Annotated in this window: 52 protein-coding genes and 4 tRNA genes (1 of these 56 running past the window's edge); 32 read left to right on the top strand and 24 right to left on the bottom strand. The window is 65.5% G+C overall.

What is annotated here, in order from left to right:
- The 5 genes from J7I92_RS10925 to J7I92_RS10905 form a co-directional block, all read right to left on the bottom strand.
- On the bottom strand, positions 1–294 hold the beginning of the coding sequence (locus J7I92_RS10925) for an alpha/beta fold hydrolase (RefSeq protein WP_214840364.1). The gene continues 534 nt to the left of window position 1, outside the view; the window shows 294 of its 828 coding nt (coding positions 1–294); the start codon lies at positions 292–294; its stop codon lies off the left edge, out of view.
- 4 nt (positions 295–298) lie between these two features.
- Complete coding sequence (locus J7I92_RS10920) at positions 299–628, bottom strand: biotin/lipoyl-containing protein (protein ID WP_056426240.1); 330 nt, start codon at positions 626–628, stop codon at positions 299–301.
- Positions 621–1,667: an alpha-ketoacid dehydrogenase subunit beta gene (locus J7I92_RS10915; protein ID WP_396020374.1), complete on the bottom strand. Its 1,047-nt coding sequence runs from the start codon at positions 1,665–1,667 to the stop codon at positions 621–623. Before J7I92_RS10915 ends, J7I92_RS10920 begins: the two co-directional genes overlap by 8 nt.
- Before the next feature lie 25 nt (positions 1,668–1,692).
- Positions 1,693–2,766 (bottom strand): thiamine pyrophosphate-dependent enzyme, encoded by a 1,074-nt coding sequence (locus J7I92_RS10910; protein WP_396020372.1) that lies wholly within the window; start codon positions 2,764–2,766, stop codon positions 1,693–1,695.
- A 110-nt stretch (positions 2,767–2,876) separates the two neighbouring features.
- Positions 2,877–4,262 carry an amino acid permease gene (locus tag J7I92_RS10905; protein WP_214840361.1) on the bottom strand — a complete coding sequence of 462 codons (1,386 nt, stop codon included), beginning with the start codon at positions 4,260–4,262 and terminating at the stop codon, positions 2,877–2,879.
- Between the two features lie 174 nt (positions 4,263–4,436).
- Between J7I92_RS10905 and J7I92_RS10900 the strand changes: the two genes are divergently transcribed.
- The 6 genes from J7I92_RS10900 (at position 4,437) to J7I92_RS10875 (ending at position 10,886) form a co-directional block, all read left to right on the top strand.
- The gene (locus J7I92_RS10900) at positions 4,437–4,907 is read left to right on the top strand and encodes an Lrp/AsnC family transcriptional regulator (RefSeq protein WP_214840360.1); all 471 of its coding nucleotides are present in this window, start codon (positions 4,437–4,439) and stop codon (positions 4,905–4,907) included.
- A 137-nt stretch (positions 4,908–5,044) separates the two neighbouring features.
- Positions 5,045–5,755: an NrtR DNA-binding winged helix domain-containing protein gene (locus J7I92_RS10895; RefSeq protein WP_214840359.1), complete on the top strand. Its 711-nt coding sequence runs from the start codon at positions 5,045–5,047 to the stop codon at positions 5,753–5,755.
- A complete protein-coding gene (nadA, locus tag J7I92_RS10890) occupies positions 5,752–7,065 on the top strand; it encodes a quinolinate synthase NadA (RefSeq protein ID WP_214840358.1) in 1,314 nt (437 codons plus the stop codon). The genes J7I92_RS10895 and nadA overlap by 4 nt, the downstream gene beginning before the upstream one ends.
- Positions 7,062–8,798 carry an L-aspartate oxidase gene (nadB, locus tag J7I92_RS10885; protein WP_311380265.1) on the top strand — a complete coding sequence of 579 codons (1,737 nt, stop codon included), beginning with the start codon at positions 7,062–7,064 and terminating at the stop codon, positions 8,796–8,798. The genes nadA and nadB overlap by 4 nt, the downstream gene beginning before the upstream one ends.
- Entirely contained in the window at positions 8,795–9,724 is a 930-nt protein-coding gene (gene nadC / locus J7I92_RS10880) for a carboxylating nicotinate-nucleotide diphosphorylase (protein ID WP_214840357.1), read from the top strand. Before nadB ends, nadC begins: the two co-directional genes overlap by 4 nt.
- A gap of 7 nt (positions 9,725–9,731) precedes the next feature.
- Positions 9,732–10,886 (top strand): cysteine desulfurase family protein, encoded by a 1,155-nt coding sequence (locus J7I92_RS10875; protein WP_214840356.1) that lies wholly within the window; start codon positions 9,732–9,734, stop codon positions 10,884–10,886.
- A 35-nt stretch (positions 10,887–10,921) separates the two neighbouring features.
- On the opposite strand, the gene J7I92_RS10870 is transcribed toward J7I92_RS10875, so the two are convergent.
- From J7I92_RS10870 to J7I92_RS24375, 5 genes are all read right to left on the bottom strand, one after another.
- A complete protein-coding gene (locus J7I92_RS10870; RefSeq protein WP_214840355.1) occupies positions 10,922–11,440 on the bottom strand; it encodes a GtrA family protein in 519 nt (172 codons plus the stop codon).
- Between the two features lie 35 nt (positions 11,441–11,475).
- Positions 11,476–12,306 (bottom strand): fumarylacetoacetate hydrolase family protein, encoded by an 831-nt coding sequence (locus tag J7I92_RS10865; protein ID WP_214840354.1) that lies wholly within the window; start codon positions 12,304–12,306, stop codon positions 11,476–11,478.
- A gap of 72 nt (positions 12,307–12,378) precedes the next feature.
- Positions 12,379–12,966 carry a DM13 domain-containing protein gene (locus tag J7I92_RS10860; RefSeq protein WP_214840353.1) on the bottom strand — a complete coding sequence of 196 codons (588 nt, stop codon included), beginning with the start codon at positions 12,964–12,966 and terminating at the stop codon, positions 12,379–12,381.
- A 128-nt stretch (positions 12,967–13,094) separates the two neighbouring features.
- The gene (locus J7I92_RS10855; protein ID WP_214840352.1) at positions 13,095–13,757 is read right to left on the bottom strand and encodes a DUF1684 domain-containing protein; all 663 of its coding nucleotides are present in this window, start codon (positions 13,755–13,757) and stop codon (positions 13,095–13,097) included.
- A gap of 100 nt (positions 13,758–13,857) precedes the next feature.
- Complete coding sequence (locus J7I92_RS24375; RefSeq protein ID WP_311380263.1) at positions 13,858–14,199, bottom strand: hypothetical protein; 342 nt, start codon at positions 14,197–14,199, stop codon at positions 13,858–13,860.
- A gap of 139 nt (positions 14,200–14,338) precedes the next feature.
- Between J7I92_RS24375 and J7I92_RS24370 the strand changes: the two genes are divergently transcribed.
- Positions 14,339–14,695, top strand: a complete 357-nt coding sequence (locus J7I92_RS24370; RefSeq protein ID WP_311380262.1) for a hypothetical protein — start codon at positions 14,339–14,341, stop codon at positions 14,693–14,695.
- 74 nt (positions 14,696–14,769) lie between these two features.
- On the top strand, positions 14,770–15,576 hold the full coding sequence (locus J7I92_RS10845; protein WP_214840351.1) for a transglutaminase family protein: 807 nt from the start codon (positions 14,770–14,772) through the stop codon (positions 15,574–15,576).
- A gap of 78 nt (positions 15,577–15,654) precedes the next feature.
- Here J7I92_RS10845 and J7I92_RS10840 read toward each other — a convergent pair whose 3' ends face one another.
- From J7I92_RS10840 to bcp, 8 genes are all read right to left on the bottom strand, one after another.
- Positions 15,655–16,116, bottom strand: coding sequence for a MarR family winged helix-turn-helix transcriptional regulator (locus tag J7I92_RS10840; protein WP_214840350.1), 462 nt, complete (start codon positions 16,114–16,116; stop codon positions 15,655–15,657).
- Positions 16,116–17,240, bottom strand: a complete 1,125-nt coding sequence (locus J7I92_RS10835; RefSeq protein ID WP_214840349.1) for an LLM class flavin-dependent oxidoreductase — start codon at positions 17,238–17,240, stop codon at positions 16,116–16,118. The genes J7I92_RS10840 and J7I92_RS10835 overlap by 1 nt, the downstream gene beginning before the upstream one ends.
- A 205-nt stretch (positions 17,241–17,445) precedes the next feature.
- Positions 17,446–20,679, bottom strand: a complete 3,234-nt coding sequence (locus J7I92_RS10830; RefSeq protein WP_214840348.1) for an efflux RND transporter permease subunit — start codon at positions 20,677–20,679, stop codon at positions 17,446–17,448.
- 69 nt (positions 20,680–20,748) lie between these two features.
- Positions 20,749–22,254, bottom strand: coding sequence for a malate:quinone oxidoreductase (locus tag J7I92_RS10825; protein ID WP_214840347.1), 1,506 nt, complete (start codon positions 22,252–22,254; stop codon positions 20,749–20,751).
- Positions 22,255–22,333: 79 nt separating this feature from the next.
- Positions 22,334–24,010, bottom strand: coding sequence for an ABC transporter substrate-binding protein (locus J7I92_RS10820; protein ID WP_214840346.1), 1,677 nt, complete (start codon positions 24,008–24,010; stop codon positions 22,334–22,336).
- A 204-nt stretch (positions 24,011–24,214) separates the two neighbouring features.
- Positions 24,215–24,889: a fasciclin domain-containing protein gene (locus J7I92_RS10815; RefSeq protein WP_214840345.1), complete on the bottom strand. Its 675-nt coding sequence runs from the start codon at positions 24,887–24,889 to the stop codon at positions 24,215–24,217.
- A gap of 244 nt (positions 24,890–25,133) precedes the next feature.
- Positions 25,134–25,215: transfer RNA gene (locus J7I92_RS10810), tRNA-Leu, on the bottom strand.
- Between the two features lie 173 nt (positions 25,216–25,388).
- A complete protein-coding gene (gene bcp, locus J7I92_RS10805; RefSeq protein ID WP_214840344.1) occupies positions 25,389–25,859 on the bottom strand; it encodes a thioredoxin-dependent thiol peroxidase in 471 nt (156 codons plus the stop codon).
- Between the two features lie 96 nt (positions 25,860–25,955).
- Between bcp and J7I92_RS10800 the strand changes: the two genes are divergently transcribed.
- The 3 genes from J7I92_RS10800 to J7I92_RS10790 all read left to right on the top strand — a co-directional run bounded on the left by J7I92_RS10800 (position 25,956) and on the right by J7I92_RS10790 (position 27,506).
- A complete protein-coding gene (locus J7I92_RS10800) occupies positions 25,956–26,438 on the top strand; it encodes a MarR family winged helix-turn-helix transcriptional regulator (protein ID WP_214840543.1) in 483 nt (160 codons plus the stop codon).
- Between the two features lie 167 nt (positions 26,439–26,605).
- Positions 26,606–27,100, top strand: a complete 495-nt coding sequence (locus J7I92_RS10795; RefSeq protein WP_214840343.1) for a DUF805 domain-containing protein — start codon at positions 26,606–26,608, stop codon at positions 27,098–27,100.
- Positions 27,101–27,215: 115 nt separating this feature from the next.
- Positions 27,216–27,506: a GNAT family N-acetyltransferase gene (locus J7I92_RS10790; protein ID WP_214840341.1), complete on the top strand. Its 291-nt coding sequence runs from the start codon at positions 27,216–27,218 to the stop codon at positions 27,504–27,506.
- Positions 27,507–27,693: 187 nt separating this feature from the next.
- Here the strand turns inward: J7I92_RS10790 and J7I92_RS10785 are convergent.
- The 4 genes from J7I92_RS10785 to J7I92_RS10770 all read right to left on the bottom strand — a co-directional run bounded on the left by J7I92_RS10785 (position 27,694) and on the right by J7I92_RS10770 (position 30,830).
- Positions 27,694–27,769, bottom strand: a tRNA-Lys gene (locus J7I92_RS10785).
- Between the two features lie 119 nt (positions 27,770–27,888).
- Positions 27,889–29,025 carry a sorbosone dehydrogenase family protein gene (locus J7I92_RS10780; RefSeq protein ID WP_214840339.1) on the bottom strand — a complete coding sequence of 379 codons (1,137 nt, stop codon included), beginning with the start codon at positions 29,023–29,025 and terminating at the stop codon, positions 27,889–27,891.
- A gap of 29 nt (positions 29,026–29,054) precedes the next feature.
- The gene (locus J7I92_RS10775; RefSeq protein WP_214840337.1) at positions 29,055–30,152 is read right to left on the bottom strand and encodes a hypothetical protein; all 1,098 of its coding nucleotides are present in this window, start codon (positions 30,150–30,152) and stop codon (positions 29,055–29,057) included.
- 120 nt (positions 30,153–30,272) lie between these two features.
- Complete coding sequence (locus J7I92_RS10770) at positions 30,273–30,830, bottom strand: hypothetical protein (protein WP_214840335.1); 558 nt, start codon at positions 30,828–30,830, stop codon at positions 30,273–30,275.
- A gap of 116 nt (positions 30,831–30,946) precedes the next feature.
- On the opposite strand from J7I92_RS10770, the gene J7I92_RS10765 reads away from it, so the two are divergent.
- The 19 genes from J7I92_RS10765 to J7I92_RS10675 all read left to right on the top strand — a co-directional run bounded on the left by J7I92_RS10765 (position 30,947) and on the right by J7I92_RS10675 (position 55,761).
- Positions 30,947–31,870 carry a LysR family transcriptional regulator gene (locus J7I92_RS10765; RefSeq protein WP_214840333.1) on the top strand — a complete coding sequence of 308 codons (924 nt, stop codon included), beginning with the start codon at positions 30,947–30,949 and terminating at the stop codon, positions 31,868–31,870.
- A gap of 140 nt (positions 31,871–32,010) precedes the next feature.
- Entirely contained in the window at positions 32,011–33,732 is a 1,722-nt protein-coding gene (ilvD, locus tag J7I92_RS10760; RefSeq protein WP_214840331.1) for a dihydroxy-acid dehydratase, read from the top strand.
- A 399-nt stretch (positions 33,733–34,131) separates the two neighbouring features.
- Positions 34,132–36,033, top strand: a complete 1,902-nt coding sequence (locus J7I92_RS10755) for an acetolactate synthase large subunit (protein ID WP_214840329.1) — start codon at positions 34,132–34,134, stop codon at positions 36,031–36,033.
- A 2-nt stretch (positions 36,034–36,035) separates the two neighbouring features.
- A complete protein-coding gene (gene ilvN, locus J7I92_RS10750; protein ID WP_055796055.1) occupies positions 36,036–36,548 on the top strand; it encodes an acetolactate synthase small subunit in 513 nt (170 codons plus the stop codon).
- Positions 36,549–36,668: 120 nt separating this feature from the next.
- Positions 36,669–37,694, top strand: a complete 1,026-nt coding sequence (gene ilvC / locus J7I92_RS10745; protein WP_214840327.1) for a ketol-acid reductoisomerase — start codon at positions 36,669–36,671, stop codon at positions 37,692–37,694.
- Positions 37,695–37,820: 126 nt separating this feature from the next.
- Positions 37,821–39,410 (top strand): phosphoglycerate dehydrogenase, encoded by a 1,590-nt coding sequence (gene serA / locus J7I92_RS10740; protein ID WP_214840325.1) that lies wholly within the window; start codon positions 37,821–37,823, stop codon positions 39,408–39,410.
- A 207-nt stretch (positions 39,411–39,617) separates the two neighbouring features.
- Positions 39,618–42,413, top strand: a complete 2,796-nt coding sequence (locus tag J7I92_RS10735; RefSeq protein WP_214840323.1) for an ABC transporter permease — start codon at positions 39,618–39,620, stop codon at positions 42,411–42,413.
- Complete coding sequence (locus tag J7I92_RS10730) at positions 42,410–43,165, top strand: ABC transporter ATP-binding protein (RefSeq protein WP_214840321.1); 756 nt, start codon at positions 42,410–42,412, stop codon at positions 43,163–43,165. The genes J7I92_RS10735 and J7I92_RS10730 overlap by 4 nt, the downstream gene beginning before the upstream one ends.
- Positions 43,166–43,229: 64 nt before the next feature.
- Positions 43,230–44,789 (top strand): methionine--tRNA ligase, encoded by a 1,560-nt coding sequence (gene metG / locus J7I92_RS10725; protein ID WP_214840320.1) that lies wholly within the window; start codon positions 43,230–43,232, stop codon positions 44,787–44,789.
- A 50-nt stretch (positions 44,790–44,839) separates the two neighbouring features.
- Positions 44,840–45,790, top strand: a complete 951-nt coding sequence (locus J7I92_RS10720; protein WP_214840319.1) for an NAD-dependent epimerase/dehydratase family protein — start codon at positions 44,840–44,842, stop codon at positions 45,788–45,790.
- 294 nt (positions 45,791–46,084) lie between these two features.
- Complete coding sequence (locus J7I92_RS10715) at positions 46,085–46,804, top strand: hypothetical protein (protein ID WP_214840318.1); 720 nt, start codon at positions 46,085–46,087, stop codon at positions 46,802–46,804.
- A 92-nt stretch (positions 46,805–46,896) separates the two neighbouring features.
- Positions 46,897–47,670: a class F sortase gene (locus J7I92_RS10710; protein WP_214840317.1), complete on the top strand. Its 774-nt coding sequence runs from the start codon at positions 46,897–46,899 to the stop codon at positions 47,668–47,670.
- Positions 47,671–47,744: 74 nt separating this feature from the next.
- A complete protein-coding gene (locus tag J7I92_RS10705; RefSeq protein WP_214840316.1) occupies positions 47,745–48,797 on the top strand; it encodes a 3-isopropylmalate dehydrogenase in 1,053 nt (350 codons plus the stop codon).
- A 101-nt stretch (positions 48,798–48,898) separates the two neighbouring features.
- On the top strand, positions 48,899–50,011 hold the full coding sequence (locus J7I92_RS10700) for a branched-chain amino acid aminotransferase (protein WP_214840314.1): 1,113 nt from the start codon (positions 48,899–48,901) through the stop codon (positions 50,009–50,011).
- Between the two features lie 246 nt (positions 50,012–50,257).
- The gene (locus J7I92_RS10695; protein WP_214840312.1) at positions 50,258–51,055 is read left to right on the top strand and encodes an MBL fold metallo-hydrolase; all 798 of its coding nucleotides are present in this window, start codon (positions 50,258–50,260) and stop codon (positions 51,053–51,055) included.
- A gap of 60 nt (positions 51,056–51,115) precedes the next feature.
- Positions 51,116–51,892, top strand: coding sequence for a fumarylacetoacetate hydrolase family protein (locus tag J7I92_RS10690; RefSeq protein ID WP_214840310.1), 777 nt, complete (start codon positions 51,116–51,118; stop codon positions 51,890–51,892).
- 115 nt (positions 51,893–52,007) lie between these two features.
- A complete protein-coding gene (gene gltX, locus J7I92_RS10685; RefSeq protein ID WP_214840308.1) occupies positions 52,008–53,522 on the top strand; it encodes a glutamate--tRNA ligase in 1,515 nt (504 codons plus the stop codon).
- A complete protein-coding gene (locus tag J7I92_RS10680; protein ID WP_214840306.1) occupies positions 53,522–54,268 on the top strand; it encodes an HAD family hydrolase in 747 nt (248 codons plus the stop codon). The genes gltX and J7I92_RS10680 overlap by 1 nt, the downstream gene beginning before the upstream one ends.
- A 32-nt stretch (positions 54,269–54,300) precedes the next feature.
- Positions 54,301–55,761 (top strand): YdiU family protein, encoded by a 1,461-nt coding sequence (locus tag J7I92_RS10675; protein ID WP_214840304.1) that lies wholly within the window; start codon positions 54,301–54,303, stop codon positions 55,759–55,761.
- A gap of 22 nt (positions 55,762–55,783) precedes the next feature.
- On the opposite strand, the gene J7I92_RS10670 is transcribed toward J7I92_RS10675, so the two are convergent.
- Complete coding sequence (locus J7I92_RS10670; protein ID WP_251039785.1) at positions 55,784–56,473, bottom strand: SGNH/GDSL hydrolase family protein; 690 nt, start codon at positions 56,471–56,473, stop codon at positions 55,784–55,786.
- 5 nt (positions 56,474–56,478) lie between these two features.
- On the bottom strand, positions 56,479–56,694 hold the full coding sequence (locus J7I92_RS10665; protein WP_214840302.1) for a hypothetical protein: 216 nt from the start codon (positions 56,692–56,694) through the stop codon (positions 56,479–56,481).
- Between the two features lie 182 nt (positions 56,695–56,876).
- Here J7I92_RS10665 and J7I92_RS10660 point away from each other — a divergent pair.
- Together J7I92_RS10660 and J7I92_RS10655 are read left to right on the top strand one after the other, a co-directional pair.
- Positions 56,877–56,948 (top strand) — tRNA-Gln (locus J7I92_RS10660).
- A gap of 130 nt (positions 56,949–57,078) precedes the next feature.
- Positions 57,079–57,151, top strand: a tRNA-Glu gene (locus tag J7I92_RS10655).
- The last annotated feature ends 284 nt before the right edge of the window (positions 57,152–57,435 follow it).

The following is a 57,435-nucleotide window of genomic DNA, read 5'->3' as shown; positions in this document are numbered from 1 at the left end:
CTGCAGCAGGTCCGCCCGGATCCTGCTCGGGCTGTAGGAGTCCATGTCTTCCGGTGCGCCGCTGCGGCCGTGGCCGGGAAGGTCCACAGTGATGACGCGCCGCCCGGCCTCCAGCAGCGCAGCGAGCCAGCCGGTGTCCTGCCAGTTGAGCTTGGTGGAGGAGGAGAAACCGTGGAGCAGCAGGACGGGCCTCAGCCCGGCATCGGTTTCCGGTTCGTGCACCTCCACGTAAAGCTGGGGATCGGTACCCTCCACTGTGTGGTGGTGCTGCTCGCCGGTATGCCTGCCGCTCATCATGTCAGTCCTCATCAAGTACGGCGCTCAGGCGGACCCGGCGCTTTGGTGCCTCTTCCTTCGGGACCGTGCCCACGATGCCGGCGGTGTTGTCCGGCACCTCAAACACAATCAGGGGCTCGCCGACATTGATCTTGTCACCGGGCCCGCCGTGGATACGCACCACCTTACCCGCCTGCGGGCTCGGCAATTCAACAGCGGATTTCGTGGTCTCCACCTCGACGAGGGGCTGGTTGCGCTCAACCTGGTCGCCGGGTGCAACCAGCCATTCCAGCACGGTCGCCTCGATCAGGCCCTCGCCGAGATCGGGAAGCGGGAAGGAAATTTCAGCCACGGCGGTACTCCAATACTCGCTGGATGCCAAAGAGGATCCGGTCGATGTTGGGGATGTATTCATCTTCGAGGTCGCCGGAGGGATACGGGACGTCGAAGCCGGTGACGCGCTCCACGGGTGCCTTGAGGGTGTCGAAGCAGCTCCGCGTGATCAGTTGGGCGACTTCGGCGCCGAGCCCCGAGGTCAGCGGCGCTTCGTGGACGACGACGGCGCGGCGCGTCTTCCGCACGGACGCCTCCAATGCTGCTTCGTCGATGGGTTTGAGCCAGCGAAGGTCCAGGACCTCAATGTCGATTCCGTCCTCGGCGGCGAGTCCGGCCACCTGCAGGCAGCGGGCCACCATGGCGCCCCAGGCCACGAGGGTCAGGTGCCGGCCCTCGCGCATGACCTTGGCCCCGGTGGGGGAGCCGCCGCCGGGGGAACTGCCGTCAGGGGGACTGGTTGCATCCGCGGAGTCGAAGTGGACCTCACCCTTCTGCCAGTAGCGGGACTTCGGCTCCATGAAGATGACAGGGTCCGGACGCGTGGCCGCGTACTTGAGCAGATGGTAGGCCTCGTGCGGGTTCGACGGCGACGCCACCTTGAGGCCGGGGACGTGGGCGAAGAGTGCCTCCAGGCTTTCGCCGTGGTGCTCAGGGGCGCGGATGCCGCCGAAGCTGGGCACGCGCAGGGTGATCGGCATGGGCAGGATTCCCCGGCTGCGGTAGTTCATCCGGGCGATCTGGCAAACGATCTGGTTGATCGCCGGGTAGGCGAAGCCGTCGAACTGGACCTCCGGGATCGGGTGGAAGCCGGCCATCGCCAGGCCCACGGCCATGCCCAGGATCCCGGACTCGGCCAGCGGGGTGTCAAACACCCGGCCGTTGCCGTACTTGGCCCGCAGCCCGTCCGTAACGCGGAAAACGCCGCCCAGCCGCCCGCAGTCCTCACCAAAAATAAGCGCCTTGGAGTTTTCGGCCAGCACTTCGTCCAGGGCAAGGTTCAGGGCCTGCTGCATGGAAAGCTGTTCAACTCCATGCCGGGGACTCCGGTTGTCCATCGAGGGCTCGCTTTCAAGAAGGACGTCAGACATGTTCGGACTCCTCGCGCCAGCTGGCTGCCTGGGCCCGCAGTGCGGGCGTGGTTTCCTGGAAGACCAGATCGAACATTTCGCTGCCGGGCCGGGGCCCGAGGGCCTGGATGCCGGCACGGATTTCTTCCTCCTCAGCCTTGGCCGCGGCGAGGGCTTCGGCGAAGAAGGCCTCGCCGGCCACGCCGTCGGCCAGCAGCCGCTGCCGGAACCGCTCCAGCGGGTCCTCCCCGGCGCCGTCGCGCTCTTCGTTGAGCGAACGGTACCGGCCCGGATCATCGGACGTGGAGTGCGGGCCGCGGCGGTAGGTCATGGCCTCGATGAGGACGGGCCCGTTGCCTGCCCGGCAATGGGCGAAGGCCCGCCGGGTCGCGTCCACCACGGCGACGACGTCGTTGCCGTCAATCCGCAGCGCGGGAATGCCGTAGCCGGCTGCGCGGCCGGCCACCGAACCGCCTGCCACCTGGAGTTCGGTGGGCAGCGAAATAGCCCAGCCGTTGTTCTGGACGAAGAAAACCACCGGAGCCTTCATGACTGCAGCGAAGTTCATCGCCTCATGGATGTCGCCCTGCGAGGAGGCGCCGTCGCCGAAGTAGGCCATGGCCACGCCGAGCCTGCCGTCGGCGGGGCCGGTCAGCGTCTGGCCATGGGCCCAGCCCACGGCGTGGAGCACTGACCCGCCCACCACCGCCTGAATCGGGGCCAGCCGGGATTCCAGCGGATCGTACAGGCCGCCGTGCCACGTGGCCTTGTGGGTGGACATGTAGGCCACCATATCCACCCCCATGGCACGGGCCACACCCAGTTCACGGTAGGTGGGGAACACGAAGTCGCGGGAGGTGTCCACGGCAAAGCCGCTTCCCACCTGGGCGGCCTCCTGGCCGAGCTCCGGGGCATAGCCGGGGATGAGTCCCTGGCGCTGCCACGCGATGGCCGAGGTATCCAGGTGCCGGACCGAAACCATCAGCGAATACAGCGCGCGGAGCTCGTCGTCGGTGAGCGGCGGGGCGGCGGGCCCGGACAGCGGGACGGCCTCGCTGCCGGTGGCCGGTGTTGGCAAAGTATCCATAGCTGTGACCATAGTCACCTGCCGTAGGCTGTGCAATCAGCTCAGGATTGGCTGGCCAGACTGTCGAAAACTGTTCCCGCGCGGCAGCTTCCGTCTAGCAATTTGTACAGCTAGTCGAGCGGGGTGGCCTGCCGCTGCTTGGTCAGCTTCGCGGCGACCCGGCAGGCCGCGGCGATCGCTGCGATCAGGACAATGGTGCTGACCAGCTGCCGGCTGCTTTCGGCGTTGCTGAATCCGACGGCGAAGATCAGCCCCAGCAGGACGAGCCCGAAGATTGTCAGGCCCGGGAAGCCCTTCATCCGGAGCGGAAGCTCGGTGCCGTCGCGGTCGGCTCGGTGGCGAAGGATCAGCTGTGAGACCAGGGCGGAGCCCCAGACCATCAGGCAGGTGGAGCCCACCAGCTGGAAAAGCGCCGGGAGGATCTGTTCCGGAAAGAGCAGCTCCAGCACGGCAGCAATGAAGCCGAAGGCCACGGACACGCCCACCGCAAGCACAGGCACCCTGGCTTTGTTGAGCCTGGCGAGGAACCGGGGAGCTTCGCCGCGTTCCGCCAGTGAGTAGGCCATCCGGGAGGCGCCGTAGAGGTTGGCGTTCAGGGCGGACAGCAGCGCAATGACCGCCACCAGCGTGATGGCCGTTCCGGCGCCGGGGATGCGTGCGGCGTCGAGCACGCCGGCGAACGGAGAGGCGAGGGCTTCGGAAGTGGACGGCAGGACTGCGGCAATGACAAACACCGAGCCGATGTAGAACACCAGGATGCGCCACAGCACCGTGCGCACGGCCTGTCCCACGCTGTGCCGGGGGTTCTCGGTTTCGGCGGCTGCCACACTCACGATCTCCGTGCCTCCGAAAGCGAAGATCACCACGAACAGTGCAGTGGCGATTCCGCCGAGGCCGGCCGGCGCAAAGCTGCCGGTGATGTTGCCAAGTCCGGGGCTCGCAACGTCCGGCAGGAGTCCGAGGAGCAGCGCTGCGCCGACGCCGAGGAACAGCAGAATGGCGGCGACCTTCAGGATGGCGAACCAGAACTCGAATTCGCCGAAGTTGTTCACGCCCGCCAGGTTGATGGCGGTGAAGAGGGCCATAAACACCAGTGCCAGCGCCCAGACGGGAACCACCGGCCAGATGGTGAAGAGGAGTCCGGCCGCGCCGAGGGCTTCAGCGGCAATGACCACCACCAGCTGCAGCCACCAGAGCCAGCCCACCGTGGCGCCGGCTGTCCTGCCCATCGCCCTTTCTGCATAAACGGAGAAGGCGCCGCTGGTCGGATTCGCCGCGGCCATCTCGCCCAGCGCCCACATCACGAGGATGATCAGCGTGCCGGCCACGAGGTAGGAAATCAGCACGGCGGGCCCGGCGGCCTGGATGCCCGCCCCCGAACCGAGGAACAGTCCGGCTCCGATGGCGCTTCCCAGCCCCATCATGGTGAGCTGGCGGGGTTTCATGCTGTGCCCGAGGGTGGTGGATGGGCGCTCTGCGATGGACTTCATTGTCATGCTTGCGAACCTTCTTGTGGTCGGTGTGGTAGGTCCTCGTGGGACATGTTGAATTTACCGCCCCGGGCGGGCCTCTTCGCGCACCGTCCGTGAGAGCATGGTGGCAGTTTGCAGGAATATCGTCATATTATTCGGCGATTTGCGACCTGGCCGGACAGCCTGAAAGGAAATTCGATGAACGTGGATGTCATGGACGCAAAAATTGTCCGGTTCTTTACCGATTCACCCCGGGCTTCAGTGCTGGAAGCCTCACGGGTGCTAAAAGTTGCCCGCGCCACTGTGCAGTCCCGGCTGGACCGGATGGCGTCGGCCGGGGTGGTCGGCCCGTGGGTTCCCCAGCCGGACCCCGCCCACTTCGGCTATCCGGTGGTTGCCTTCTGTTCGTTCACCATCAACCAGGACCTTGGCCACGACGCCGTCGTCGAAGCACTGTCCCGCATCCCTGAACTGATAGAGATCCACACGGTGTCCGGCAGCTTTGACCTGATGGCCCGGATAGCGGCCCGGTCCAACCCGGACCTGCAGCGGGTCCTGGATGCCATGATCGCCACGAAGACCGTGCTGAGGTCCTCGTCCGTGATCGTCTTGAACACGCATTTCCAGGGCCGCACGCTCCCGCTGCTGGAAGCTGCCGCCGCAATGTGACCTGAAGCATTTTGACAGAGGGCGGGGCGGCCTTACCATTAGTTCTAGTCAGTTTGACTATAACTAGCCAAAGCGCCTGCTGCGGGTGCCGGACAACGCCCACGGTTGACACGGGGCGGAAAGCGGGGTGAACCGCCGTGTACACAAGCTCTGCAAACGTTGCCGAACGGCAGTCCGCACCGCCGTCGTTGGCCATCTCCACGGTGATCTTCGCGCTGCGGCCGAGTGCGAAGTCGGGGCGTCCCACCCTGTGGATCCCGTTGGTCCGGCGAATCCGGGAGCCCTTCAAGGGCCTCTGGGCACTGCCCGGAGGTCCGCTGACCCACGCCGAATCCCTTCAGGACGCAGCGTCCCGGAACCTGCGCGAGACCACCGGGCTGGCACCCAAATACCTGGAACAGCTCTACGCCTTCGGCGGCCTCCACCGATCCCCGACGCAGCGCGTGGTGTCCATCGTCTACTGGGCGCTGGTGCAGCCCACGGAAGCGGCGCTCGCGGACGAATCGGAGAACGTCAAATGGTTCCGGGCCGACCGCCTCGGAGACCTGGCCTTCGACCACAACGCGATCGTGGACTACGCACTCTGGCGCCTGCGCAACAAGCTCGCCTACGGCTCCGTGGCCTACCACCTGCTGGGGGAGTACTTCACCCTCGCCCAGGTCCGGGAAGTCTACGAAGCGGTGCTGGACCGTGAGCTGGATCCCGCCAATTTCCGGCGCCAGCTCAAGTCCACGCCGGAAATCGAAGAAACCGGCGAATACCTGCAGGGCGGGAAACACCGCCCTCCCCGCCTCTACCGCTTTACCGGCCGCCCCGGCCTTGACCCAGATAACAGGAGCACACCATGAGCAGCGTCAACACGGCAATCCAGTTGATCACTCGCGAACAGGCCGAACAGAAGGCGCTCGGCCTGGCAGGCACCGCCGCGACCTGCAGCCCGGCGCTGGCCCGCGGACCCTGGGACTACGATCTGGCCGAGGCCCTCGCCGGCGTTCCCGCCTACGGCCCCGGTGCCTCGAGCGCGGACGTTGCCCCTGCCGCCACGCCCCGACAGGGTCAGCTGCCGGAGGAATACAAGAAGGCCAGCGACGCCGAACTGGATGCCCGGATCCGTGCCGCCAAGGCGACCCTGGGAGACAGGGCCGTGATCCTGGGCCACTTCTACCAGCGGGACGAAGTCATTGAGTACGCCGACTTCGTGGGCGACTCCTTCCAGCTGGCCAACGCCGCGCTGACCAGGCCGGACGCCGAGGCCATCATCTTCTGCGGCGTGCACTTCATGGCGGAGACCGCGGACATCCTGTCCAAGCCCGACCAGGCAGTCATTCTCCCGAACCTCGCCGCCGGCTGCTCGATGGCGGACATGGCGGACATCGATTCGGTGACCGAATGCTGGGAGCAGCTGGAAGAGCTGTACGGCACCGAGCCCGACGCCGACGGCCGCGTTCCGGTCATCCCCGTCACGTACATGAACTCCTCCGCAGCGCTCAAGGGCTTCTGCGGCGATCACGGCGGCATCGTCTGCACCTCCTCAAACGCCGCCACCGTCCTCGATTGGGCCTTCCAGCGCGGCCAGCGCGTGCTGTTCTTCCCCGACCAGCACCTGGGCCGCAACACAGCCAAGGCCATGGGCGTTCCCATGGAGCAGATGCCCATGTGGAACCCGCGCAAGGACCTCGGCGGCAATGACGAACAGACGCTGCTGGATTCCCGCGTGATCCTATGGCACGGCTTTTGCTCGGTGCACAAGCGCTTCAACGTGGGCCAGATCGAGAAGGCCCGCGCCGATTTCCCGGGCGTCAACGTGATCGTGCACCCCGAGTGCCCCATGGAAGTTGTGGACGCCGCCGATTCCGCCGGTTCCACCGACTTCATCAAGAAGGCGATTGCCGCTGCCACGGAACCCACCACGTTCGCCATCGGCACCGAGATCAACATGGTGAACCGGCTGGCGGCTGAATATCCCCAGCACACCATCTTCTGCCTGGACCCGGTGATCTGCCCGTGCTCCACCATGTACCGGATCCACCCGGGCTACCTCGCCTGGGTGCTGGAAGCGCTGGTCAACGGCGAAACCCTGAACCGCATCACCGTGGATGACGACGTGGCCCGTCCGGCTCGCGTGGCCCTCGAGCGGATGCTGGCGGCGCGGCCGTGACCAGGCCCGGGGCGGCCCGCAACAGCGTCCGGCCTTCCCGCCGCCTGGTGGTGGTGGGAAGCGGGATCGCGGGACTCTACGCTGCGCTTCTGGCAGCCGACGCTGAGGGAAGCTCCGCGGCGGAGGTGGTGCTCCTGAGCAAGGGGCAGCTGGAACACAGCAACACCTTCTACGCCCAGGGGGGTGTGTCCGCCGTGCTGGAACCCGGCGAAGCCGCCCCCGGTGACTCCGTCGAAGCCCACATCGCCGACACGCTGGCGGCCGGTGCCGGACTAAACAACGCGGATGCCGTGCGGATCCTGTGCACGGAAGCCGTGCAGGACATCGCGGGGCTGCGGCGGTTCGGCGTGATCTTCGATGCCGACGCGCAGGGAGGCACGGCCCTGGGCCTGGAGGCCGCCCATTCGGCGCCGCGAATCCTGCACGCCGGCGGCGACGCCACCGGCGCGCGCATCGCCCGCGGACTGATCGCGGCCGTCCTGGAGAGGGCGGTGTGCGGCAGGCTGCGCCTCGAAACAGGCGCTTTCGTCACCGGGCTGACGACGGCGGAGGGCAGCGTCAGCGGCGTGGAGTACCTGCAGAACGGTGAACTGACGAGCCTGCCGGCCGAGGGTGTGCTGCTCGCCACCGGCGGCGCCGGCCAGGTTTTCGCGCGCACCAGCAACCCCGCCGTCGCCACTGCGGACGGCCTGGCAATCGCCTGGCGGGCCGGCGCCGCGGTGGCCGACCTCGAATTCTTCCAGTTCCACCCGACCACCATGGCGATGCAGGAGACCGCAGGCGGACCGCCGCCGCTGCTGGTGTCCGAAGCCGTCCGCGGCGAAGGCGCGGTGCTGCTGGATGCCGACGGCCACCGCTTTATGCCGGATTACCACCACGACGCCGAACTGGCGCCGCGCGACGTCGTCTCCCGCAGCATTGCGCTGCACCTGGCCCGGACCGGGGCCCCTGCGGACAGCCCGGTGTTCCTGGACGCCCGCGGGATAGAGGCCGCCCGCGGCTCCGGTTTCCTGGCCCGTCGCTTCCCCACCATCAACGCCGCCACAAGGGCCGCCGGCTACGACTGGACTGCCGAACCGCTCCCGGTATCACCGGCAGCGCACTACTGGATGGGCGGGGTGTCCACCGACCTGCACGGCCGCACTTCCGTCCCCGGCCTCTACGCCGCAGGGGAGGTCGCCTGCACCGGCGCCCAGGGCGCCAACAGGCTCGCCAGCAACTCGCTGCTCGAAGGGTTGGTTTTCGGCCGCCGCGCCGTTGAGGCGTTCCTTGCTGATCCGGAGTCGCGGGACACCACTGCTCCGCGTGCTAGTTCGGCCGCTGGCGGCCTCTCTTTTACGCACGCTTCCGCAGCGCTGTCCCGCGACCTTGACCGGGGGGAGTGTGCTTCATCGGCGGTGGCCGAGGAAGTTGCTGAGTCTGTTCCTGGCCTCGAGCCGTTTTCCCGTGACGCCTTGCGGCGGTTGATGACTGCTCACGCCGGGGTTTTGCGCAGCGGGGAGCAGCTGCAGGAGGCGGCGGCCACGCTTGCCGCCTGGGCCGCCGTCATCCGTCCTGAAAGCTTTGTAGGCGTGACCGATCCGCGGGAGTTCGAGGACCGCAATTTGTTGCTGGCTGCGCGGTTGCTTGTGGCCGCTGCCCGTCAGCGGACGGTCTCCGTGGGCGCCCACTACCGTGCCGATGCGGACCACGCGCCGGCCCCCACCCATTCCATGCAAAGGATTTCCTCATGACCACCACCGTCCAGCAAACGCCGGCCCTGACGGGCGCTGAGCTCACCGGCAGCCTTCCCGAGGCCGCGGTGCAGGCTGTGCTGCGCGCTGCGCTCGCCGAGGACGCCCCCTACGGCGACATCACCTCGCAGGTGCTCATCCCGGCGGACGCACGCGCGACGGCCGTGCTGAACGCCCGTGTTTCCGGCGTCCTCAGCGGGGGAGCCGTCTTCGCGGCCGCCATGAAGCTCACCGACCCGGACGCCGTCATCGAATTGCTCGTGGCGGACGGCGAAAGGTTCAGCGCGGGGACGCATCTGGCGCGCGTCACGGGCAACGCCCGGGCGGTGCTGCTGGCGGAGCGGGTGGCGCTGAACCTGGTCCAGCGGATGAGCGCGATCGCCACAAAGACGGCCGAGTTCGTGGACCTGGTCCAGGGCACCAAAGCCAGGATCACCGATACCCGGAAGACGACGCCGGGGCTGCGCGTTCTGGAGCGCTACGCAGTGCGCTGCGGCGGCGGCGCCAACCACCGCTTCAGCCTGTCTGACGCCGTGCTGGCCAAGGACAACCACCTCGCGGTCATCACCGGCGGCGATCCGGCGAAACTCACCGCAGTGCTGAAATCGGCCCGGGCCCAGCTGGGCCACACCACCCACTTCGAGGTTGAAGTGGACCGGATGGACCAGGTGGAGCCGGTCCTCGCTGCGGGTGTCGACACCATCATGCTGGACAACTTCACGCCAGAGGAACTGGCAGCCGGCGTGGCCCTGGTGGACGGCCGCGCGCGGGTGGAAGCAAGCGGCAACGTCAACCTCCAGACGGTGGCCGCGATCGCCGCCGCCGGAGTGGACGTCATTTCCATTGGGGGCCTCACGCACAGCGTCATCGCCCTCGACCTGGGCCTCGACATTGAACTGCTGGACGTTGAACTGACGGTGGGCTGAGGCAGCCATGATTTTCCTGGACGCTGCAGCCACCACACCGGTCCGCCGGGAAGTGCTCGAGGCCATGTGGCCCTACCTCACCGGCGACTTCGGAAACCCCTCCAGCCACCACTCGCTGGGTGAGTCCGCGGCGACGGCGCTCGCGAATGCCCGCGCGGCCACCGCCGCGGCGCTCAACTGCCGGCCGGCAGAAATCACCTTCACCTCCGGCGGCACCGAGGCGGACAACCTCGCGGTCAAGGGCATGGCGCTGGCACGGCAGGCAGCGGATCCGGGCCTTAACCGCGTGGTGATCAGCGCCGTCGAACATCCCGCCGTGGAGGAATCGGCACGGTACCTCGAACGGTTCCACGGATTTGCCGTTGACATCGTGCCGGTGGACGGCTTCGGCCAGGTCACACCCGAGGCGTTGGCGGCCTTGCTCCGCCCGGAGACTGCCCTGGTCAGCATCATGTATGCGAACAATGAAGTGGGCACCGTCCAGCCGATCCGGCAACTTGCGGGCCTCTGCCGTGACCGCGGCATTCCGTTCCACACGGACGCTGTCCAGGCCGCAGGCTGGCTGCCGCTGGACACGAAGCTGCTGGGCGTGGACGCCATGAGCATCTCCGGCCATAAGCTGGGTGCGCCGAAAGGCAACGGGGCGCTGTATGTCCGGAGCCGCACCCGCGTTGAACCCCTGCTCCATGGCGGCGGGCAGGAACGAGGCCGCCGTTCGGGAACGGAAAATGTTGCCGGTGCCGTGGCATTGGCTACCGCGCTGGGGCTGGTCCGCCCTGAACAGGGCTTCTCCGTGCACGTTGCGGCGCTGCGGGACGGGTTCATCCGGGAGGTCCTGGCCGGAGTTCCCGGGGCACAACTGACAGGACATCCCACCGACCGCCTGCCCTCAGTGGCTTCGTTCTGCTTTCCCGGCACCAGCGGGGAGTCAGTGCTACTCGAGTTGGAGCGGCAGGGCGTGGTGTGCTCCAGCGGGTCGGCCTGCGCTGCCGGGTCCGATGCGGCCTCGCCGGTGCTGCTCGCGATGGGCATTCCGGCCGAGGTTGCCCAGACTGCTGTCCGCTTCAGCTTTGATGCCGCTGTGACGGCGGCCGAACTGCACGAAGCGGCCGCAGCCGTCCGGAACGCCGTGGGCAGTGTCCTGACCCTCGGCATCCGCTAGCGTCTTCTACTGCCGGCGCAGTCCGGTGCGAGCTGTCAGCGGTGCCGTGCGCGGCGGAAGATCCAGTGGCGAAGCAGGACAAAGCGCACCGCAGTGGCCAGGAAGCCGGACAGCGTGGTGGTCAGCAGCTCGTTCGACATGCCGGCGTCCGGGTTGAACCAGTGCAGCACGCCGAGGCTGCCGCCCGTGAGCACCAGCGCAATCACAATGACAACCAGGCCGCTGAAGTGGTCCTTGGCAATTTTCCCGCGCCCGGCGATCTTGAACGTCAGACGCCGGTTCAGGGCGGTGTTCATCAACGACGTAATGATCAGGGCGGCGGCATTGGCCGGCTGGGGCCCAAGCCAGGGGCGGAGCAGGGCGTACAGGGCCAGCGATGTCACCGTGCACACGATGCCCACCCCTGTGAACCGCAGGAGCTGCCGGACAGCGGGAAACCGAAGGATGCCGCGGTAATGCTTCGTGGCGGGCCGGCGCCGGGAGCCCTCTTTGGTAGGGACCGTCGTGGCGCCGGTAGGGACGGTCCTGGCGGCGGCCGCGGCAGGTGACTCCATCGCCCAAGCCTGCCACACCAGCCCGGCGGAACCCGTCAGGCGTGCTCCCTTACCGGGTTCGTTAATTCACCAATTCCTTCCACCCGGCAGGTGACGGTGTCCCCGGGGTGCAGCCGCGCGCTTTCGGCGGGGAATCCCGTGAGGACCAGGTCACCGGGATAAAGCGTCATGAAGGAGGTCAGATAGACCAGGATTTCGTCCACTCCCCAACCGAGGTCAGCCGAGCTGGCGGCCCGGAGTCCGGTGCCGTTGTGCACGATGCCGATGGAAAGCGCCGCACTGTCCAGACCCGTGACGATCCACGGTCCGGCCGGCGTGAACGTGTCCTGGCTCTTGGCGCTGATCCACAGCTCGTCCGACTTCTGCAGCTCCCGTGCCGTGACGTCGTTGCCGATGGTGAAGCCGAGGACCGCCTCGCGTGCGTTCTCCGGCGTTAACCCGCGCGCCTTGCGCCCGACGACGATGGCCAGTTCCGCTTCCGGGTCCACGTGCCCCACTCCCGGCGGGAGTTCAATGGCGTCGCCGGGTCCCACTACGCTGGTGGCCGCCTTGTGGAAGGCCTGGGGAGGAAGGTCCCGGCCCGCCTGGCCGTTGTTGTGCGCCATGCCCAGGACATTGGCAGGAACGCTGGGTGCGAGGAACGTGAAGGAGTCCTCGCCGACGGCGGAGCCTTGCTCCCAGCCGGCCCGCGGCGGGCTTGCGGCGTTCGCCCGGGATCCGGGAAAGGGGCTGTCGATGATGGTCCAGACTTTGCCCGCATGGCTGCCGAAGTCCGGCGCGTCATTGGCCACGAAGTACTGTTCCAGCTCAGAGACAGGGGAGTGCGGACGGACTCGGGCAATTCGGCGTGTCTCGGTGGCGGTCATCATGACATCCTATTTCCCTGCGGAGGGGCGGGCGTGGTTTTTCGTCGGCACTCGTCCTGCACGGCTGGCTCCTCAGCCGAGGGCTGCGGATCCGAACGCCACGCTGAACCTGTCGCACCACAGGACCACGGTTTTGAGGCCGGTGAGGTCCGTGCCTGGCGGGACGGCGTAGTTCTGGTTGCCGTGTGTTGCCTTCACGGGGCCAAGGTCAAGGTACTTTCCGGAACGGTACTTGTACCAGTCCCCGCCGGCTTCGCGGTCGCTGAGCCACACCTTGACGTCGGGACCGTCGCTGCTGGCAAGGTTCTCAAGCCGGATCACGTGCGCACCGTCGGGCAGTTGTATCAGGCTGGCGCTGCCGCTGGTTGAATGTTCCTGGGACTGGAACTGCCCCGCGGCCAGAACCGTGGGCCGGGTGTCTGCTGTGGAGGGGACGGGACCTGCCGACGGCGGAACAGGCTGTGCCGAAGCCGCACCTGCATAAGCTTCACCTGCAGAAGCAGCGGGCCCTGTGACGGCAGAGCCGTCCGCCAGCGGTTCATCGATCGAGCTGCTCGTGAACAGCCGCCATGGCTGGAACAGTCCCAGTGCCACGACAAGCGCCACGAGGAACGCGGCCGAGATCAGGACAAGCACCAAGCGTCGTCGGGGTTTCGTCATAGTCCAAGGCTAGGCGGGGTCGCGGGCAACGTCCCGGGAAATTCCTTACGGTTCCCTTTCAGGCGGGGAAGCGGCGGGGAAGCGGCGGGGAAGCGGCGGGGAATCGCCGGGCATCTGCGGAGCATGCGTCAGTAGAGTTCGCCGACGGGGATCTCCACAGCAAGCCTGTTGGAGGGACCCGCCAGCGGGCAGGCCCAGGCTTCGTTGTAGGCGCAGGACGGGTTGTAGGCGAAGTTGAAGTCCAGGACGAATTCGGCGTCCGGCCCTGATCCCAGGACGCCGTGGAAGGCTCCCTTGACAGTGTCCAGCAGGTAGCGTCCGGCGCCGTAGCTGCCGCCGGGCTGCCCCGCCGTCGCGTCCCGGAACGGCACGAAAATGCCGCCGCCGTAACCCTGAAGTTTCCAGACGGCCAGCTGGCCCATCTCGGGAAGGTCGAAGGTGCCGAGGCGCACAAACCTGACGACGCCGTCGGTCCCGGTCTCAACGTTCATTTCCCGCCCGGCGCCCTCCTTGGTCAGGGGCACGTGGAACCTGTAGATGGGATCATAGTCGGCGGTCCGCAGACCGCTGAACATGGCCTTGTCTTCCGCCGTGAGCGCGGAGGCGGGGTGGGTCCCGAACATCCGGTCCCGTTCCTGGCGCCAGTATGAGTGGGCCTCGGCAGGACTGTCCACGGCGATCCGCCGGACATGCTGGTACATGGCGAAGGTACGGATCCGCCAGTCGGCAATGTCCAGGGCCGAGATGTTCGCCACGCTGTCCTGGTCCGCGTCAAAGTCCTGTTCCGCCATGTCCCCAGCCTAGCCCTCTTTGCAGGCGGGACCGCCCGCCGGCAATGTGCGGCGCGGCAACACTCCGGGCAGCAACACAGTGGCTGCGGCGGACGCCCCGCTACGCTTGCCTCATGACAGGGAAGGCAGTAGCCCGCAGGACCCGGTTTGGCGCGGCGTTGATGGTGGCCGCCGCCGTCATGTCAGGCTGCAGCGGTGAGGGCAAGGGTGCTCCCGCCTGGACGGCGGGCTCCAGCCCATCGGAGAGTCCGACGGCGGAGGGCACCTCGTCGTCGGCGCCGGCGGCGACCCCCGGCGCAACGGCCACCGGCACGGCCCCTTCGGCAACCGCGACGGAATCCGCGTCCGCCGGAGCAACGGCGTCGGCGTGGAAGGTCTTTTCGGACTCCGCGAAGAACGTCAGCTTTGAACTGCCGCAGGACTGGATTGCCCAATAAATCACACCGGACCAGGGGACACTTCCGGGGGCCCTCAAGGTCGAGGTCAAGGATGCCAAGGGCAACTACCTGGCCACGCTGCAGACCGGCCTGCCGTCACCTTCTGCTGCCGCCTGTGCCGAAGCGGCCCGGAAGGCGTACACCGTGGTCAGTAGCGTCCCGCTGGACCTGCCACACCGTGAGGGCGAGGGGTTGATCGCCCCGCATGTCGTGTTCCGCGTGGTCCACGGATACCGGTTCTTTGGCTCCTACGGCATCACCAACGTGGTGGGAGGAGGCGACGGCAAGGCGTGCGCTCTGCAGAACGTTGTCCGCGGCCCCGCGGGCAAAGGTGACGTTTCATTCGGCGACCTGACCGCGCTCAAGGCCTTCGCCACGGATGAGAAAGTGGCCCCGGCCAAGGCCTTCGACACCTTGGACCAGGCTGCCAAATACGTCAACGAGGGTTCCGAATTCGCGAATGTCCAGCGGATGCTAATGTCTCTGAAGATCAAAAGTTAGTCCCGCCGCCCGCCTGTAAAACCGACCGGCCGGCACCGGGGCTGTTCTGCCGCTACCTCACACCCCGGAGATACATGGAACGCAGCGTGGCCGCCCGGCTCGTGTTCAAGACCGCAGCCGAAACCAAAGTGGCACTGGCCGTTGCCGTCGCGAGGAATGCGGGCTATTCGTCCTTCGATGAGACGCTGTCTGTGGCCGCGGGGCCGGACCAGGTTCCCGTGACGGAACTGTCCGACCACCACGGCGGACGCTTCCACTACATGGAGTTTGCGGAACCCACGGAAGTCACTGTGGACTACACGGCCACCGTTTCCGGAGTGGCAGTTCCGGAAGAGCCGAACCGCATGGAGCTCATCCGCTACGTCCGCCCCAGCCGTTATGTGGAGTCCGACCGGCTGCTCCCTACGGCGTATGCGGAATTCGGCGGCCTGCAGGGGGAAGAGCTCCTGCATGCTGTCCGCAACTGGGTGTTCAGCGAGCTCCGCTATGTCAGCGGATCCTCGCGCGGGACGGACGGGGCCGTGGAGACGCTCCTGCACCGCCGCGGCGTGTGCCGGGACTTCGCGCACCTCGCCATAGCGCTGCTGCGCTCCAAGGACATCCCGACCCGGCTCGTTGCGGTCTACGCCCCGGGGCTCAGCCCGATGGACTTCCACGCCGTGGCCGAGGCCTACGTCAACGGCGCCTGGCACGTCATTGATCCCACCGGGCTGGCGCCGCGGGAGAGCATGCTCAGGATCACCGCCGGCCGGGACTCCTCCGACACGGCGTTCCTGTCCACGGTGGGCGGGAGCCTGTCCCTGCGCGAGCTTCGCGTGACCGCCGTGGTGCACGGCGAACTTCCCGTGGAGGATCCTGCGAAGCTCGTCGCCATCGCCTGATCCTGCTGTTGAAGATCCTGCTGTCCAAAGCCCTGCTGTCCGGCGGCGTTGAACCGCCGGACAGCGGACCGTGCACTCTCAGCGCCCTGAGACGGAACCGCGCAGCTTCTCCGTGAGCCGCAGCAGTTCCCGCTGTTCGGCCGGGGTGAGCGCCGGCGTCAGGAGCTCGGAGATGTCGCGTACGTGCTCCCGGCCGATCTGCTTCTGGAGCTCCCGGCCGGCATCCGTCAGCTTCAGCAGGACGCCGCGGCCGTCCTGGGGCGCCGGCATCCGCTCCACAAGCCCGCGCTTCTCCAGCCGTTCCACAAGCCTGCTGAGGCTGGACTGACTGAGCAGCACATTGTCATTCAGCTCGTTCAGCCGCAGCCAACCGGTAGGGCAGCGCGAGAGGGTGAACAGGACGTCGTATTCGTTGACGGGCAGCGTCTTGAAAGCAGGCGCGGACTGGAGCCTGCGCATCACCGCCACCTGGGCGCGGAACAGCGACTCCCAGGTTTCGGCGGCGAGCCGGACCGGTGACTCGCCCTGCCGGCCGGCCATCAGGCGTCCTGCGCTTTCGGCGTGCTGAGCCCGTCCTCCTGCACCTGGGCGGCCAGCCGCGCTGCCACCCGGCCGGCGTGCGTGGGCGGTTCCGGCACGTCGGCCGGCGTGAGCGCGGCGTACTCCTTGCGCAGCACCGGCAGCACTTCCTCGCCGAACAGGTCCAGCTGTTCCAGCACGGTCTTCAGCGGCAGGCCGGCGTGGTCGATCAGGAACAGCTGGCGCTGGTAGTCGCCGAAGAACTCGCGGAACGTGAGCGTCTTCTCGATGACTTCCTGCGGGCTGCCCACGGTCAGGGGCGTCTGCGAGGTGAAGTCCTCCAAGGAGGGGCCGTGGCCGTAGACCGGCGCGTTGTCGAAGTAGGGCCGGAACTCCTTCACGGCGTCCTGGGAGTTCTTGCGCATGAAGAACTGTCCGCCGAGTCCCACGATGGCCTGGTCCGCTTTGCCGTGGCCGTAGTGCTCGTAGCGCTCGCGGTAGAGGCCGATCAGCTGCTGGTAGTGCTCCTTCGGCCAGAAGATGTTGTTGGCGAAGAAGCCGTCGCCGTAGTAGGCAGCCACTTCCGCAATCTGCGGTGTGCGGATGGAGCCGTGCCACACGAAGGGGGCAACGCCGTCGAGCGGCCGCGGAGTGGAAGTGAAATTCTGCAGCGGCGTGCGGTGCTTGCCGGACCAGTTCACCGTGTCCTCGTCCCAGAGCCGGCGCAGCAGGCTGTAGTTCTCGATGGCCAGTTCGATGCCGTCCTGGATGTTCTTGCCGAACCACGGGTACACCGGCGCAGTGTTGCCGCGGCCCATCACCAGGTCCACGCGGCCGTCGGCCAAGTGCTGCAGCATGGCAAAGTCCTCGGCGATTTTCACCGGATCGTTGGTGGTAATCAGCGTGGTGGCGGTGGACAGGATGATTCGCTCTGTCTGCGCCGCTATGTAGGCCAGAGTGGTGGTGGGGGAGGACGAGAAGAAGGGCCGGTTGTGGTGCTCGCCGATGGCGTACACATCCATGCCGATCTCTTCGACCTTCTTGGCGATGGCTACGGACGCCTTGATGCGCTCGTTCTCCGTGGGGGTGCGGCCTGTGGTGGGATCAGTGGTGATGTCACTGACGCTGAATACGCCGATCTGCATGGTGTGCCTTCCTTCGGTTCCGAACTGCTCCGGGTCTTTGTCCCAGTGTAGCCGATTTAGATGCATTTGCATCTATCACCCGGTGTAACGTCGGCCACCGCAGGATATTCCCGCATGCTGACACATGGTGAAACAGCAGCGCCTGCACCACGCAGTGGCACAGGCGCTGTCGTTCTTCAGTTGTGGTCGTTCAGTTGCACAGGTGCTATTCGGGCTCTCCGGCAGCGGCCCGGCGGCCGGAGACTTTGGGCACCATCCCTGTGGTCCAGTCCCGGAATTCCGCGTCGACGTCGTCTGCCGGACCGAAATCGGCACGTTCGTGCATCGCCCGGAGCAGCGCCTTCTTTTCACGGCGTCCTTCCACCAGCCGGTACAGCACGGGCACCAGCACCAGCGTCAGCGCCGTCGAGGAGACCAGCCCCCCGATCACCACGATGGCCAGGGGCTGCGAAATGAACCCGCCGCCGCCGGTCAGGCCAAGTGCCATGGGCGTCAGGGCGAACACTGTGGCCAGCGCGGTCATCAGGATGGGGCGCAGGCGCTGCCGCGCTCCGTGGGTGATGGCATCGGCCACGTTCATTCCGGGCGAAGTTATTCCGGAGGTGCCGGTCCGGGGCTGCCGGTACTGGTTGATCAGGTCGATCAGCACAATCGCGTTGGTCACCACAATGCCCACCAGCATGAGCATGCCGATCAGGGACGGCAGGCCCAGCGGCACGCCGGTGACCAGCAGCAGTGCCACGGCGCCTGTGGCCGCGAACGGGACGGACACGAGCAGGATCAGGGGCTGGAGGAGCGATTTGAAGGCTGCCACCATGATCACGTACACGATGGCGATGGCCGCCAGCAGGGCCAGCCCCAGCTGCTGGAAGGACTCCGTCTGCTGCGTGGTGGCACCGCCGATCTCGGCGGTGACGCCCGCCGGCAGGTCAACCCCCTTGAGCCGATTCTGCACCTCGGCGCTCACGGCACCCAGATTGGCGCCCGACGGCGTCACCGAGACCCGTGCGGTGCGCTGGCCGTTGCTGGCGGTGACGGAAACCGGCACCTCCACTTGCTCCACCGAGGCGATGCTTCCCAGCGGAACGGCACCGCCCGGTGCCGGCAGCGGAATGTTCCGTACGGCTGTGATGCTCGTGAAGCGCGTGCCTTCGCCGATCTGGACCGGGAAGTCATTGGTGTCGATCCGCACAGTCCCCGCGGGCAGCGGGCTGATGGTGGAGGCCAGGACGCCCGCCACCTGTTCTTCGTTCAGCCCGGCAGCGACAGCCCTTGCGCGGTGCACTCTCACCTGCACCACCGGTTGGCTGGCCGCGAGGTTGGTGGCCACTTCCGTGCTGCCCGGAACACCTTCCATGGCCGTGACCATGGCATCGCTCGCAGCCCTGAGGTCCGTGGAGTTGGCGGCCTTCAGCGTGATGTCCACCGTGGACGTGGTGCCGAAGCCGCCCTGCTGGGAGCCGACCGAGATTTTGCCGGCGTCGCTGAGCCCGGTCAGCTCGCTGCGGACGGTGTCCTGGAGCCGGGCCTGGTTGGCCTTCTCCTCGGTGACTACAGTGAACGTCGAGTTGGAGGCACCGCTGGAGGTCAGGGCAGCGAAGCCAGTCTGCGCGTTGCCCGACGTGACCTGGACATCCTTGATGCCGTCGATGTTCCGCAGTACTTCTTCGACCTTCACGGCGGCTGCGCTGGTCTCCGTCAGGCTGGTTCCCGCGGGCAGGACCTGGCGGACCGTCATGCTGTTCTCGCCGGAGCGGCCCAGCAGGTCGGTGGCGAGCAGCGGCGTCATGGCTGCCGTCCCGCCCAGAACCAGGACGGCCGCGATGAGGGTGACGACAGGGTGTTTCTGGGTTTTGTTGAGGATCGGCAGGTAACCGCGCTGGAGCGGACTGCGCTGCTCCGCCTCATGGGCCTTGGCGGCGGCCTCCCGGGCTGCTCCGTCGGACAGCGCGGCACCTGCGCCGGCGGCCGGGGCCTTCAGGAACCAGTAGGCCAGCACCGGGACGATGGTGAGCGAGACCAGCAGGGATGAGAGCAGCGCGATGGTCACCGTCAGGGCGAAGGGCCGGAACAGCTCGCCGGCCAGTTCCCCGACGAAGGCGATCGGCAGGAAGACGGCCACCGTGGTCAGGGTGGACGCGGTGATGGCGCCGGCCACCTCGCGGATTGACGTGAGGATGGCGGCCAGTTTGGTCTCGCCGTAGCTGAGGTGCCGCTTGATGTTCTCGATGACCACGATCGAGTCGTCCACCACGCGTCCGATCGCGATGGTGAGGGCCCCGAGGGTCAGGATGTTCAGGGAGTACCCGGTCGCCGAGAGCCCGATGAACGTGATGAGCAGGGACAGCGGAATCGACACTGCCGTGACCAGCGTGGACCGCACGGACATCAGGAAAGCCAGGATCACAGCCACTGCGAAGCCGAGGCCCAGCAGGCCCTCCGTGGTGAGGTCCTTGATGGATTTCTCGATGAACGGGGCCTGGTCGAACACCGGGGTGAACTTGGCATTGGATCCGAGTTCGGCTTCAAGCTGGCCGATGGAATCCTTCACGGCGTGCGAGATGGCCACCGTGTCGCCTTCAGGCTTCTTGGTCACGGAAAGGGCAAGCGTCTCCTTGCCGTTTGTCCGCGTGATGGAGGTGCGGACATCGTCTTGAATGCTGACGTCGGCCACGCTGCCGATGGTGGCTGCGTCCTTCGCTCCGCCGAGCGGCAGGGCCTTGATTGCGTCCAGCGAATCCACGGGGCTGCCGATCTGCAAGGAGAGCGTCTTCCCTTGTTCCTCGACGGTGCCCGCAGGAACCAGCGCACCGTTGTTCTTCAACGCATCGCTGATGGACGCCAGGGTGGCACCCCTGGCCGCCATGGCATCGGGACGGGGAAGAATCTGGATGTGCTGGGTGGCGCCGCCGGTGACGTCGGCGCCCCTGACGCCGTCGAGCTTCTGGAGCCGGGGGACGCTGAGCCGCTGCAGATCGGCGTTCAGCTCACTGAGCGGCTTGTCCGAAGAGACCGCCAGGAAAACGATGGGGAAGTCGCTGATGCTCCCCGCGATTGCCTGTGGCTGGACGTCATCCGGCAGCGACCGCTTGGCGTTGGAGATGGCGCGGTCGATCTGGTTCCGCGCACGGTCCAGGTTGGACCCGTACGTGAACACCATGGTGATCTGCGAGACGCCGGTGCGTGACGTGGACGAGGTGGACTCGAGCCCCTCGACGCCGTTCAGCGCGGTTTCGAGAGGCCCGCTCACCTGCTTGTCCACTACTTCCGGCGAAGCCCCGGGCATGGCGGAGATGACCGTGATCCGCGGGAACTCGACGGATGGGATGAGCTCCTGCTTCAGCGAGGACATGGTGATCACGCCGAACACCGAAGCAAAAACGGTGATCAGCGCGATCAGGGCCCTGTTTGCCAGCGAAAGTTTTGCCAGCCGGTACATCGCATCGTCTCCTGGTGGGTTAACGGTCTTCCCATCGGGGGTGAAACCTGCCGTTACCCGAACAGGGCGTCAGCTGGAAGGTGTGTTCACCGCATCCAGCTGGAGGGTCCTGGCAGTGTCTGCCTCCAGTTGTGCGGCCAGTTCCGGGTTGTCGTTGAGCTTGATGCCGTAGCCGGGCATCATTTCCTTGAGCTTGGCCTGCCAGCCCTTGAAGTTCTTCGGGAAGGACTTCTGCAGGAGCTCGATCATGATCGGCACCGCGGTGGACGCTCCCGGCGAAGCCCCCAGCAGTGCACCGATGGAACCGTCGCGGGCGGCGATCACTTCAGTGCCGAACTGCAGGACTCCGCCCTTCTTTGGATCCTTCTTGATGATCTGGACACGCTGGCCGGCCGTGATGAGTTCCCAATCGCCGTCTTTGGCTTCAGGGTAGTACTCGCGCAGCGCCTCCACCTTGTCGCCGTGGCGCTTGGCGACTTCCTTCACCAGGTAGGCGGTCAGGTCCATGTTGTCCTTGGCGACGGCCAGCATGGGGATGATGTTGCTGGGGCGGATGGACAGCGGCAGGTCCAGGTAGGAGCCGTTTTTCAGGAAGTTGGTGGAGAAGCCGGCGTACGGGCCGAACAGCAGGGAGCGCTTGCCGTTGACGTAACGGGTGTCCAGGTGGGGCACGGACATGGGCGGGGCTCCGACGGAGGCCTGGCCGTAGACCTTGGCGCTGTGCTGGGCGGCGAGTGTTTCATCCGTGCAGCGGAAGAACTGTCCGGATACGGGGAAACCGCCGTAGCCCTTGCTCTCCGGGATGCCCGAGGCCTGCAGGAGGTGCAGGGCACCGCCGCCGGCGCCCACGAACACAAACTTGGCGCGGATGTTTCCGTGCTCACCGGATCTCTTGTGCTTGAGGGTGAGGTCCCAACCGCCGCCCGGGACGCGCCGGATGCCGTTGACGTCGTGGCCGTAGTTGATCTCGACGCCGTTGTTGCCGAGGTAGGTGGTCAGCTCGCGGGTCAGCGCACCGAAGTCGACGTCGGTTCCCTCGGCTGCGCGGGTGGCAGCGATGCGCTGCTTGGGGTCGCGGCCCTTGACGATCAGCGGCGCCCACTTGGCGATCTGGGCGTGGTCCTCGGAGTACTCCATCGAGCGGAAGAGGGTGTTCGGCTTCAGTGCCTCATGCCGGGTCTTCAGGAAGTTTGCGTTGGCGTCCCCGATCACGAAGCTCATGTGCGGCACCGTGTTGATGAAGCCCTTGGGGGAGCCAATGAGCGAGTTGCTGACCAGGTGGGACCAGAACTGGCGGGACAGCTGGAACTGCTCGTTGATGTGCAGCGCCTTGGAGGGGTCCACCGAGCCGTCTTTGGCTGCGGGGGAGTAGTTGAGCTCACACAGTGCGGCGTGGCCGGTGCCTGCGTTGTTCCACGGGCCCGAGCTTTCGAGGCCGGCTTCGTCGAGCCGTTCAAACAGCGAGATGGTCCAGTTCGGCTCCAGCTGCTTGATGAACGCCCCCAGTGTGGCGCTCATGATGCCGCCGCCAATCAGGACGACGTCGGCATGTTGGGTCTTGGAAATGAAAGTCACAATGAGTCTCCGATAGCAGCGGCTCTGGCTGTCACAGAATATCCCCGAGCACCCTACTAACTGAAATTGGGTCCCGCCGTCAAGGTTTTAGTTCCACCTTTGTGAAAACCTCGTTTAAGACCGGCGACGCCGGGTACTTCAGGACCCGGTCGGACAGTGCCAGGGCGGAAATGGGGAAGGCGATCGGCACCGCCGGTACGGTCTCCGCGATCTGGGCGTTGATGGTCTGGTACTGCTGGGTCCGCTCCTCGCCCTCAGGCAGGCCGCGGGCGCGCGCGATCTTGGAAAAGACCTGTGGGTCCTGGTAGCCGAACTCGCCGTTCTTCTCGCCGAAGAGGGGGCCAACGAAGTTGTCCTGGTCGGAATATGAACCGTTCCAGCCCAGCACGTGCAGGGCGTGGTCACCCGGTGACTGGACCTTCTGCAGGTAGCCGTCGGACCAATCGACCGGAACCGGCTTGATGTTCAGGCCCACCGCGGTCAGCTGCCTGCTGAGCTCGGCGTAGATCTTTTCGGGGGTGGGGAGATAGGGCCTGGTCACGTTCAGGGGGTAGTAGAACTTGAGTTCCTCGCCCTTGTACCCGGCTTCCTGCAACAGGGCCTTGGCCTTGGCCGGATCATGGCCCAGGGACGGGGCGTTGTTGTTGAAGCCGCTGAGTTTGGGCGGCACGAACTGGGTGGCCTGGGCCGTGTTGTCGATGAAGAACCGGCGGATCAGGGTTTCCTTGTCCACCGCCATTTCAATCGCCTGCCGGACCTTCAGGTTCCGGAGGATGGGCACTTCCTGATTCATGCCGAGGTACATCACCGAGAACGGGTCGCGCTGGATGATCTGTTTCCCGCGCTTGACGAGCTGATCGAAGTTTCCCACGGTGACGGCATCGTAGCCGTCGATCTTTCCGTCGAGGAGGGCCTGGAGCCTGGACTCGGGGTGGTCGTAAGTGACGAAGTTGAGGGTGCCGATCTGTCCCTTGTCGCCCCAGTAGTCCTTGTTGCTGACCAGCGTGATGCTGGAGTCTTTCCACGCGGCCAAGCTGTAGGGGCCGGTGCCGACCGGGTGCAGGGCATAGGACGACACCGCCTGGCCCTCCCGGGTCTGGCTGAGGTTGTCAGCCTGCTGCTCGGCCATGGCCTTCGGGGAAGACATGGCGAAAGCCGGGAGCGTCAGCGCCTGGAGGAAACCGGTGAAAGGCTGCGTGAGGTCAATCCGGACATTCCCGGCAGAGAGCGCAGTGCAGCCCTTGTAAATGGACAGTGAAGCCTGGTCCACGTGGGCCTTGAAGACGTCCTTGAACGACATGCCGGGTGCTTGCTTACGCAGGCTCTCGGGGAAATTGAACCAGCGGTTGAAGTTGGTACAGACCGACGCTGCATCGAACGGCGACCCGTCCTGGAAGGTGACGCCTTCGCGAAGCTTGAACGAATAGGCGCGGCCCTCGTTGGATTCCGACCACTCGGTGGCGAGGAGCGGAGTGGGGAGTCCAGTGGTCTGGTCCACCCCCACAAGGCCTTCGAGCACCTGGCGGGTGACCCGGTAGGCCTCCACATCCGACGCCAGCGCGGGATCCAGTCCCAGCGGCTGGGCGGCGGTGCCGAACGTGAACGTAGCCGTCGGCGCGGATGCGGCCGTGCTGGTGGGAGAAGCAGTGGACGACGCCGGTGCGGGAGCAGGCACACCCGTGCACGAGGCGAGCAGCAGCGAAAAGACCCCTGCGCCGATGCTGACTGCTATGCGGCGCGATTTACTGCTGGGCACTCGATAATCACCTCTGGACGGCTGGTAGGTCCCCGGGCCGGGACCGCTCCCCAGTCTAATTGACCGATCCTGGGCGCCGGCCGGGAGCGGACCGTGGCGCTACAAGGCAAAACGAAGGCCTGCACCGGAGGTGCAGGCCTTCGTTTTCTCCTTCGTGGGTCCAGGGAGTCAGGCTGGAGCCGGAACAGGAGCGTTGCGGGATGCCTACTTCGGCATCAGGACGGAATCCACCAGGTAGACCGTCGCGTTGGCCGTCTGGACACCGCCGCAGATGACACTTGCGTCATCCACCTTGAGTGCGTCCTTGGTGCCGGTCACCGTAACCGAGCCGCCCTGGACGGTCTTGTGGGTGCCCACAATCTCGTCGGGGGTGATCTGGCCGGGAACTACGTGGTAGGTCAGGATTTTACTGAGGAGGGCGTCATCGGTCTTCAGGGTTTCGATAGTGGCCGGGTCGATCTTGGCGAACGCGTCATCCACCGGGGCGAAGACGGTGAATTCGCTGCCGTTGAGCGTGTCCACCAGGTCAACCTTCGGGTTGAGCTTGCCGGACACTGCAGCCGTGAGGGTGGTCAGCAAAGGGTTGTTGGAAGCGGCCACGGCCACCGGGTCGAGGGCCATGCCGGCCACCGAACCTGCGCCGCTGGGAACCTTCTCCGCGTAACCGGCGCAGCCGGGGCCCGCCAGGTTCGCGGCCGGATCCATGGCGGCCGCCGAGCTGGCGGACGGGGACGGGGCCATGCTCGAAGCGGACGGCGTGGATGCCGGAGCGGATGAGCTGGTGGCCGTCGTGGCGGAGCCGCCGCATGCGGTCAGGCTGAGCAGTGCTGCAGCTGCTACCCCTGCAACGGTGAAAGTTGTGCGCTTGATTGACTGCATTTCGATTCTCCTTGTTAGTGCCGATCATTGCCTGCGGCGAACGACTTTTTCGAACACTGCACTGGCTGGTTTCCGACTGTGGGCACCGACCCTTGGTTGGTGTCTCACTGGGTATTCGGGAGTTCCGAAGCAATGGATGGGTGAACCGGAGAATTTTTTTCGGCGGATGTTTCCGGCGACGGACGGCGGCGTTAAACGAAGGAATCCCGGACCATGAGGCCCGGGATTCCGGTGTTTTACTCTGTGCGCAAGGGGGGACTTGAACCCCCACGCCCGAAGGCACAGGAACCTAAATCCTGCGTGTCTGCCAATTTCACCACTCGCGCGGGGCGCCGTCGCCGTCTGTCTTTCCTGCTGTCTTTCCTGCAGCTCCTGCAGAGCCAAAGACGTTCGACGGCGGTTGCCAGGCTCCAGTGTACCTGCCGGGGGGTGCCTTCCGCTCGGGGGTTTCTGCCCGGCAGTTTCCGCTCGGCGGGTGTGCGGGGGCGGTGGCGGGCCTCTAGTCCAGCCCGAGGTCCCGGCGAAGTTTCGCTACGTGGCCGGTGGCGCGCACGTTGTACTGCGCAACGGCGACCTTGCCGTCCGGGTCCACCACGATCGTCGAGCGGATGAGCCCCTCGTAGGTCCGACCGTAGTTCTTTTTCTCCCCCCACGCGGCGTAGGCCTCGGCAACGAAGTGGTCCTCGTCGGACAGGAGGGGGAAGGTCAGCCCCTCCTTGTCGGCGAATTTTGCAAGCTTCGCGACCGGATCCGGAGAGACCCCCAGTACGTCATACCCTTCCCGCTGCAGGGATGCGAGGGTGTCGCGGAAGTCGCAGGCTTCCTTCGTGCAGCCCGGCGTCGAGGCTGCCGGGTAGAAGTACACAATCGTGTTGCGGCCGCGGTAGTTCTTCAGGCTGACATCGTTCCCTGCGGAATCCTTCAGCGTAAAGTCCGGTGCCGGAGTGCCGGGAATGAGTCGTTCAGCCAAGATTTTCTCCTTTGGAATGTTATGGACATCCAAGCTTAGTAAGCCGGGGAGCAAGGGACGAATCCCACGCTGGCTATACTAAGTGGTATGCCTGATATGGATCGCTGGCCCACTGGGCGCCTTTTGTCCACTGCGGCACGCCTCGTGGAACATTCCTGGAATGAAAAACTCGGAGCCATCGGACTTACCCATGCGGGCGTTATCGCCATGGAGGTACTTTCCGTCAACGGCCCCATGACCCAGGCGCAGCTGGCTCAGCTGGTCCGCGTCCAGGCCCAGACCATGGGGAAGACCCTTAGCCGGCTTGAGACTCATGGGCACATCCGCCGGGAGCGCAGCACCTCTGACCGCCGGAGCCATGTGGTGTCCCTAACGGAACGCGGCGTTGAAGCCGTGGCTGCAGCAGCTGACATGGAGCGAACCGTGCTGGCGACTGCTTCAATCGACCCGGACGTCCTCCGCCAGGAGCTCCAGGCCGTGGTGACAGTCCTTGCCAGCCGGTTTTCTTCGCCGGAGACCAAGGCAATCGTTGCGAGTGCGGAGTCCGGCCTGACCGTGGATGCGAACAGCGTCAATTGAACAGCCCGGGCGCTAGCCCATCCGTGCCTGTCACAGGGAACCCCACCTTTGTCGGCGTTGCCGGCGCCGTAAATCAAGGTAAATTTTTCCAACGACACGCGTAATTCTCCCTCGCTGAACCGTACGATGGGCAGGTCTCATCTCTTTCACACCACGGGGGAAATACTTTGAGCAATCCGCAATATCCTCAGCATCAGACGCCGCAGCAGAACTGGCAAGGCGGTGAGCCGCCGCTGTGGGCGCCGTATTACGGCGCGCCCTTCCCGGTGGCCGTGCGAAGGTTCTTCAAGAAGTACGCCACGTTCTCCGGGCGGGCAAGCCGCAGCGAATACTGGTGGTGGACGCTCGTCGCGGTTGGTGTGGGCATCATCTTGAACATCATCGTCCAGGCCGGTGCCTCCACTTCTACCTCCAGCCTCTCCAGTGCGGCCTCAGGTCCCGGAGGCACGATCGGTACCATCCTGCTCGCTGTTTGGGGCCTGGCCACCATCGTCCCGTCCATTGCTTTGTCGGTCCGCCGGCTGCATGACGGCAACTTCAGCGGCTGGCTGTGCCTTCTGGTGCTGGTGCCGTTCCTGGGCGCCATCGCTCTCCTGGTCTTTATGATCCTTCCGTCCAACCCCGCCGGCCAGCGCTTCGACAGGCCGGACGGCAGCATTTAGCGCCTTGTTGTTTCAGAGGGGCGGCACCGAAAGGTGCCGCCCCTCTTGCATGCTCCATCGCGGCGGCCAGCAAGGCTGCTTCTGAGGCGCAAGACGGTCATGCTTGACTTGGGCAGTGATCAGAAAAGCCAGGGAGAATGACCTCAAGAGGCTGCAGGCTATTGAAACCCTGGCGGGCGAGGCCTTCCGGGTGATCGGGATGGATTCCATCGCGGGCGATGATCCGCCGCGCCTTGACGACCTGCGAGGCTATGTGGATGCCGGCCGGGCATGGGTCTCCACTGATTCGCTCGACAGCCCAATCGCCTACATCCTCGTTGATGAGCTGGATCAGGATGCCCACATCGCACAGGTCACGGTGCATCCCCGTCACTCTCGCCAAGGAATTGGCAAATCGAATCGTTGAAACAGAGGCGTCGCACGGCCTCAGTGCATGGCCCCGTGTCGTCATGAAGCGGAAAGTGACCGGGGGGTAGGGCACGACCATTCGGGCGCTCGGCGGAATAAATAGCCGTAGATTTTCCGTGGCGTGCATTTTTGGCAAAACGAAACCCCGCCTTCATGGCTTGTGGCCGATGAGGACGGGGTTTCTCTGGTGCACCCCCCGGGACTCGAACCCGGAACCCATTGATTAAGAGTCAATTGCTCTGCCAGTTGAGCTAGAGGTGCAGCTGTTGTTTTGGTTCTTCCCGAAGGCTTTTGTTTTCCTCGTTCATCTCCGCAACGACATGAAACTCTACACGAGTTTTAGCGCAGTGTGAAATCGGGGCCGGGGCGGGCTTTCAGGGTTAGTCGGGAGGCGCCAAAATCAGCGCAGAATCAGGGTTTTGGTCGTTCGTGAGCATCCACAACGTCCCGTCCGGGGCGAGGGAAACGTCCCGAATGCGCCCGAACTGCCGTGTGAAATGGCTCACAGGATTACCGGCATTTTCACCGTCGAGCGGGACCGCCCAAAGCCGCTGCCCGCGGAGGGCTCCGAGATAGGCGGTGGAGCCTACAATCTCGAGTCCGCTCGGCGATGATTCGGCAGTGGACGGCCAGACAGCCTTCGCATCAATGAAACCCTCTCGCCCCGGCGCCCCGGTGACCTCCGGCCAGCCGTAGTTGCCGCCCGGCACGATGAGGTTCAGTTCATCATCCACGTTGGGCCCGAACTCGCTGGACCACAACCTGCCTTCATCGTCCCAGTCGAGGCCTTGGACATTCCGGTGGCCGAGGCTGTAAACGGGGTTGTCACCAAACGGATTTCCCGGTGCCGGCTTCCCCTCGGCGGTGATCCTGAGAATCTTCCCGCCAAGGGCAGCGGGATCCTGGGGCTGGTCGCGGCGCTGTGAGTCACCGGTCCCCACATAGAGGTTTCCGTCCGGGCCGAAGCGGATGCGGCCACCGTTGTGCGTTGATGCCTTGGGGATGCCGGAGAAGACGGTCTCCGGCCGGCCAAGGGCCAGGGTCCCCCCGGGCTGCTGCGCGGCCACTGTGAGGCGTGCGATCCTGTTGTCGGACTGGGACGTGAAGTAGGCGTACAGCGATTTGTCGGATTCATACTCGGGTGACACCGCGAGCCCCAGCAGGCCTCCTTCGCCGCCGGGAACGACACCTGGGAGGGTGCCAAGCACCGTGACCTCCCCGTCCTTGACCGCCTTGAGTTCGCCGCTGTCGCGCTCGGAAATGATGGCATTGCCATCAGGCAGGAAAACCGTGGACCAGGGCACCCTGAGCCCTTCCACCCTCCGCAGGATCTGCGGCTGCCGGGATGCCAGGCTTCCGCCGGTCGCCGAACTGGCGTTGCCCGTAGGGGCTTCGGTGCCGTCGCCGGTGCACGCGGTCAAGGCCAGCACGGACAGGAAAGCTGCTGACACGAAAGCGGCGGCGGCAGGCAAAAGGCGGAACGCAGTCCCTGTTGTGCGCCCCGACGCCGTCTTCATCCAGGCCCCCGTTCCGTTGGTGGACCGGACTAGTGCCTGCTGCGCCGCGGCGCCCGGAAACCTGCCGCTTCCGCATGGGCGACGGACTCGAACCAGACCCGCGCCTTGGTTTCCTCATAGGCCGGGCTTGATTCATCGTGGTAGGTCATGGACTGCGCGTCGCCCTTGATGGTGTAACCTGCCGGTCCTTGACCCTCCGCGCCGGGTGCAGCGGACCCCTCGCCGTAGGGCTGGTCGGCCGCGAGGTGTCCGGCGGGCTCAGCCGTGTGGCTAGCGCCTGCTTCCGTAACCGCTGATGACGTCGCGGCTTGCATGGTTTCAGCATCTCCATCGGAAGCGGCACCGGTCCGCGTTTCGGTGGCCCCAGAGCCAGGCTGTGCCTGCGTCCCGCTGGTGCGCGTTTCCGCGGCAGCCGGCGCTGTGCCCGCAACACGTGGCAGTTCCGCTGCATCGCCGGCGTCGAGTACGTCCTCGACCGCGGCGGACTCTGCCCCGGGAAGGGTGGGAGCATGAGGCTCGGTGTATTCGGGATGGTGGATGGGAGCTGCTGGGCGCGCATCCGCTGCCACGTTCTCCCGTTCCCCTGACTCCTGGGCCGGCGTCTCTTTGACCTGTGTGTCGGAAACCTGTGTGCCCGCTGAATGGGGAGTGCTGCCTGCTTCGGACCACTGTGCCTCCCACTCCGCTTTGTCGGCCTCGGAGGCGCGGGCCGTGCGTCCGGTTTCCACAGCGGTGGCCCCCGCGGACGGCGTCGGGCGTTCATCCCAGTCATCCACGTCTCCACCGGCCGGCGCCGAGCCTGGAGATTCCATGCCGGCGTCAGCGGCCGCCTGCTTCCGCTCCCTGGCGGCCTCAGCTGCGGGCGGCGCAACGGGCTGGCCGGGAGCCCCGAGGCCTGCGGCCCCGGCCATTCCCGCCATGGCATCTGCCTCGGATGCTGCAGTTCCGCCGGTCGCCAGCGCGCCATCGGCGGGGCGGCCGAAAGTGGGTTCTGCCAGTGGAGCGGATGCACCGGAATCGGAGGACATCGAAGTTCCGGTGGTATTCCCTGAACTGTTGCGGTTCAGGAGCCACCAAACGACTCCGACGATAACTACGATGACAATGACCCAGATAACCCAGTCCATAGCAGACCCTTCTGTCCTCGAGGCAAGGTTGCCGTTGCTTGACGTTACGTCGCTGTGATTACGGCTGTAAAGGCTTACATGGCCTCACCGCGGGTCCTTGGCGGGCGGGTAGGAGTGGCGTCACAGCGGAAGTCCGCGGCGCACGAAATCGGCCATGAACTCATGGAAGTCGGCAGCGTCATGGGCCTGTTCGATGCTCCGTGCAACCCTTCCACCCGCCGCCTCAGCATTCACGGGCGGCGACGCCAGCTTCATCACCTTCTCCACACCGAAACGGAAGGAATTTCCGGTGCTGGTTGCCACTTCGTAGCCGCCCAGTGAAGACCCGACGGCGGGCAGCCGGACCGCGCGGGAAAGATTGGTCATGTTGATTGCCACCGGAACGGTACTGCCCGCCAGGGACTTTTCGTCGAAGGGGGCAATGATGACTTCGGCCGGATGCCAGCGGTAGCCGATCACAAAGCTCCGCCGCCGCGGTGGGGGCCACCCCCGGGGCGCGGCCCCCGGGACCTCAAAGCTGTTCGAACCGCAGACCAGGTTGTAGTCGCCATAGTTGGGAATCTGCCCGTCAAACACCGCCCGGAGCGTGGCCTTGAGCTCTTCGCTCGTTGACGGGGAGGTTGACGGGGAGTTGGAGTCTGCCGCACCCGAAGGGGTTGGCGCTGGCTTGCTGTTCACGGTGAAGTCCTGAAGGTTGCCGGCAAGTGGCTAGCACGCTACCAGATCCGGCGCAGGGCGCCTTGTCACGTTGGCGGCCCCCGCTTCCGGCTGCGCCGGTCCTGTAGCCTCGCCTCATGGATTTGAAACGGCTGCGGATTCTCCGGGAACTTTCGGACCGGGGCACCGTGGGTGCCACCGCGGAAGCGATGGAGGTGACGCCGTCGGCCGTTTCCCAGCAACTCAAAACGCTCCAGGATGAACTGGGCGTTGTCCTGGTTGAAAAGTCCGGCAGGGGAGTGAGCCTGACGGAGGCAGGCCGTGCCATGGCCGCAGCCGCGGCTGATGTTTCCACCGCGATGGCGCGCGCTGAAGCCACCATCGATACGTACCGGCAGGGCTGGCAGACGCACGTCAAAGCGGCCTTCTTCCCGAGCGCGGCCGAAATGTTCCTTCCGGGCCTTCTGCACCGCGTCAAGGAAGTGGAAGGACTCCGGTTCGAGGCCAGCCTGGAGGACCCCGCCGTTGCGGGTTTCACCACCCTGGCGGCCGATTACGACATTGTGGTGGCCCATAGTGTTGACGGACCGGATGTTTTCGCCCGGAAAGGGCTCGCGGTGGTTCCGCTGCTGGATGAGCCGCTGGACGTGGCCATGCCGTCAGGGCATGTGCTGGCGGCAAAGACTTCGCTAACGGCCGGCGATGTGGTGGGGTTTCCGTGGATGGGCGTACCGGAGGGATTTCCGTTCGATTCCGTGCTGCGCCAAATCGAGATCCAGGCCGGGTCGCCGGCGGTCCGGGCGCAACTGTTCCCCGACCTTCGGGTGTTGGAAGCCCTTGTCAGCGCGGGCCACGGACTGAGCCTGTTGCCCCGGTACACGGCCCTCCGGAACCAGGACCGCGGCTTCGTCCTGCGCCCGCTGCTCGGAGTGACGGCCCGGCGAAGCATCGTTGCGCTCGCACGTCCGGACGTGGCTGCCCGGACCACCATCCGGCAGGTGCTGGCCATGCTGGAGGCGGAAGCGGGCTCCATCAACGCCGCCGGACTGGGTGACGGGTGACACATCCGCCGTCCTTCCCCGCCTCGTCGTCTCAATATCCGAGACGAGAGTCCACTATTCGATCGAAATATTCCGGCATTTAGGCTTAACCCTTCCTGCCGGGTCGTTGGTGCCCTAATTTCAGCCATAGACTTTGACCCATGAGTCAGGACACCCAAACCGCAACAGAAAACAAGCCGGACATCAAGCCCCGCAGCCGGGTCGTCACCGATGGAATTCACGCCGCGCCCGCGCGTGGGATGTTCCGGGCGGTCGGCATGGGCGACGACGACTTTGCAAAGCCCCAGATTGGCGTGGCCAGTTCCTGGAACGAGATCACTCCCTGCAACCTTTCCCTGAACCGGCTGGCCCAGGGCGCCAAGGAAGGCGTCCACGCCGGCGGTGGCTTCCCCATGCAGTTCGGCACCATTTCCGTTTCCGACGGGATCTCGATGGGCCATGAGGGCATGCACTTCTCCCTGGTCTCCCGCGAAGTCATCGCCGACTCCGTCGAGACCGTGATGCAGGCCGAGCGGATCGACGGCTCAGTCTTGCTGGCCGGTTGCGACAAGTCCCTGCCGGGCATGCTGATGGCAGCCGCGCGCCTGGACCTCGCCAGCGTCTTCCTCTACGCCGGCTCCATCATGCCCGGCTGGGTCAAGCTCGAGGACGGCTCCGAGAAGGAAGTCACCCTGATCGACGCCTTCGAAGCCGTGGGTGCCTGTGCCGCCGGCAAGATGAGCATGGAAGACCTTACCCGCATCGAAAAGGCCATCTGCCCGGGCGAAGGTGCCTGCGGCGGCATGTACACGGCCAACACCATGGCCTGCATCGGCGAGGCACTCGGCATGTCCCTGCCGGGCTCCGCCGCACCGCCGTCGGCAGACCGCCGTCGTGATGAGTTTGCCCGCAAGTCCGGCGAAGCGGTGGTCAACCTGCTCCGCAAGGGCATCACCGCCCGCGACATCATGACCAAGAACGCATTCGAGAACGCCATCGCCGTCACCATGGCCTTCGGCGGTTCCACCAACGCCGTCCTGCACCTGCTCGCAATAGCCCGCGAAGCTGAAGTGGAACTGACGCTCGATGACTTCAACCGCATCGGCGACAAAATCCCGCACCTGGGCGACCTGAAGCCGTTCGGCCGCTACGTCATGACCGACGTCGACAAGATCGGCGGCGTTCCGGTCATCATGAAGGCACTGCTCGACGCCGGGCTGCTGCACGGCGACTGCCTCACCGTCACCGGCAAGACCCTTGCGGAAAACCTTGCGTCCATCAACCCGCCGGACCTGGACGGCAAGATCCTGCGCGCGCTGGACAACCCGATCCACAAGACCGGCGGAATCACCATCCTGCATGGCTCCATGGCACCCGAAGGCGCTGTCGTGAAGAGCGCAGGCTTTGACGCTGACGTTTTCGAAGGCACCGCCCGCGTGTTCGAACGCGAGCAGGGTGCCCTGGACGCACTCGACAACGGCCGAATCAACAAGGGCGACGTCGTCGTCATCCGCTACGAAGGGCCCAAGGGTGGCCCGGGTATGCGCGAGATGCTCGCCATCACCGGCGCCATCAAGGGCGCCGGCCTCGGCAAGGATGTCCTGCTTCTCACCGATGGACGCTTCTCCGGCGGCACCACGGGACTGTGCATCGGCCACGTGGCTCCGGAAGCCGTCGACGGCGGCCCCATTGCCTTCGTCAAGGACGGTGACCGCATCCGCGTTGACATCGCCGCCCGCAGCTTCGACCTGCTGGTGGACGAGGCCGAGCTCGAATCGCGCAAGATCGGCTGGGAACCGCTCCCGGCCAAGTTCACCAAGGGCGTCCTGGCCAAGTACGCCAAGCTGGTGCACAGCGCCTCCACCGGCGCATACTGCGGATAGCAGGCGATCCCTACCCTGACGATGCGGCGCGGCCGCCGCATCGTCAGGGGCCCTCGGGATCACCCTTATTCAGCCCCGCCGCCCATGTGGCCGGGTGATCGAATGGACTGATGAGGGCCAGTTTGTGGACAATGAAGTCCAAATGGTGAGATGGCGGTCAGCTTCGTTGACACGCATCCCACCAGAGGGAAAACTGAACGCATGATCGCATTCGTTACCGTCGGCGCCGTCGTCGTACTTACCAAGCGCGTGGCTCCATAGCCCGACTGGTAACGAACTGTCACGCGCAACCCCTCGAAGAGCCGCCAGGCTGAGGGGTTTTTTTATTTTCCAGTGTGACAACAGCTTCAGCCTTCATGCAGCACCGCCCCAATTCAAGATTTACTAAGGAAGAGTCCGATGAGCAAAGGATCGCCGATCAGCCCCTCGCTGATGGCTACAAAGTCCGCTGGAGCCCCCAAGGCTCCGGAACGCGCCGACCGCACGGCCGATGCCGGCGTCGACCACGCTGCTGCCGCCTCTCCTGTCCTTGGACCGAACAACGTCGTACCCCCGACGGTGATGACCGGTTCGCAAGCAATTGTCCGCTCGCTCGAAGAACTCGGCGTGGACGATATTTTTGGTTTGCCCGGTGGCGCGATCCTGCCCACCTATGACCCCTTGATGGCCTCCAGGATGAATCACGTCCTGGTCCGTCACGAACAGGGAGCCGGCCACGCCGCGCAAGGCTACGCCATGGTTACCGGGCGGGTTGGCGTTTGTATTGCCACCTCCGGCCCGGGAGCCACCAACCTCGTTACCGCCATCATGGATGCGCATATGGACTCCGTGCCGCTCGTGGCCATCACCGGCCAGGTGTCCAGCGGAGTCATTGGAACCGACGCTTTCCAGGAAGCGGACATCGTCGGCATCACCATGCCGATCACCAAGCACTCGTTCCTGGTAACGGACCCGAATGACATCCCGCATGTCATGGCCGAAGCCTTCCACCTTGCGTCCACAGGCCGTCCCGGCCCGGTGCTTGTGGATGTTGCCAAGGACGCCCAGCAGGGCCAGATGACGTTCTCCTGGCCGCCGAAGATCGACCTCCCCGGATACCGTCCGGTGGTCCGCGGCCACAACAAGCAGGTCCGCGAAGCAGCGAAGCTGATCGCCGCGGCAAGCAAGCCCGTGCTCTATGTCGGCGGCGGCGTGGTTAAGGCGCATGCTTCGGCGGAACTGCGCGAACTTGCCGAAATCACCGGCGCGCCGGTGGTCACCACGCTGATGGCCCGCGGAGTGTTCCCGGACTCGCACCCGCAGCACGTCGGCATGCCCGGCATGCACGGCACGGTTTCGGCCGTGACCGCCCTGCAGCAGTCCGACCTGCTGATCACGCTCGGCGCCCGTTTCGACGACCGGGTGACCGGTGTCCTCAAGACGTTCGCTCCGAACGCGAAGGTGATCCACGCCGACATCGATCCTGCCGAGATTTCCAAGAACCGCACTGCGGATGTTCCGATCGTGGGCTCCGTCAAGGAGATCATTCCGGAGCTCACCGAAGCCGTGAAGACGCAGTTCGATGTTTCCGGCAAGCCGGACCTGGACAATTGGTGGACGTTCCTGAACAACCTGAAGGACACGTACCCGCTGGGCTGGACGGAGCCCGAGGACGGCCTCACCGCACCGCAGCGCGTCATCGAGCGGATCGGCGCCCTCACCGGCCCCGAAGGAATCTACGTGGCCGGGGTCGGCCAGCACCAGATGTGGGCTGCACAGTTCATCAAGTACGAACGCCCCCATGCCTGGCTGAACTCGGGCGGTGCGGGCACCATGGGCTACGCGGTTCCGGCGGCCATGGGTGCCAAGGTGGGTGAACCGGACCGTGTGGTCTGGGCCATCGATGGTGACGGCTGCTTCCAGATGACCAACCAGGAACTGGCCACCTGCGCCATCAACAAGATTCCCATCAAGGTTGCCGTCATCAACAACTCATCGCTGGGCATGGTGCGCCAGTGGCAGACCCTCTTCTACGAGGGCCGCTACTCCAACACTGACCTGAACACCGGCCACGAGACGGTCCGCATCCCGGACTTCGTGAAACTGGGCGAGGCCTACGGCTGCGCGTCCTTCCGGTGCGAGCGCGACGAGGACATCGACGCCACCATCCAGAAGGCCCTTGAGATCAATGACCGCCCCGTGGTCATCGACTTCGTGGTGAGCCCCGACTCCATGGTGTGGCCGATGGTGCCGGCCGGAGTGAGCAACGACCAGATCCAGGTCGCCCGCAACATGACCCCGGAATGGGAAGAGGAGGACTGATCATGAGCCGCCACACGCTGTCCGTTCTGGTCGAAGACAAACCCGGTGTGCTGACCCGAGTCGCGAGCCTCTTCGCGCGCCGAGCCTTCAACATCAATTCCCTGGCCGTCGGCCCGACGGAAGTTCCGGGCATGTCCCGGATGACCGTCGTCGTCGACGCCGATGGTGACCTGATCGAACAGGTCACCAAGCAGTTGAACAAACTGGTCAACGTGATCAAGATTGTTGAACTGACCTCAGAATCTTCCGTACAGCGAGACCACATCCTGGTCAAGGTACGTGCGGACGCCGCAACACGCCTGCAGGTGACCCAGGCTGCAGACCTGTTCCGTGCTTCAGTGGTCGACGTCTCCACAGACTCGGTGGTCATTGAAGCAACCGGCCACCCCGAAAAGCTCACGGCACTCCTGTCGGTGCTGGAGCCTTTCGGTATCCGCGAAATCGTGCAGTCCGGCACCTTGGCCGTTGGACGGGGATCCCGCTCCATGAGTGACAGGGCCCTACGCTCCGCGTAAAGCACAGCGTAAGTCGCAGTCCAAGCGGCCGGCGGTGGCCTCACCCCGCCGGCGCGCGACGCCCATTCATTACCGCACCAGACTAGTTACACAAAAATCCACTCAAAAGGAGTTACGCAAGTGACTGAAATGTTCTACGACGACGACGCAGACCTGTCGATCATCCAGGGTCGCAAGGTTGCCATTGTCGGCTACGGCTCCCAGGGCCACGCCCATGCGCTGAACCTTCGCGACTCCGGCGTCGAAGTTACCATCGCGCTCAAGGAAGGCTCGTCCTCGATCGCCAAGGCCGAGGATGCCGGCTTCACCGTAAAGAACGTTGCCGACGCCGCCGAATGGGCCGACGTCATCATGATCCTGGCGCCGGACCAGCACCAGCGCTCGATCTTCAACGACTCCATCAAGGACAAGCTGACCCCCGGCAAGGCACTGGCCTTCGCCCACGGCTTCAACATCCGCTTCGGCTACATCGAGGCACCGGAAGGCGTTGACGTCATCCTGGTCGCCCCGAAGGCTCCCGGCCACACCGTGCGCCGCGAGTTCGAAGCCGGCCGCGGCATCCCGGACATCATCGCCGTCGAGCAGGACGCTTCCGGTTCCGCCTGGGAACTGGCCAAGTCCTACGCCAAGGCGATCGGCGGCACCCGCGCCGGCGTCATCAAGACCACCTTCACCGAAGAGACCGAAACGGACCTCTTCGGCGAGCAGTCCGTCCTGTGCGGCGGAGTGTCCCAGCTGATCCAGTACGGCTTCGAAACCCTGACCGAGGCCGGCTACCAGCCGCAGATCGCCTACTTCGAGGTGCTGCACGAGCTCAAGCTCATCGTAGACCTCATGTGGGAAGGCGGCATCGCCAAGCAGCGCTGGAGCGTTTCCGACACCGCAGAGTACGGCGACTACGTCTCCGGCCCGCGCGTCATCACCCCCGAGGTGAAGGAAAACATGAAGGCCGTCCTCGCCGACATCCAGTCCGGTGCGTTCGCCAAGCGCTTCATCGAGGACCAGGACAACGGCGCCGTCGAGTTCAAGGAGCTGCGTGCCAAGGCTGAGCAGCACCCCATCGAGGGTGTCGGCCGCGAACTGCGCTCCCTGTTCTCCTGGCAGCAGCAGGACGAGGACTACGTAGAGGGCTCAGCGGCCCGCTAAGCCCGGCCGTTCAGCCGCCAGGCAGAGCCAACAATGAGGCCGGGTTCACACTTAACAATGTGAGCCCGGCCTTTCCGTCAGCCTAGACTTGATTTATCCCCAGGACTGCAACGCAGAGGATCAGCCGTGTCAAAACCCGTAGTACTGCTCGCCGAAGAACTTTCACCCGCCACAGTCGAGGCCCTCGGCCCGGACTTTGAAATCCGCCAGACCGATGGCGCCGACCGTTCCCAGCTGCTGTCTGCCATCGCGGATGTTGACGCAATCCTGGTCCGTTCAGCCACCCAGGTGGACGCCGAGGCCATCGCCGCGGCCAAGAACCTCAAGGTCATCGCCCGCGCCGGCGTCGGCCTGGACAACGTCGACATCAAGGCCGCCACCCAGGCCGGTGTCATGGTGGTCAACGCGCCGACGTCGAACATCGTCTCCGCCGCCGAACTCACGGTGGGCCACATCCTGAGCCTCGCCCGCCACATTCCGCAGGCCAGTGCCGCGCTCAAGGACGGCGAATGGAAGCGTTCCAAGTACACCGGCATTGAACTCTACGAGAAAAAGATCGGCATCATCGGACTGGGCCGCATCGGCGCCCTGGTCGCTGCCCGCTTGAAGGGCTTCGACACCAAGATCCTGGCCTACGATCCCTACATCACCTCCGCCCGCGCCGCCCAGCTCGGCGTGCAGCTGGTGACCCTCGACGAACTGCTGGCGCAATCCGACTTCATCACCATCCACATGCCCAAGACGCCCGAAACGGTGGGCATGCTCGGCGCCGAGGCGTTCAAGAAGATGAAGAAGACCGCCTACGTCATCAACGTTGCCCGCGGCGGCCTGGTGGACGAGGAAGCTCTGCACGCTGCCCTGAAGGACGGCGAAATCGCCGGCGCCGGCGTCGACGTGTTCGTCAAGGAACCCAGTACCGACCTGCCGTTCTTCGAAATGGACAACGTGGTGGTGACGCCGCACCTTGGCGCATCAACCGACGAAGCGCAGGAAAAGGCCGGCGTCTCCGTGGCCAAGTCGGTCCGACTGGCCCTGGCCGGCGAACTGGTTCCCGACGCAGTGAACGTGGCCGGCGGCGTCATCGCCCCGGACGTCCGCCCGGGCATCCCGCTGATCGAGAAGCTGGGCCGCATCTTCACCGCGCTGACCCACGCCTCCCTGACCCAGTTCGACGTTGAAGTAGCCGGTGAAATTTCCGCGCTTGACGTCAAGGTGCTGGAACTGGCCGCGCTGAAGGGCATCTTCGCCGACGTCGTCACCGAACAGGTCTCCTACGTCAACGCTCCGGTCATAGCCGAGCAGCGCGGCATCAACGTCCGCCTCATCACCACCCCGGACACCGAGTCGTACCGCAACGTCCTGACCCTGCGCGGCGCGCTGAGCGACGGCAGCCAGATCTCCGTGGCCGGAACCCTGACCGGCCCCAAGCAGATCCAAAAGCTCGTGGGCGTCAACGGCTACGAGGTGGAAATCCCCATCAGCGAACACCTCGTGGTGGTGGCCTACGCCGACCGCCCCGGCGTGATCGGCACGATCGGCCACATCCTGGGCATGAACAACATCAACATCGCGGGCATGCAGGTTGCGCGCCAGGCTGAGGGCGGCCAGGTCCTGGCCCTCCTGACCATTGACAGCTCGGTTCCGCAGCAGGTCCTCGACGCCATCAAGGCGGGCATCGGCGCGGACATGGTGCGCGAAGTCGACCTCGAAGACTAATATGCCGTCCATCCGGTGAACTCACGTGACAGAGGTTAACTTCTGCCACGTATGATTGGCCGGTCTGCGTACAATGGCTGGGTCCGTTTTTCGGATCCGGCCGGCAGACCGGCCATTATTTTTTGCACACCCGGCAGGGGACGCCTTCACATCCATTAGGTGTGGAATGAGGTGTGCGCTCACGCAATTCAGCTTTCAGGGAGCCCAATGAACGCCGTCCAGAGGTTCATCAGAAGCCGCGTGCTTTTGCTGACCGCGGCCATTTTGATCGTCGCCATGTGCCTGTCCGTCCTCATCCAGGGCCAGTCTCAGGCGGCCCTCAACCGAACTGTCGACCAGAATTCCCGCGGCCTCTACGACATCCTGGTCCAGGCCAAGGCAGGTTCCGGCGGAGCGCTGATGCAGCCTGAAATCGCCACCGGCCAGGGAGGCATCAGCTTCGATCAGCTGGACTCCATCAGGAAGCTCTCCGGGACCTCCGTGGCCGCTCCCATCAGCCTGGTGTCCCGCGTCTCGCAGAACCTTGAATCCCCGCGGCTTGACGCCATGGACTACCTGGGATTCAATGCCGGGCTCGTGGGCACGGCCACTACCGGGCAGCCCGGCGGTACCGATCCCAGCAAGTGGCCGGCAGCGGAATCGGTCCTCACCGACCAGGCGAAAAAGTACCGCCTGACCGCCAGCGCCGTCAGCTCGGACGGCCAGTCCGAACAGACGCTGTTCAAGTCAATGGCCGAAGGTTCCCTCGGCAAGGCCCGGCTCGTCGAAGAGCAGACCGCCGGCGGCAAGAGCATCCGGATCGCAGGCGCCGAGGGGGAAACGGGCATCAAGTTCCCGGCCCCTGCGGGCGGCTCCGAACACAATCTCTTCAACCTCTCCGTGTCGCTTCCGCTGGCGCCGCAGGTGACTGAATCCGTGGTCGCGGTGGACCCCGTGTCCGAGCGTGCCCTCCTCGGAAGCGCCGGTGACTTCCTAGCACCGCTGGAAAAGGCGCCGCCCGCAGACGCCCGCAACGCAGGTGCCATCGGCCGGCACTTCGAGAGCCTGTTCACCACGGGCATCAGCATGGAGGAGCTCCAGGAAGGACCGGACTTCCTCGGCGTCAAGCTCAAGTACTGGGCTCCGCTGATGACCCAGTACCAGCAGGCAAAGCGCGACGGCCAGCTCACCGCCGACTCCCAGGCCATCCCGCTGATCGTCCGCTCCGGCACCTCCCTGGACCTCAAGTACTCCGTCAAGATCGAGGAAATCGACGACGCGGGCAACGTGGTCAAGGACGTCGGGACGGTCACCAAGTCGCTGGACAAGGACTACCTGCCGTTCGTTTCCAAGTCGCCGTTCGCACTGTCCTGGCCGGGATCGCAGGACTACTCCCAGCTTCTGGGAAACACCGGCAACTTCAGCCAGGGCCTGTACAACCCGGCCACCTGGAGCACCGACTTCGCTTCCGCCCCCAAGTACTCGGACGGCTCCACCGCCGGTAACGGCGCCGTGGACAAGACCGCCACGCCGGGGGAGTGGGTCACCGTCAACCGCCTTCCCGAGAAGGGGACCGGCGGCGCGCCGGTGGACCAGACCCAGCGCGAGCCCGTCGACGAACGCTCCTACCGCGAAAGCCTCGAGACCGGCACGAAGGTCGCCGCACCGCTCGCCATGGTCTACGGCACGTTCGACGCCGACAATGTCCAGAAGGCGGCCGGAGACATCAACAGGCTGCCGCTGGGCGGCTACGATCCCGCGCCGCTCACCTTGACGGAGGACGCTGACGGCAAGAAGGTCGAGAACACCGAACTCAAGCCGTCGCTGAGCGCCACGGGCCTGGTCAGCCAGTCCGCCGGCGCCATCACCGACTACTACGGCCTTGCCGCCGCCCGGGGATACGAACAGAACGCTTCCGTCATCGACGCCGTCCGGGTCCGTGCCAAGGCACCCGGCAGCTGGAAGCAGTCGCAGCCGGAGGTCGAACAGCTCGCCGACGAAATCCGGGACATGGGCCTGGAGGCAACTGTTGTTGCCGGCTCCGCCCGTGAAGACGCCAACATCTTCGTCCCCGGCTACTCCAAGGACGACGCCGGCAAGGAGTCCGCACTGGGCACCGTCACACAGTCATGGGTCCGCCAGGACGCCGCCGACGCCGTGTCCGGCTCACTGACAGGCACCAACCTGACGCTGCTGTTCCTCACCCTGATCGGGGCAGCCCTGCTCACGGGAGCGTCCACCGTCAGCTACATCCGCCAGCGGCGCGTCGAAGCCGGCACCCTCCGGGCCATGGGCTGGACACAGAAGCGGATCCGCAGCTGGGTGCTGGCCGAGTTCGGTGTGGGCGCGGCCCTCCTGGCCGCTGCCGGCATCATCCTGAGCCTGGTCAGCTGGAACGTGGCAACGGTCATCGTCTCCGCTTCCGTGCTGGTTCTCTACGCCGCCGCAGCCTACTTCGCGGCCGGGCAGCTGAGGCACCGGGACGAGGTGGACCAGGAGCCGCAGCACGACGAGCGGCTGATCGCCGTCGATTCCCCGCTCACGTTCGCCAACCGCCAGCTGAGCACGAACAAGTTCAACACCATCTCGCTGGCCGTGGCGGTGGGTGTCTTCGGCGCCGCTGTCGGCGGCCTGATTGCCCTGCTGATCGACATCCCGCGTGCCGCCGGGGCGAGCGCCCTGAGCGGACTGGCCGCAGCGAGCGTGACGCTGCCAAGCATCATCCTGGCGCTCTCGGGTGTTGCCGTGGGCCTGGTCCTGACGCTCGTCACCGGACGCTTTGAGCTGCAGGCCAAGCGCCAGTACCTTGGCACGCTCAAGGCCATGGGCTGGAACCCGGACATGCTGGGCCAGGTCCGGCTGTTCGAAAACGCCCTCGTGGGCACGATCGCCCTGCCGCTCGGCGTGGTCGGCGCCCTCGCCATCGGGCTGGTACTCGCACCCTATGCCGCGCTCTGGGCCGCCCTGGCCGGGCTCGTGGCTGTACTTTGCTGGATTCCAATTGCAACGAAAGTGGTCCAATGAACAACGACCTGAATCTTGACCGGATTCCCCAGGATGAGGCCGGGGACGGCTCGCTCCAGACGCGTGCCAACACCATCCTGAAGGCCGCGGACCACGGGACCCCGCTGGAACTGAGCAACATCACCATCCGCTACGGCGGGCAGAAGGGCGGAGCCGACGCCGTCAACGTTGTCGAAGGCTTCGACCTGACCCTGCACGCCGGAGAAATGCACTGCGTGGCCGGCAGAAGCGGATCGGGCAAGACCAGCATCCTGACCGTCGGCGCGGGACTCACGCTGCCGACGTCGGGCCGTGTCTTCTGGGAAGGCCAGTCGCTCGAGAGCATGGGCGACGATGAAATCGCCGACCGGCGCCGGGCGCTGATCGGCTACGTCGACCAGGGCGGCGCCCTCATTGACGGCATGAGCGCCCTGGAGAACGTGCTGCTGCCGGCCGTGCCCGACGGCGAAGTGGACCAGCGCCGCGACATGGCCAAGGACCTCCTGGACCTAGTGGGACTGGGGCGGCGCATGCGCCACCGCCCGGCCCAGCTGTCCGGCGGTGAGCGTCAGCGCGTGGCAATCGCGCGTGCCCTGATCCTTGGCACGCGCGTCCTGGTGGTCGACGAGCCGACGGCGAGCCTGGACCGCACCTCGGCCAACCGCATCATCAGCATCCTGAAGGACACCACGTCCGACGGGATCGCCGTGCTGGTGGCGTCACATGACCACGAACTTGTCCGGCTCAGCGATACCCTGACCGAACTGATCTAGATTAGGGGTAGCGTCCCGCGCTCCCGGTCCCGCCACCGCATCCGAAAAAAGGTAACTACGCAGAGTGTCGTCTTCAGCCCAGACCCCGTTCTACATCACCACCGCCATCACGTATCCCAACGGTGTGCCGCACATCGGCCACGCCTACGAGTACATTGCCACCGACGCGATGGCACGGTTCAAGCGCCTGGACGGCTACGACGTGTTTTTCCTGACCGGCACCGACGAGCACGGCATGAAGATCGCCCAGGCGGCCGAAAAAGAAGGCATTACGCCCAAGGAACTAGTCGACCGGAACGCCGAAATCTACAAGGCTGCCCATGCCGACCTCGGTATCTCGTATGACCGGTTCATCCGGACCACGGACGAAGACCACTACGCCGCGTCCCAGGCCATCTGGAAGAAGATGGAGGCCAACGGGGACATCTACCTGTCGAAGTACGAAGGCTGGTACTCGGTCCGCGACGAAGCCTATTACGTTGAGGACGAGACCGTCGTCAAGGAAGACGGCCTTCGCTACTCCCGCGAGACGGACACCGAACTGACCTGGACGGCCGAGGAGAGCTATTTCTTCCGGCTCTCCGCTTACCAGGACAAACTGCTGGCGCTGTACGAGGCGCAGCCGGAATTCGGCGCCCCGCAGTCCCGCTTCAACGAGGTCATCAGCTTCGTCAGGCGCGGGCTGGAGGACCTTTCCATCAGCCGCACCACGTTCGACTGGGGCGTTCCCGTCCCGGGCAACGACAAGCACGTGATGTACGTGTGGGTGGATGCGCTGACCAATTACCTCACCGGCGTGGGCTACCCGGATGCGGATTCCGAGTCGTTCCGGAAGTACTGGCCAGCCGACGTCCACGTGATCGGCAAGGACATTTCCCGCTTCCACGCCATCTACTGGCCCGCGTTCCTCATGAGCGCAGGCCTCGAGCTGCCCAAGCGGATCATGATCCACGGCTTCCTGCACAACAACGGCGTCAAAATGTCCAAGTCGCTGGGCAACGTCGTGGCGCCGTCGGACTTTGTGGCCCAGTACGGCCTGGACCAGGTCCGTTTCTTCTTCCTGCGCGAAGTGCCGTTCGGTGCCGACGGCAGCTACAACCACGAAGCCATTGTGGGCCGGATGAACTCGGACCTTGCGAACAACTTCGGAAACCTGGCACAACGCTCGCTGTCCATGGTCGCCAAGAACTGCGAGGGCCGGGTTCCGGTTCCCGGCGGGTTCACTGCGGAGGACTCAGCACTGCTGGCCCAGGCCAACGGTCTTCTGGACGCCGCCCGGGCCGCCTTCGAGAAGCAGGAATTCAGCCGCGCCCTGGAAGCGATCTGGGGCGTGTTGGGCGACACCAACGCGTACTTCGCCGAGCAGGCGCCGTGGGTCCTGCGGAAGACCGACGTCGAGCGCATGAACACCGTGCTGTACGTGACCCTTGAGGTGCTCCGGATCGTGGCGATCCTGGTCCAGCCGGTCATGCCCAACGCCTCTGCCGCACTTCTGGGGACCCTCGGCCAGCCCGACGGCGACGCCCGCCGTTTCGCGGCGATCGCCACGCCGCTGGTGCCCGGCACCGAGCTTCCCGCTCCGGCCCCGATTTTCCCGAAGTACGAGGAACCGGCCGAGGCCTGACCGCAGCTGGCTGTTCTTCACCCGGAGAGTGCCCGATGTGCGGGTAGGAAATGACGGAGGGTGCGATGCGGGCGGTGGTGCTGGGCGGAACGGGGGCCTTGGGCGGCGCGACGGCGTTGCGCCTTGCCCGGGCCGGTTGGGACGTGGACGTGACCGGCCGCGACGCATCGCGAATGCCCGTCGAGCTTTCAGAGGCAGGCGTACGTTTCCACCGGCTCGGGCGCAACGATGGCCGCGGCATTAAGCAGCTCGTGGGCGACGGCACGGACCTGCTGGTCGACCTTGTCGCGTACACCGCCGCTGACGTCAGGTCCATCCTTCCGGCAATGGCATCGGCCGCCACGTTAGTACTGGTGTCGAGCCGGGCGGTCTACATGGACGCTGCCGGCAGGCATGTCAACGGCGGCGACTCCCCCCGGTTCGAGGGCCCGGTCCGCGAGGACGCCCCCACGCTGCCGCCCGCCGGCGACGACACGGACCCGTTCACGAGGGAAGGGTATGCTCCCTGCAAAGTCGCCGCTGAGCTTGCCGCCCTCGACTCCGGCCTTCCGGTTACCGTAATCCGCCCCTCGAAGGTCCACGGCCCCTGGGCTCGGAACCCGCGCACAAAAGGCGTCGTCGAGCAGATGCTCCGCGGGGAACCGGCTATTGAGCTGGTTGACCCGGGCACGGTCGACCATCTCACCGCCGCCGCCAATGCCGCCGCCCTGATCGAAACTGTGGCGGCGCACCCCGGGACGCGCATCCTGAATGCCGCCGATCCTGATACCCCTTCAGCTGCCGACATCGTGCGAGCCATCGCCGCGCAACTCGGATGGAGCGGGGCAATTGATCCGGTCCCGAACGGGCTGAACCGAGGGCACCATCCGTGGCGGACGGCAATGACCTTGGACAGCACCGCAGCGCGGAACCTCGGGTACACGCGGGCCGGGAACGCCCTCGAGTTACTCGCAGAGGAAGTCGAATGGGTCCGGACACAAGCCGACCCTGGGGCGCGCTGAGGGCTTCCTGTCCGGCACGCCTCCAAGTAGTCCACTCCATTCTTGCGAGTGAGCGCCATCACGAAGCAAGTAATTAGTGCCTGCGGGCTACTGAGTAAACGGGTACCTGTTACTCGGGTTTAGCCCCAGCGCGAAACGTAGCCTGAAAAGGCAAGCGAACTGATGACACTGTCTGGGGAGTAACTGTCACCTTCAATTCGCTGATGAGGTCTCACACGGTTTCTGTGGTCTCGAAGACGGTTACTCCCTGCAGCCCGGTCGGTTCGAATCGGATTTGCTATGGAGGGACCGAACATGAAACGAACGATCGCCACTCTGGGGGTGGTAGGCCTCGGGCTGATGGGGGCCACAGTCGCGGCAAACGCAGCGCCACCAGGCACTATTACTATTTGCCATGCCACAGGCTCGGCATCCAACCCCTACCTTCTGGAAACCATCAGCCTCAGTGCGTTGGCCGCCCACGTGGGCGATACCGGTGACATCGTGCCGGAGAACCTGGGCGACGTCATGCCGCAGGGCCAGAATCTGACAGTGGCCAACATCGCACTCCTGGCCAACGGCTGCGAGCAGCCCGGCCCGGTGGTTCCCGTGGATCCTGACCCGGTGGATCCGGATCCGGTGGATCCCCCCGGCCCCGTCGTGGATCCTGTCGATCCTGATCCCGTGGACCCTGATCCGGTGGATCCGGCAGTCCCGGATCCGGCCGATCCTGCTCCTGCGGACCCAGTTGATGTGGTTGTCCAGGTTGACAACTCGGTCCCGCCGGCAGCCAACCAGCCTGCGGCAGTTCCCCCGGCACACACCACGGTGACCCCGGTTGCGTCGACGCCGGTTGCCGCTACCGGAGCAGCTGCCCCCGCGGCGAGCAACGAAGGTTACAACGTCCAGACGGCCGTTGGCGGTTCCGGCACGGGGATCCCGGCCTGGCTGGCCGGACTGACCGGACTCTTTGTAGCGGCAGGGGCATGGGTGCTCGTAAGCAGCGGAGTGCGCTCCCGCGGCGCGAACAGCTAGGGAACACCCGGAGGCGGGGTGCCGTAACTATCCGGTACCCCGCCCTTCCTGTCTTCAGCAATTTCGTTTCAGCATCCCCAGGAGCCCTCGTCATGGTCAAACACCGCCGGAGCCAGCAGGTACGTGTCGCCGGGATCCATGGACTGATGCTGAGCCTCAGGGACGTGCTGGTGCTGGGCATCTGCGCCGCGGGGCTTCTCGCAGCCTGGCTGGTCTATGGCCTGACGGGTCCGAGCCACGGATCGGCGGCTGCCGGGGAACCGGCGGCAATCGTGCTCTCGGGCCCCGTGACAGGATCGCCTTCACCGAAGGAACCAGCAGCGCAGAAGGAACCAGAAGCGGCAGACCCGGCTGGACCGCCTGCCGTGCGGCTCGCCGTCGGCGGTACGCCAGTGGCGCCGCCGGCCCCTTCCTACCCTGCTGCGTCGGCCCCGCAACGCATCACATACCCGGCCGCTGGCATGGACGTTGTGGTCCACCCCTTGCAGCCCGACTCCGTCGACGCCGGCAGCCACAGCATCGTGCCGCCGGAGACCATGGACGGATACTGGCTTTCCGCCTTCGGGACGCCCGGAGCCGGATCCGCCAACACCAGCTACGTCATCGGCCACAGCTGGGAGGGGCTGGACGCGCCCTTCAACCACCTGAGTTCCGCCGCTGCAGCCGGCGATGAGCTGACGGTCACAACCGCCGCCGGCAGCATGACCTACCGGGTGGAGTCGGTCACCACCTATACGAAAGCGACGTTGAAGGACAGTCCCATCTGGGCGGTGGTCCCCAACCGGCTGGTGCTCATCAGCTGCTACACCGAGGACCCGTGGGGCAAGAATGTCGCCGTCGTTGCTTCGCCCGTGGCGGGGCGCTGACACTACGCAGTGAAGTTGTTTCGAATATTGAGACAACTTGACCATCATGTGGATGGCTTGGCTACCCTGAAAGCATGAGCGCATCCACCATTAATCTTGCTGTCATTCCCGGCGACGGCATCGGCCCCGAGGTCATCGCCGAAGCTTTGAAGGTCTTGGAGAAGGTTGTTGCCGCTGAAGGCGTCACCCTGGAGCAGACCCACTACAAGCTGGGAGCCCAGCACTGGCTGGAGACAGGGGAGACCCTCCCGGATGAGGTACTCAACGATCTTCGCACGCGGGACGCTATCCTCTTCGGCGCAGTCGGCGCGGCCCCCGGTGACACCCGGATCCCGTCCGGCATCATCGAGCGTGAAATGCTGCTCAAGCTTCGCTTCAGCCTGGACCACTTCGTCAACCTGCGCCCGTCGCGCCTCTTCGGCGGCGTGGGCAGCCCGCTCGCCAACCCGGGCAAGATCGATTTCATTGTGGTGCGCGAAGGCACAGAGGGACCCTATGTGGGCAACGGCGGCACTCTCCGCGGCGGTACCCCGCACGAGGTTGCAACCGAGGTTTCCCTGAACACGGCCCACGGCGTGGAGCGGGTTGTCCGCGATGCCTTCCGCCGGGCCAGCGAACGGCCGCGCAAGCACGTCACCCTCGTTCACAAGCACAATGTGCTGGTCTTTGCCGGACACTTGTGGAAGCGGACGGTTGAGGCGGTGGCGCAGGAATTCCCGGACGTCACCCACGACTACCTGCACATCGACGCCGCCACGATCTTCATGGTCACCGACCCCTCACGCTTCGACGTGATCGTCACTGACAACCTTTTCGGCGACATCATCACCGATCTCGCCGCTGCCGTCACCGGAGGCATCGGCCTGGCGGCTTCCGGCAACATCAACATGGAGCGCACCGCCCCGTCGATGTTCGAGCCGGTGCACGGCTCGGCTCCTGACATCGCCGGCCAGCAGAAGGCAGACCCCACCGCGGCGATCCTGTCGGCCGCGCTGCTGCTGGACCATCTTGGGTACACTGACGCCGCGAAAAAGATCGAAGCCGCAGTCATCGCCGACGTCGAAAGCCGCGATGGCCGGGAACGCACCACCAGTGCTGTCGGAGACGCAATCGCCGCCGCCCTTTAGGGCTCCTCATCAGGCGTAAGCTTGTTTCGAATCACCAACATGCTGCCGTGGTCCGACGCTGAACCACGTTCACACGCCAGGCAGCCGACCGTGGAGGAACCATGACTCAGACTGCCCATGGCGTCGAATTCACCCAGCAGCCCTCGGCAACCCCGAAGTCTGCTGAAGAGCGTGCAGCCATCCTGGCGAACCCAGGCTTTGGCAACTATTTCACCGACCACACCGCCATCGTCGACTACAGCGTCGACGAGACCGGGAAGGGCGGCTGGCATGACGCGCGCGTTGAGGCATACGGTCCCATTTCGCTTGACCCGTCGGCAGCGGTGCTGCACTACGGCCAGGAGATTTTCGAAGGGCTCAAGGCCTACCGCCATGGTGACGGCTCGGTCTGGACGTTCCGTCCGGAGGCCAACGCCGCGCGCCTGAACAAGTCGGCCCGCCGGCTGGCGCTCCCGGAGCTGCCCGAAGAGTACTTCCTCGGCGCCATCCGTGAGCTCGTGCAGGCTGACCGGGAATGGGTTCCGGCCGGGGACGGCGAAGCGCTGTACCTTCGCCCGTTCATGATCGCCACCGAAGCGTTCCTCGGCGTCCGCGCCGCCAGGGAGGTCTCCTTCCGTGTCATCGCTTCGCCCGCGGGCAACTACTTCGGCGGCGAACTGAAGCCCGTGTCGATCTGGATCTCGCGGGAGTATGCCCGCGCAGGACGCGGCGGCACCGGCGCAGCAAAGTGCGGCGGCAACTACGCCGCATCCCTTATCGCCCAGCAGGAGGCCGAGGCCCACGGCTGCAAGCAGGTCCTTTTCCTCGACCAGTTCAACGATAACGCTGTTGAGGAACTCGGCGGCATGAATGTGTTCTTCGTGATGAAGGACGGCTCGCTGGTGACCCCCGCCCTGACCGGAACCATCCTTGAAGGGGTTACCCGGATGTCGGTGATGCAGGTGGCCAAGGACATGGGCCGCGCGGTGACCGAGCGGAAGATCACCCTGGATGAATGGCGCGACGGCGTTGCCTCCGGCGACATCGCCGAGGTGTTCGCCTGCGGCACGGCCGCCGTCATCACGCCGATCGGCGTCCTGAAGGACGCCACCGAGTTCATCGGCTCCGAGGACGCAAAGGCCGGGGAGACCACCATGGCCATCCGCGAGAAGCTTCTCGGCATCCAGACGGGCGTCGTGGAGGACACCCACGGCTGGCTGACGCGCCTCGCCTGACCGTAGCTGACTGACGCACGACGGCGGTCCGTCCACTTCGGTGGGCGGCCGCCGTCGTCGTTCCCGCCTTTCCCCCGGACGCTCCCTCACTTCCTGCCGCCCTTTACCGGACGCTCTCTCCCTTCCTGCGGGTTTTTCCCCGACGCTCTCTCACCGGCGCCGGAGGACGCTGGTAGAGGTGAGAGAGCGTTCGCCTGTTTGCGGTAATAAGGTGAGAGAGGGTTGGAACGGTGCCAAGATGGACGGGTGACTTCCGAGAACACAGCGACCGCCGGCAGCGCTTCGCTCCGGCAAAGCAGCACCTTCACCCGCTTCCGGCTGGCCCCGAATCCCGGCCCCATGAGCCTGGACGGCACGAATTCTTATGTGATCGGCATGCCCGGCTTACACCAAGTGGCAGTGGTGGACCCTGGCCCTGTGGATGAGCGCCACCTCGCTGCCCTGGGAGCGGCCGGGCGAGTCGGCGTCATACTCATCACGCACCGGCACGCGGACCACACAGCGGCGTCGGTCCGCTTCCGTGAACTGACCGGGGCGCCGGTCCGTGCCGCGTCCGCCGAATACTGCCACGGCGGCGATCCCCTCGCCGACGGCGAGATCCTCACCGCGGGCGGCGTTGACATCCGAGTCGTGGCGACGCCCGGCCACACCTCCGACTCCGTCTGTTTCCACCTGCCTGATGACGGTCCCGCAGGGTCGGTCCTTACGGGGGATACGATCCTTGGGCGCGGCACCACGGTGCTGGATTATCCGGACGGGCGGCTCGGCGATTATCTGGCCAGCCTGGACCGGCTTGAACGGCTTGGACCGGCTACGCTGCTCCCGGCCCATGGCCCGGTGCTGCCCGCCCTGGATGCCGTCTGCCGTGAATACCGGCAGCACCGCAGGCTGAGGCTGGATCAGATCGGGGCCGCATTGTCGCGGCTTGGGCACAACGCTTCCGTCGCGGCAGTCACCGACGCCGTGTATCCCGACGTCGACCCTTCCGTCAGGCGGGCCGCCGAAACGTCAGTGGCGGCGCAGCTGGAGTACCTCCGCAGCTGAGTGCCCGGCTGACGCAGGCCCGTCGCAGGAAGGCGGGTTCCTGACGGTAGGCTTGGGCCCATGCGTATTGCCCGATTTGTAGCTGATTCCGATCCCCTTTACGGCGTTGTTGAAGGCGAGCCCGGCAGTGAAGAAGTCACTGTCATCAAGGGCGACCCTTTCTTCAACGGCGTTGAACGCAGCACCGTCAAGTACAAGCTTGAGGACGTGCGGCTGCTGGCCCCCATCATTCCGCGCAGCAAGGTAGTGGGCGTGGGACGGAACTTCGTTGAGCACGCCGAGGAACTCGGGAACGAGGTGCCGCAGCAGCCGCTGCTGTTCCTGAAGCCGAACACCTCGGTTGTTGGCCCCAATGATCCGATCGTGCTGCCGGAATTCTCGGAGGAGGTTTCCTTCGAGGCCGAGCTGTGCGTAGTGATCGGACGAATCTGCAAAGACGTTCCCGAGGACCGGGTCGACGACGTCATCTTCGGGTACACCTGCGGCAACGACCTGACGGCCCGCGATGTGCAGAAGACGGACCTGCAGTGGGCGCGCGCCAAGGGCTTTGACACCTCGGCGCCGCTGGGGCCGTGGATCGAGACCGAACTGGACACCGAGGACCTCAGGATCCAGGGCCGGCTCAACGGGGAACTCCGCCAGGACGGCAGCACGGCCCAGATGATCCGGGGCGTCCGCGAACTCGTCTCCGTCGTCTCGCAGGCCTTCACGCTGCTGCCCGGCGACGTGATCATGACCGGCACCCCTGCCGGAGTGGGCCTGGTTGTGCCCGGTGACCGCTTCGAGGTTGAGATCGAAGGCATCGGGCGCCTCTCCAACCCGATCGTCCGCCGCTAGCCACAAATGCATTGACCAAGGACAGCCGCCCGGGAATCCCCGGGCGGCTGTCGGTTTCCGCGGCCGGTTCGACGGCGGGGCCCTGCCCCGGTCAGGCGGTAAAGTTGGAGGCACTATGACTACTCCTTCTGTGTCCAACGCCGTCTCCAGTCCTGCCGTCACCGCCGAAACCCCGGTCCGGGTGCGGTTCTGCCCGTCGCCCACCGGCACCCCGCACGTGGGCCTGATCCGGACGGCATTGTTCAACTGGGCGTACGCCCGGCACACCCAGGGGACCTTCGTCTTCCGCATTGAGGACACGGATGCGGCGCGGGACTCGGAAGAGAGCTACGAGCAGCTGCTCGAGGCGCTGAAATGGCTGGGCATCTCGTGGGAAGAAGGCGTCGAGACCGGCGGACCGCACGAGCCGTACCGCCAGTCACAGCGCCTGGACCTGTACAAGGACGTGGTGGCCAAGCTCCTGGAAGCCGGCTACGCCTATGAGTGCTACTCCTCGCCGGAAGAGGTTGAAGCGCGCCACCGCGCCGCCGGCCGCGACCCCAAACTGGGCTATGACAACTTCGACCGCAACCTCAGCGACGAGCAGATCGCCGCGTTCCAGGCGGAGGGCCGCGATCCCGTACTCCGCGTCCGCATGCCGGACGAGGACGTGACCTTCACCGACATGGTCCGCGGCGAAATCACCTTCAAGGCCGGGAGCATTCCGGACTACGTGATCGTCCGTGCCGACGGCTCCCCGCTGTACACCCTGGTGAACCCGGTGGACGACGCCCTGATGGGGATCACCCACGTGCTCCGCGGCGAGGACCTGCTGTCCTCCACGCCCCGCCAGGTGGTGCTGATCCGCGCACTGATGGACATCGGCGTCGCCAGCTACATGCCCGTGTTCGGCCACCTTCCCTACGTCATGGGCGAGGGCAACAAGAAGCTGTCCAAGCGTGACCCGCAGTCCAACCTGTTCCTGCTCCGGGACCGCGGCTTCATCCCCGAAGGCCTGCTCAACTACCTCTCCCTGCTGGGCTGGAGCCTGTCCGCCGACGAGGACATTTTCACCGTGGACCAGCTCATCGAGCACTTCGACGTCCACGACGTCCTCGCCAACCCGGCACGCTTCGACATCAAAAAGGCCGAAGCGATCAACGGTACCCATATCCGCATGCTCGAAGCGGATGACTTCAGGGACCGCCTGGTTCCGTACCTCCGCGCAGCCAACCTGGTGGGGGACACTCTCACGGAGCGCGCGAAGGAAATCCTCGCCGAGGCGGCACCGCTGATCCAGGAGCGCATCTCCCTGCTGGGCGAAGCACCCGAAATGCTGGCTTTCCTGTTCAAGAACGACGACGGGATTGACATTGCGGATGACGCCCGCAAGGGTCTGCCCCAGAACCTGGACGAGGTACTCGACGCTGCACTGGCAGCGCTCGAGCCCCTTGAGGACTGGACCGCAGAGAACATTCAGACCGCCCTGAAGCAGGCGCTTGTGGAGGATCTGGGCATCAAGCCGCGGCTGGCCTTCGGTCCCGTCCGGACAGCGATCTCCGGCCGCCGGATCTCCCCGCCCCTGTTCGAATCCATGGTGATCCTGGGCAAGGAATCGTCCCTGGCGCGCCTGCGCGCTTTCCGCGGCTGATGACGGGGCAGGCACGGGTGGAAGCCGGCGTCGTCCTTGACCGCCGCTTCGGCCCGGTGGGCGGGGTCCTTTTCGATATTGACGACACGCTGGTTGACCTTGCCTTCTCCATGACCACGGCACTGCGCGACGTCAGTGAGCATCTCCTGCCCGGCTTGGACCAGACCGGGTGGGAGAAGTTCGGCAGGATCTTCACGCACGAAACCACGCATTACTACGACCGCTACCTGGCGGGCGAACTGACCTTCAACGAGCAGCGGCTGCTCCGGGGGCGTGCGGCCCTGGGGCATTTCGGGGTCGACCTGGGCGAAGGCGATGAAGCCCATACCTGGCTCACTTCCTACGCCCGCCTCCAGCCGAGCTACGTCAGGGCGTTCGAGGACGTTCCGCCGTTGCTGGACGCACTCGACGCCGCCGGCATACCCTACGGCGCCGTCAGCAACAACGTGCATGACTACCAGCGCGCCAAGCTGGACAGCGCAGGGCTGGAACGGATCCGCAGGCTCGTCGGCACGGACACTGTGGGAGTGCCCAAGCCCGATCCCGCAATCTACCTGGAAGGGGTGCGGCTGCTGGGCAGCTCCCCGGACAGCACGCTTTATGTCGGCGACAACCTGCTGCTCGATGCAGAAGGTTCGACGGCGGCCGGGCTGGTCGGCGTCTGGCTGAACCGTACGGGGGAGTCGGCTCCGGACTACCGGGGGTACGAGGTCGGGACACTGTTGGAGCTGCTGGTCCAGGCGTAGCGGGGCCGTGATCCCGCCGCTAGTCTTAACCGATGAGTACCGTAACCCCATCAACGCTTACGTTTGACGGGCTCTTCGCCCGGGAGCTGGCTGAAATGGCCATCCCGTGGCGGGCGGAAGCGGTGCCGGATCCGAGGCTGCTCGTGCTCAACGAGCCCCTTGCCGCCGAGCTTGGTTTTGACCCTGCCGCCCTCAGGAGCCCCGAGGGTCTGCATCTCCTGACAGGCAACCGTCTTCCCGAGGGAGCGACCCCTGTAGCGCAGGCGTATGCCGGCCACCAGTTCGGCTGGTTCACGCCCCGGCTCGGCGACGGCCGGGCGGTCCTGCTCGGCGAGGTGGTGGGCGGCGACGGGCGCCTGAGGGACATTCATCTCAAGGGCTCCGGGCGCACGCCATTCGCCCGGGGAGGTGACGGGCTCGCCGCAGTCGGTCCCATGCTGCGGGAGTACGTCGTGAGCGAGGCCATGCACGCCCTGGGCATCCCGACGACGCGCTCCCTTGCGGTGGTGGCCACGGGGCAGCCGGTGTACCGGGAGACCGAGCTGCCCGGGGCCGTGCTCACACGGGTTGCCAGCAGTCACCTGCGGGTTGGCAGCTTCCAGTATGCGCGGGCGACGGGTGATGTTGAGCTCCTGCGCCGTCTCGCGGATCACGCAATCACCCGGCATTACCCGGCAGCCGCGGATGCGGACAACCCGTATCTCGCCCTGTTTGAGGCGGTCATAGCCTCCCAGGCCTCGCTGGTGGCGAAGTGGATGCTCGTCGGATTCATCCACGGGGTCATGAACACGGACAACATGACGATCTCGGGGGAGACCATCGACTACGGGCCGTGCGCCTTCATGGAAGCCTTCGACCCAGCCACGGTGTACAGCTCCATCGACGAAGGTGGACGCTACGCCTACGCCAACCAGCCGGTCGTTGCGGAGTGGAACCTGGCCAGGCTCGCCGAGGTTCTCCTGCCGCTGATTCACGAGGACCAGGAACAGGCGGTTCCACTTGCGGTCGAGTCCCTCGAAGCTTTCCGCCCCCGGTACAGTGCCAGCTGGTCGGCCGGCATGGTGGGGAAGCTTGGGCTGCAAACGCACGACGACGACGTGACCTCCCCTGTGGTGGACGGCGTGATCGCCGTGCTCCAGGCAGGGCGCGTTGACTACACAACGTTCTTCCGGAGGCTTGGCGCTGCGGCACGGGGCAACGCGGAACCCGTGCGCAACCTGTTCGCCGACCCGGCCGCTTTTGAGGCCTGGGCGGAGAGTTGGCTGGCCCTCGCTCCGGACGCCGCCGCGATGGACCGGATCAACCCGTTGTACATTCCCCGGAACCACCTCGTGGAGGAGGCTCTGTCCTCGGCTGCCGGCGGTGATCCGGGCCCGCTCGAACGGCTTCTGGAAGCCGTAACTGCTCCCTACGACGAGCGTCCCGGGCTGGAACGTTACGCCGCCGGCGCCCCGGAAAGCTTTGGCCCGTACCGCACCTTCTGCGGAACGTGATGCGCCGGCCTGGACGATCCTTTCAGCTGGGCGGGGCGGCGATGACCTCGGTTCTGTCAGCCTGGTGGCGCTGCTTCACCAGGAAGGCGATGGCCCGTGCGATTTTTGCGCCTCCCAAGGCAGACGGCTCGATCGGGTTGGCGTAATCGCCGTCCTCGCCGCAGATGAGGCGAAGGTCGATCAGGGAGATGCCCAGGCCGAAGGCGGCGCGCGTGATGCAGTCATTGAAAATCGCAAGGGCTGTTCTGATGGTCCGGTAACCGGGGCCTGTAGAAGGAGTGTCGTAGATGGTGCATACCGCAGAGGGCAGGCCAGTGGAGGCAACTGCCTGTGCCATGGCCTGGTAGCCGGCAGCAAAATCGTCCTGTGCCGCCGCCAGAATGTTCAGCGCCTCAGTCACATCTCCCGCCGGCATCTGCAGCAGGTGGGCAAAACCGAGCGCATCATTGCCCCCGACGCTGACCACAAGGTGCGTTGCGTCCTCCGGCAGGAGGCGCAACTGCCGGCGCACCCCGGCAATCACGTCGCCGTCGAGGGCCAGCATGGTGGCCTTCCACCCGGGCGGGAGCTCCTCGCGCAACTGCATGATGACACCCGGGTCTTCGCCCACGTACGCCTTGTTGTCGAAAATCGAGTCGCCCAGCAGCACCACGTGGCCGGCTGGCCGGGGCCCGTCCGCTACCCTCATGGCCTGCCCATGACTTTCACCCATGACCTTCACTCCGGTTCACCGTCAATGCCGGCGGTGCTCCAGCCATAGGGATTCACTCCCGACCCGCTGCCGCGGCGATGGTCATACCCCTGCTGCCAGGCGTCCCTGACGGCGGCGACCAGGTCGCCCAGCAACGGGTAGTAGGGGTGGTCGGGCCCGATGAAAATCATCTCCTCGCGCGCCCTGTCGATGATCCTGCCAATATCGCTCACCGTGCTCATGCGGCATACTGACATGAAATATTTCCCGTGGCGAGGGCAGCAAGGTGAGGGGGTGACGGAGCTAACAGTCCATGACGCCGCTGCCGATTTGTGCACGGCCGGTGTCTCGGGTAAAGTAATTACTCGTGCTGAGGCGCTCGGAGCGCAGGTTTCATCCTGCGGGACCGGCCCGAAAGCGACATTGGGATATGGTGTAATTGGCAACACTACGGTTTCTGGTACCGTCATTCTAGGTTCGAGTCCTGGTATCCCAGCTCAGAAATACCGGCGCTATTACGCGGGTTTTCTGGAATTTCAAAGCGAATTACCGATTTGAAATTCACGCTGAGTGTGTGAAAGAATCACTTAGCCCGAACGGCAGAAATGCTGATCGGAAAAGTACGCGGCCCCATCGTATAGCGGCCTAGTACGCCGCCCTCTCACGGCGGTAACGCGGGTTCGAATCCCGCTGGGGTCACAAAAAGCAGGCTCCGGGCAGCAGCCCGGAGCCTGCTGTGTTTAACGCGTTGAATTGGATTCGTCCTGATATTGCCGTTTCGCACTCCGGCACTTCCGATGTCGCACTTCCGGGATGCATTGCTTTTTGCCCGCTTATATTTTCTGGCGCTTTACTTTTTCTCCTGCTGCTCTTCCGGAGGGGTCCGGCCCACAAAATCATGTGAACTGGCATGATGATGATGTGACCTCTTCCAACGAGCCGGTACCGTTCTCCAGGGACGCGTCCCCCGCGGATGCGCCTCC

The sequence above is a fragment of the Arthrobacter sp. ISL-72 genome (assembly GCF_018613755.1).
GTDB lineage: Bacteria > Actinomycetota > Actinomycetes > Actinomycetales > Micrococcaceae > Arthrobacter.
The sequence above is the reverse complement of the archived record's forward strand: the minus strand, read 5'-3'. Positions and strand labels throughout refer to the sequence as shown.

Excerpts from the sequence above, each read along its gene's own strand:
- J7I92_RS10715 (WP_214840318.1), top strand. The coding sequence starts at position 46,085 with ATGAAACGAACGATCGCCACTCTGGGGGTGGTAGGCCTCGGGCTGATG.
- J7I92_RS10830 (WP_214840348.1), bottom strand. The coding sequence starts at position 20,679 with ATGTACCGGCTGGCAAAACTTTCGCTGGCAAACAGGGCCCTGATCGCG.
- J7I92_RS10870 (WP_214840355.1), bottom strand. The coding sequence starts at position 11,440 with ATGGAGTCACCTGCCGCGGCCGCCGCCAGGACCGTCCCTACCGGCGCC.
- J7I92_RS10735 (WP_214840323.1), top strand. The coding sequence starts at position 39,618 with ATGAACGCCGTCCAGAGGTTCATCAGAAGCCGCGTGCTTTTGCTGACC.
- J7I92_RS10910 (WP_396020372.1), bottom strand. The coding sequence starts at position 2,766 with ATGGATACTTTGCCAACACCGGCCACCGGCAGCGAGGCCGTCCCGCTG.
- J7I92_RS10665 (WP_214840302.1), bottom strand. The coding sequence starts at position 56,694 with ATGAGCACGGTGAGCGATATTGGCAGGATCATCGACAGGGCGCGCGAG.
- gltX (WP_214840308.1), top strand. The coding sequence starts at position 52,008 with ATGACTACTCCTTCTGTGTCCAACGCCGTCTCCAGTCCTGCCGTCACC.
- nadA (WP_214840358.1), top strand. The coding sequence starts at position 5,752 with ATGAGCAGCGTCAACACGGCAATCCAGTTGATCACTCGCGAACAGGCC.
- J7I92_RS10775 (WP_214840337.1), bottom strand. The coding sequence starts at position 30,152 with ATGGACTGGGTTATCTGGGTCATTGTCATCGTAGTTATCGTCGGAGTC.
- J7I92_RS10705 (WP_214840316.1), top strand. The coding sequence starts at position 47,745 with ATGAGCGCATCCACCATTAATCTTGCTGTCATTCCCGGCGACGGCATC.
- J7I92_RS10755 (WP_214840329.1), top strand. The coding sequence starts at position 34,132 with ATGAGCAAAGGATCGCCGATCAGCCCCTCGCTGATGGCTACAAAGTCC.
- J7I92_RS10780 (WP_214840339.1), bottom strand. The coding sequence starts at position 29,025 with ATGAAGACGGCGTCGGGGCGCACAACAGGGACTGCGTTCCGCCTTTTG.
- J7I92_RS10675 (WP_214840304.1), top strand. The coding sequence starts at position 54,301 with ATGAGTACCGTAACCCCATCAACGCTTACGTTTGACGGGCTCTTCGCC.
- J7I92_RS10915 (WP_396020374.1), bottom strand. The coding sequence starts at position 1,667 with ATGGACAACCGGAGTCCCCGGCATGGAGTTGAACAGCTTTCCATGCAG.
- nadC (WP_214840357.1), top strand. The coding sequence starts at position 8,795 with ATGACCACCACCGTCCAGCAAACGCCGGCCCTGACGGGCGCTGAGCTC.
- J7I92_RS10845 (WP_214840351.1), top strand. The coding sequence starts at position 14,770 with ATGGAACGCAGCGTGGCCGCCCGGCTCGTGTTCAAGACCGCAGCCGAA.
- J7I92_RS10875 (WP_214840356.1), top strand. The coding sequence starts at position 9,732 with ATGATTTTCCTGGACGCTGCAGCCACCACACCGGTCCGCCGGGAAGTG.
- J7I92_RS10690 (WP_214840310.1), top strand. The coding sequence starts at position 51,116 with ATGCGTATTGCCCGATTTGTAGCTGATTCCGATCCCCTTTACGGCGTT.
- J7I92_RS10865 (WP_214840354.1), bottom strand. The coding sequence starts at position 12,306 with ATGACCGCCACCGAGACACGCCGAATTGCCCGAGTCCGTCCGCACTCC.
- J7I92_RS10840 (WP_214840350.1), bottom strand. The coding sequence starts at position 16,116 with ATGGCCGGCCGGCAGGGCGAGTCACCGGTCCGGCTCGCCGCCGAAACC.
- J7I92_RS10680 (WP_214840306.1), top strand. The coding sequence starts at position 53,522 with ATGACGGGGCAGGCACGGGTGGAAGCCGGCGTCGTCCTTGACCGCCGC.
- J7I92_RS10710 (WP_214840317.1), top strand. The coding sequence starts at position 46,897 with ATGGTCAAACACCGCCGGAGCCAGCAGGTACGTGTCGCCGGGATCCAT.
- J7I92_RS10670 (WP_251039785.1), bottom strand. The coding sequence starts at position 56,473 with ATGGGTGAAAGTCATGGGCAGGCCATGAGGGTAGCGGACGGGCCCCGG.
- J7I92_RS10765 (WP_214840333.1), top strand. The coding sequence starts at position 30,947 with ATGGATTTGAAACGGCTGCGGATTCTCCGGGAACTTTCGGACCGGGGC.
- J7I92_RS10815 (WP_214840345.1), bottom strand. The coding sequence starts at position 24,889 with ATGCAGTCAATCAAGCGCACAACTTTCACCGTTGCAGGGGTAGCAGCT.
- J7I92_RS10860 (WP_214840353.1), bottom strand. The coding sequence starts at position 12,966 with ATGACGAAACCCCGACGACGCTTGGTGCTTGTCCTGATCTCGGCCGCG.
- J7I92_RS10855 (WP_214840352.1), bottom strand. The coding sequence starts at position 13,757 with ATGGCGGAACAGGACTTTGACGCGGACCAGGACAGCGTGGCGAACATC.
- J7I92_RS10700 (WP_214840314.1), top strand. The coding sequence starts at position 48,899 with ATGACTCAGACTGCCCATGGCGTCGAATTCACCCAGCAGCCCTCGGCA.
- J7I92_RS10730 (WP_214840321.1), top strand. The coding sequence starts at position 42,410 with ATGAACAACGACCTGAATCTTGACCGGATTCCCCAGGATGAGGCCGGG.
- J7I92_RS10900 (WP_214840360.1), top strand. The coding sequence starts at position 4,437 with ATGAACGTGGATGTCATGGACGCAAAAATTGTCCGGTTCTTTACCGAT.
- ilvD (WP_214840331.1), top strand. The coding sequence starts at position 32,011 with ATGAGTCAGGACACCCAAACCGCAACAGAAAACAAGCCGGACATCAAG.
- J7I92_RS10835 (WP_214840349.1), bottom strand. The coding sequence starts at position 17,240 with ATGCAGATCGGCGTATTCAGCGTCAGTGACATCACCACTGATCCCACC.
- J7I92_RS10905 (WP_214840361.1), bottom strand. The coding sequence starts at position 4,262 with ATGACAATGAAGTCCATCGCAGAGCGCCCATCCACCACCCTCGGGCAC.
- ilvN (WP_055796055.1), top strand. The coding sequence starts at position 36,036 with ATGAGCCGCCACACGCTGTCCGTTCTGGTCGAAGACAAACCCGGTGTG.
- J7I92_RS10720 (WP_214840319.1), top strand. The coding sequence starts at position 44,840 with ATGACGGAGGGTGCGATGCGGGCGGTGGTGCTGGGCGGAACGGGGGCC.
- J7I92_RS10800 (WP_214840543.1), top strand. The coding sequence starts at position 25,956 with ATGGATCGCTGGCCCACTGGGCGCCTTTTGTCCACTGCGGCACGCCTC.